Here is a 57,671-nt window from a genome sequence, read left to right as displayed (position 1 = left end):
AAAGAAGCCCCCGCAGCAAACTAGTAATTGTATAGTTCTAAAAGTCAAAAAGTCGCAGGCATTACGTCTCAGCTTTTTGACTTTTTTACATTGTGACTCAATTTTCTGAGGTGATTGGATGGACAATAATGCTGACCTGAAAAAGAGCCTTTCGATGGGTCTTGAGGACGCACTTAAGGCACAGTTGGTCGCTGGTGAGAACATTATCATATCACTGCCAGGCAGTTTTGGTGAGGCTTTTGCCGTCTCGGACAAACGTGCCTTCGTCGTCAGAGACTGCGACTCCGGGCTTAACGCCGAGTGCAAAGTGTTCAGTTATCCATTGCCCGATGTCGCCGACATAACCGTGGCCTCGTCAGGCACCAGCGGATATATTGAATTGACACTGCGCACACCTGTCGCAGACGCCGAGCAGGCGCGGGTCTATTTTCCATCTTATGACCTCGGCATATTTCAGAGAGCAGTGGATTATATTAACAAGGCTTTATCCTCCACTCAAATGCCACAGTCCACTCCTGCAGCAGATATATCCGGCGCAGTAGGCAATAAGTGTCCCAAGTGTGGAGTGGCGGTCGAAGAACAATCCATCTTTTGCGTTTCATGCGGTGAACAGCTGAGACAGATATGCTCGCAGTGCACTTCCTCATCCCCAGTGGGCTCGCAGTATTGCTCTCACTGCGGTCGAAAGTTTATAGCATATAACCCACACTGTCCTAAGTGCGGGTCGAGAATAATGCGATGGATGCAATATTGTCCCGAATGTGGATCAATGCTGCAGAAGATATGCGTAGCGTGCGGAGCATCAATTCAACCGGACTGGACACACTGCGCAAACTGCGGCAGACTTATCGGTTCGGACAGGCTCGATCCACGATCCGCAATGAATGCTCAGCGCAGGCTTCAGGAACTACGTAATTCGGAATCTCAGAGTTCAAAGCCCGCTGAGCCACCTGCGCCGGAGCCTCAGCAGTCAGCTTCGCAGATGGTTGCTGAAGACTACAACAAGCGCGGCCTAAAATACTTTGAAAATGGCGAACTGGAGCAGGCAGTGCGTGAGTTCAAGACTGCAGTCGAGCTTGAGCCGGAAAACGCCTCATATCACTGCAACCTGGCCGTCGCTTATGATGAGAACGATGATGACGAGCCTGCATTCGCCGAATACTCAAAGACCCTGGAACTTGACCCCAATGATTTAACGGCACTGCTCTCGCTCGGATATATGTATAATGAACATGGCGAGCACTCAAAAGCTGAAGGCGTCTGGAACAAAATCATCGCCATTGCGCCGGACAGCGCCGAAGCACAGGAAGTCAGAGACAATCTCCGGCACCAAGGACAACTTTAACAATTTAGTAATGAATATTTTGGATTTTATATTTGATTGTGGCGAGGCGAGCTGCGTGAGTCGCCGCACAACTCGCCTCGCAGTGCGGGGCCTACCTTTTTCGAGTACGGTTCACTTCGCTCAGATACACCTCATACCACCCCGCATATTTCCCCTGTTCGTAGGCCGCTCTTGTCTTGGACCTGGCTATCTTTAGCGCTTTCGCAGTCCTCGCCCTGGACAAACCGAGGTTTGAAGCTATATTTGCTACTGTCAGACCACTCACACTCAGCCGCAAGACTATCTCTTGAAAGGCAGTAAGCCGACTCACATCAATAAGCTCGTCCAATATGCGATCCAGCATGTCCTCCACCACTTCACTGGAGATGGCACATTCGTCGATTCTGGGCATGCGTCGATTCTCGCTGCGAATTTTTCTATCAAGCTGGACTTGTGTATATGCTCCATGTTCGTATCCGAGGCATTCTGTCGTGGATAAAACAATGTTGACCGCATCTTCATAGTCGATGAGACCCTCATCGGCAGCAAGAAACAGAATATCGAAATTGGTATTGTGCGGCGGGCTTTTCTCGCATGTTTTGTGATTGACTACTGCCTTTGGAATAGCATTACTCAACATATCGGCCTCCTCAACATGTTAGCTGTCGGTCATCGGTCGACAGGCCGAACAAGTGTTCGCTTGATATAATATACCATGTTCACTAATAGTGGTCAACCTATTTTTATAAAATTTCCCCGGTTTTTTCAGTGACCTGTTGCCGGTGGCATTGATTGAGGCTGATCAGATTTGCTAACGTCACCCGCACGCTGGTATAATCGTGCTTGAAAATGCTCGCATGCGAAAGGTTTGATTGGTTATGATCAGGGTTGGAATAATAGGAGCTTCGGGTTATGCCGGAGCTGAATTGACAAGATATTTATTGATGCACCCGGGTGTGCAGATCACATATCTCGCCTCCGGCACCTATGCGGGCAAGCCTCTTTCAGACGCCTATCCCAGTTTTCTTGGTCAGGACCTGCCGCTGTGCGAGCAGTGGGATATCGAAAGTGCGGCGGATAAAGCAGATTTCTTCTTTCATGCCCAGGGAAATGGCAATGGAATGAAGGTAGCTCCGGAGTTGATGGAGTATGGCAAGCAACTCATAGATGTGCCGGCAGATTTCAGGCTTAAGGATATGGCTGTATATAAGCAGTTTTATGGACTGGATCATACCTGTCCTGAGCTTGTCGCCGAAGCAGTCTATGGAATCCCAGAGCTGAACGCAGACAAGATAGCCGAAGCAAGGATAGTGGCCAACGCTGGTTGCTACGCCACAAGTTCGATACTCGCACTTGCTCCGCTTGTTAAGAGCAAGGCTATATGCCCGGATTCGATTATAGTGGACTCCAAGTCAGGAGTATCCGGTTCCGGGCGGTCGAAGTTGACTGTGTCAGGTATGTTTTGCGAGGTCAACGAGGGTCTTAAGGCATACGCAGTCTCTACACATCGACATACGCCTGAGATTGAGCAGGAGCTTACCAGCGTGGCGGGCGAGAAGATCACCATAAACTTTACTCCCCACCTGATCCCGATGAACCGGGGAATCCTGACGACAGCCTACGCCAGTGCCCCAAAGGGAAAAAGCATTCAGTCTGCGGCAGAGATAATTGCTCTGTATAAAGAGCTTTATGCGGAGAGGACATTCGTAGTCGTGCTCGATGAGGGTCAGCAGCCATGCACTAAAAATGTCTTCGGCACCAACTTTGCCCATATAGGCATTGTCTCAGATGCAAGGACCAACCGGATAATCGTTACCTGCGCCATCGATAACATGGGCAAGGGCGCAGCAGGCCAGGCCATACAGAATATGAACGTCATGCATGGTCTGGACGAAACGACCGGTCTGATGATGCCTGCGGTCTATCCATAGTTGAAAGTTGAGGGCAGAGATAAGAGCCCATTTTTATTGGAGTTAAGGATGAAGAAAATAGACGGTGCCGTCACTGCGCCTAAAGGGTTTAAGGCCGCAGGTGTGCGGTGCGGAATCAAGCAGCAGGGCAGTGACCTAGCGATCATATACTCGGAAATCGAGGCATCGGCTGCCGGGGTTTTCACCACTAACATCTTTAAAGCTGCGCCTGTAATCAGGACCATGGAGGCTATTAAGACCGGAAAAGGCAGAGCGATTGTGGTCAACTCGGGAAATGCCAATGCCTGCACTGGCGATCAGGGTCTCAAGGATGTCGATCATATACGCAACTTCACGGGTGAGCTGCTCAACGTACCGGTTGATATGGTCATGTGCGCCTCGACCGGGATAATCGGCCAGATGCTGCCAATGGACAAATATGAGATAGGCATCATGGATGCAGTTGCGGAGTTGGACGAAAACGGCGGCGATGCTGCATCTCTTGCGATCATGACCACTGACACCAAGCCCAAAACTGCTGCCTGCAAAATCGAAATCGGTGGCATTCCCGTGCGCATAGGCGCAATCTGTAAAGGTTCGGGTATGATATGCCCCAATATGGCGACCATGCTCTGCTTCGTCACAACCGACGCCAATATCGATCCACCCGCTCTGCAGAGCAGTCTTGCTTCTGCAGTGGACCGGAGCCTCAACAGCCTGAGTGTGGACGGTGATATGAGCACCAATGACTGTGTGATTATGCTGGCCAACGGCAAGTCGGGATGTGCAAAGATCACCCAGGGCACGTCTGATTTCGAATCATTTGAAAAGGCTCTGGCCGAGATTTGCGTGGAACTTGCAAAACAGATAGCGCACGACGGCGAGGGCGCGACCAAATATGTGGAGGTCAAAGCCGTGAACGCCGAGACCTATGCCGATGCAAAGGCTGTGGTAATGAAAATAGCCAACTCCCCTCTAGTAAAGACGGCCATATTTGGTGAAGATCCCAACTGGGGACGTGTGCTCTGCGCTGCAGGCGGCTCTGGCGCAAAGGTCGACCCGGCCAAGACTTCGCTATATTTCGGCGATGTCAAGATCGTGGAGAAGGGCGAACCAGTTAAGCTCGATGCCGAAACCGCAAGAAAACCTATGCTCGAAAAGGAGCTGTTTATCACTGTCGATCTGGGACTGGGCGCCGAATGTGCAACAGCCTTCACCTGTGATTTTTCATACGACTATGTAAAGATCAACGCCGAGTATCACACATAGTGTTTGTCGGCAGTCAGGCGTCATTCGTCGGCTATCTATTAAGTCAGACAAAAAGCTGAAAATGGACAGCCATAAACGCTTTTAACTTCTATACACCTGCACGTTACATCCACAAATTGTGAACATTGCGCACAGCAGAGGTTCATTTTGCGCCTTGACAGAACAAAAATCTGCTGATATACTTCAACATGTCAATAGTTGAGCGCCTTATGGTCGTTTCCAATCCTTTTATAGGTTGTAATTATGGAGCTGGACAGGAGTAAAAACGAGCCGCGCTGCGAGACTCAGGAAAATCGAACTGTTTCCCTTACGAAGAGGGAGGCCGAGGTCCTGAGCCTGGTTTTGGAAGGGAAGTCATCCAGGGAAGCTGCTGCTGCTTTAGTATGTAGTAAAAGAACGGTCGATTTTCACTTGGCGAGGATATACGACAAGCTGAATGTCTCCAACCGTGTGCAGGCCATGCATCGCGCCACTCTGCTTGGACTGGTTGATGTCAGGCTGCCGGGCAAGCATCAATCATAGGGGCGAGCAAGCCAGGACTTTGTCTCATCTGCAAGCAAATAACCCACTTTGCTGTCTATGTAAGCCACAAGTGTGTCCCACTCCGATCTGAAGAAACTACTCGACTCAATCTTGAATCTAACTTTCTCCTGCTTATCCAGCAATCTTATCTTGTACACACCATACTCGCCCGTATTACAAAAGATCTTCTCATATGTCCCAACCTCATCCCATGAAATTGTTTTTGAGCTGAAGATTGTCCTCATATGCAGTTTGTTCTCATCTGCACAGATACGATAATAATTGACAACTACTCCAAACAGGATAACAAGGGCCAGAGCGAAAGCTGCAATCCAAATGCTGTCATTATTGTGTTGTTTTGGAGTTATTGGAAGCAGTGGCAGAATTCCTATAAAAACAAACATTAGAGGTAGACCATATTTTATCATCCGATGAAGACTCAGCTTAACACCATCTTGAGAGACATTCACATATTGTGGATTTGAGACCCGTAAACGCCGTGGTATTGGCAGGTATATGCCTACAGATTGAAGAGCACGAATTGCAGAGAGAATAAGCCGTCCTGAATCGTCATCTTTCCTATCATAAGGAATCAGAATCCGCCTCTTCGGATCATTCTGTCGTATGAGAATTGCCGACCCGCCATTAGGGTTACCACTCCACGACGCGTGCTCAATTGTTGCCCATGGTATAGTTATGCTTTTGGATTTATGGTGGACTGCTATCGATTCTTCGCTTATGCAGTATTTCCCCACAGTTATGTTTTTAAGGGTGTAGATCGTTGCAGACGCAACCACCACACCCAAAACAGTGACCATAGTGATTATTGCTGCATCAGCAGTCTTTAGCTCTCCACTAAACACTATGCAAAACACTGCAAGCATACTCCAAAGAAAAGCTAAAGGCAGCCACTCCACTCCCTTGACCGATGTCCATTCCATCCGCGTGGGCACCTCGTCAGGAATTGAATACCAGAATGACAGCACACTCTCAGGCAAGAATGGAATATCGGGTCTGCCATCTACCGCCAGATGCTGTCTGATTGATGCGAGCAGGTTTGTAAACCTGGAGGGCCCATATATATCCGGTATTGAGATGGTGCCAACTGATGTGTTTATTTGATAACTCCTACTTCCCAGCAGACCCGAGTTTATCCTTACAGACTCGACTTGGTCCCACAGGGCAGTAAACCTCCGAAAGAAGGAGTGCTGTGTAATGCCATAAGCATCAGTCTTCCAGTAATAGGCATCCTTAAGGCATCTATACAGAGTCCAGATTACCGGCATCAAAATTATCGCGCATCCCCAAATTACAGTCGCCCGCATTTCGCTGAGTATATCCCACATCATTGCTGCCGAAATAATCGGCATGGATGCAAAAGCAGCAATGACAGTGAAAGCAAAGGGGGCAATAAACAACCGATATTCAACATTGTCCAGAGACTGCAGCTGACGCATTATAATAGGCTCCGAATTTGTTTGTGCTTTCATATCATTTCGACGGTCCTTGTCCTATTCCTGCTCTGACTATATCTATGAGAATTCACAACACTGGACTAATTGTGCCGGATTTAGTAGAATACGATGGGTCTTGAGTGCAAGACCCTATGTGCTGTACGGACCTTGGAGGAAATCGAATATGGACGAACAGATGGTGCTCGATCAACTGATCCGCATGTCACTTGAAATCGCCAAACCCGAACTTGATGCAGTAATACTCGGTGAGGGAAATACGTCGGCGAAGATTAGTGACGAAGCGTTCTTTGTGAAGGGCAGCGGAAAATACCTTGGGCGCTCAGGCGCCGACACGTTTGTTAAAGTGGACCTTAAGGGAGCGCTTGCAATGCTCGACGGCCCGGACCTTACGGACGATCAGATCAAAGATGCCCTGTTCGACCTTCGCGCCGATAAATCCAATCCTCTGAAACCCTCTGTCGAGACTACTTTTCATGGATATTTGCTGAGTTTGTCCGGAGTAAACTTTGTGGCTCATACCCATCCTACCGCCGTCAACATGATTACCTGCAGCGTTAAGGGCAAGGAAATTGTAAAGAGCCGCATCTTCCCGGATGAGATAGTCTATTGCGGGATAGAGCCGGTCTGGATCGACTACGTTGACCCGGGTCTTACGCTCGGCCGCACAATCAGGACTGAGGTCACTAAGTTTCAGGACAAGCATGGCTGCAACCCCAAGATGATCATGATGCAAAACCATGGTCTCATTGCCATAGGCAAGACTGCTCATGAATGCGAAGCTATTACGGCTGAAGCGATCAAGACCGCTCGCGTATTGCGCGGCGCAATGCAGTTCGGTGGGATCAACTATTTTACTGAGGAACAGGTTAATCGGATCTACACAAGACCTGATGAAGCATACAGACAGCAGCAATTCAAATAATTCAGTATTTTGGATTTGAGATTGATTATTTAAGGATGGCGCAATTATGAGCGATGTAATAAGCAAATATAAGGCTTTGGATTATAAGATGCCGGAGCAAAACCTTGCCTGGCGTATGCACGAGGCAGGAGTGGAGAACTTCGGCAAGGACGGTACGGATGTGCTTCCAATTTCCAAACCCGGACCTGATGAGGTGCTCCTGCGGGTCGACACGATTGGTATCTGTTTTTCTGACGTAAAGTTGATAACCCAAGGTTCGAGTCACCCGAGAATTACCGGTCGTGACATGCAAAAAGAGCCGGTGACGCCCGGCCATGAGGTCTCCCTGACTGTAGTCGAGGCGGGTGCAAACTATAGAGATACATACAAGCCGGGCGACCGCTTTATCGTGCAGGCCGATGTCTACTATAAGGGCAAAAATATAGCCTTTGGTTATGCTCTGCCGGGTGGTATGGAGCAGTTCGTCACTGTCGGTGAGCCTGTGTTGAATGGCGATGAGGGTTCGTATCTGATCCCTGTGAAACCCGAGACCGGTTACGCTGAGGCGGCACTTGTAGAACCGTGGACTTGTGTAGTTGCGTCATATCGGATCAAGCCGAGAAAGAGTCTGCAACCTGGTGGAGTCACTTTGATCGTCGAGGTCGAGGATGGCAACTGGGAACTGGGTGACTCGATATGTGCAAACGGTGCGCCCGGCAAGATTATCCTGGCGGGTGTGAGTGATCCTCTGAAGTCAAAAATCTGCGGACGCGGAGGATGCAGCGCCGAAGTCATCGAGATTGACAAGCTCCAGCCAGAACAAGTCAAAGCTCTTTCGCAGGAACGCACCGGCGATAAGGGATTCAACGATGTGATTGTGCTCGGCACTCCCAGTCCTGAGCTTGCCGAAGCCTTGAGCGCTTGTCTTGCTCACGAAGCCGTCATGGCGATCTTGGCTGATAAGCCGATAAGCAGGCCGCTGCAGGTGGATGTCGGTCGAGTCCATTATGACTACATCGACTACATCGGCGCAAGGTCCAACAAGGTCTCCGATGCCTACTCAAGGAGCCGCGACAGCGAGTTTACACCCGGTGGCACGGCCTGGTTTATAGGCGCGGCGGGTCCGATGGGACAGATGCACGTCCAGCGCGCAGCAAAAATGACAAACGGTCCTAAGAAGATTCTATGCACGGACGTGGACAACGCCCGTTTGAACTATCTCAAATCCGGCGTGGCTGATGCGGCAAAAGCGAACGGCATCGAGATGGTCTTTTTGAACCCCATGGAAGCCGGGATGGATGCTCAGCAAAAGGCCATCGACGAAATGACTGGCGGCAAAGGCTTCGATGACGTAGTGGTGCTGGCTCCTGTTTCGGCATTGATCGCAGGAGCCGTCAAGCATCTGGCTGAAGACGGTCTTATGAATATCTTTGCAGGGGTTCCCCGTGGGACCATAGCCACGATCGACTTGAGCGTTACATATTTGAACGGGTCACGGTTCGTTGGATCGAGTGGTTCCAGACCGCAGGACATGGTGGACACACTGGCTTATACAGAATCAGGCGAACTACCCGCACGAAGCTCCATGGCGGCAGTCGGTGGTATCGATGCGATGGCAGATGGTGTGATGGCCGTAAAAACACAGAAGTTCCCCGGCAAGACCGTTATATTCCCACATATAAAGCTGCCGCTTACCGCTCTGACTGATCTGGACAAGGTGCTTCCAAGTGTCTATGCAAAACTCAAAGACGGCACATTCTGGACACCGGAAGCAGAGGAAGAGCTGCTCAAGAGCAAGTTGGAGATATAACTTCTGTTTGGAAATGATATCCCTCTAGGTAACTTGTCTGGAGGTTTAATAAGAAAGGCAATTACAATGTGTGAAGCAAGGTTTGATAAGAAAATAGTGCTGGTCACCGGTGGGGCACAGGGCCTTGGTGAAGCAATAAGCAAGAGGTTTGCCTCCGAGGGAGCAACAGTGCTCGTAGCGGACATCAACGAGGACGGCGCCAAGGCGACTGCCGAGAACATCGCCAATGAATATGGTGTAAAGACACAGGGCATCAAGATGAACGTCACGGATGATTTTGAGGTCCATTCCACAATGGAGAAGATCGAACAAGACTTCGGTCGGCTGGACGTGCTAGTCTCGAACGCCGGAATCCTTAAGGCGCATGCCATCGAGGAGTTTCCCGTCAGCGAGTGGAGAATGGTGATGGAGGTCAATCTGGTCGGATATATGATCTGCGCGAAGCATGCCTGCCAGATCATGATGAAACAAAAGAGCGGAAACATTGTTCAGGTCAACTCCAAGTCCGGAAAGAAAGGCTCTTTCCGCAACTCGGCGTATGCAGCCAGCAAATTCGGCGGCATCGGCCTCACTCAGAGCCTTGCCCTGGAGATGGCTCCTCATGGTGTGCGTGTGAACTCTGTCTGCCCGGGCAACCTGCTCGAGGGCACACTCTGGCAAAACAGTCTCTTCAAGCAGTATTCCGAGACTCAAGGCATATCAATCGAAGAAGTAAAAAAGAAATATATGGACCAGGTCCCACTTGGGCGCAGCTGCACCTATGATGATATCACAAATGTGGTCACATTCCTTGCTTCAGACCAGGCAAGCTATATGACCGGCCAAGCGATCAACGTCACAGGCGGCCAGGAGATGAGATAATTAATATGAACATCAGGCGATATCCCGAAAACCCGCTGATAAAGCCATCGGATGTAAAGCCGTCTTTGCCGAACTTTGAAGTCCTATGTGCGTTTAACGCAGGTGTGATCGAGCACGGCGATGAGATAATCCTTCTTATGCGCGTGGCTGAAAGACCGATAAATCACGAGCCTGACCTGGTGTTGGTCCCGATTATAGACTTCGAGGAAGGCACTGCCAGGCAGAAGGTACTTTCCTTCAGTTCAAAAGCTGACGGCATTAACCTGGCTGACCCACGTATTGTCGAGTTTCCAGGCAAAGTGTACCTCACTTCGATATCTCACTTCAGGATCGCCCGCAGTAGAGACGGTGTTCATTTTACTGTTGACGAGAAGCCCGCAATTGCTCCAGATCAAGAATACGAGGCATACGGCGTCGAGGACCCCAGGATAACAAAGCTGGACGATACTTATTACGTGGTCTATAAAGGTGTCGCACCCACTGGAATCACTCAATGCCTTGCCAGCACGAAAGATTTCATAACCTGGCAAAAGCATGGGGTAATTCTGGCTCCGGAGAATATGGACGGTTTGCTCTTTCCGTCACGGGTGCGTGGTAAGTATGCCCTGATGCACAGGCCGTTTCCCAGGTTCATCGGTTCTCCAAATATGTGGATCGCATACTCCGAAGATATGGTCCACTGGGGAGAACATAAGTTTATGCTTGCCTGCGCTGAAGGCACATGGGAGGGTGGCAGGCTCGGCGGCGGCGCAGTGCCTTTTATGACTGAAAGTGGCTGGCTGGCAATCTATCATGCGGCCACGGAGGGCGACCGCTACTGCCTGGGTGCTCTGCTGATGGACAAAGACTATCCCGAGAAGGTGATTGCAAAAAGCCCGGCTCCCATTCTGGAACCCGAAGCTTCATATGAGGTGAATGGGTTTAAGGGCAATGTTGTCTTCACATGCGGGGCTTTGCTGCGGGGCGATGTTGTGACCATTTACTATGGCGCGGCTGATGAGACTATGTGCGCAGCCGATTTAAGCCTTCAGGAAATTCTAGACAGCCTGGAGCCTATTAAGTAGAAGTTACCAGACGGTCTGGTATGCCAGGCCGCCTGGAGTTATTGCGACATGACTGCCGGTGAAATGCCGTGCCACATAATGACCTATGAGCGCGCCGGCAATAACATCTCTCCACCGGTGCTCCCTTTCCTCTACGCGTGACCACCCGATTGCAGATGCAGTGCCGTATGCCGCCCACTTGATATCGGGTTGGTAGTCTGCAAGTGTAGTTGCCATAGCAAACACGACTGCGGTGTGCGCACTGGGGAAACTGTCATCTTCATTGCTTTCGAGTCGCTTTTCATGGACCGTATGCTTTAGAAGCTCTGTAATTGCTGCGGTTGCAAACAGCGCTTTAGCCCCATCAACGGCTTCCTGTCTGCCATTTGTGCCGGAATAATACAGACTAAGCTCACCGGCCAAGATTAATGGCCCTGTCAGGTCAGAGACCACGCTTGCCGCGCTGCTGTCCGCATATGCTGGAAATGCCCATAGTATTATCAGTAATGCAAATAGCGCTCTGGAAAAAGTTTTCAGTTTCAAATTCTCTCTTTTCTTCCCATTACAGGCTTCGGATGCCTGACATATACATCAATTACCGCGCTGAAGCAGGCTGGCAATTCTCTAAAAGACATGCGCGCATTCCAATGGCTCTTAACATCCGCAGGCACTCCGCAAGCATCAATACCAATACGTTTTGATATGAAAAGTGCCCTCTCTACATGCGAGCGCTGGCTGACTATTACAATGCTGCTCAGCCCAAAAATATGTTTTGCCCTATAGATGGAGTCATAAGTCCGCCTTCCCGCAAAATCCATCACAACATCATCAGGAGCAACACCGTGACTTACTGCGTAGTCACGCATTCGCTGAGGTTCGTTGTAATGAGTAAAACGGTTGTCGCCGGACATGAGCAGTTTATCCACCCTGCCTGCTTGATACAACCTGATGGCCGTGTTCAGACGGTCGGCTAAAAGTGTTGCAGGCTTGCCGTTTTTATGGACCTTGGCACCAAGGACAAGCGCAATTTTACCGTGAGGCATCGCAGCAATATGTGTGCGGACTTGATTACGTGTCGATATATGTACCCACAGACGTGCGCCTACCAAAATGGTGATGACCATCGCTGTTGACACGCATATGCAAAGCAGGGCCTTTTTGACTTTCGGACATTTTATAGCCATCTCAAAATAGGTTCTATGCACGGAGAGACAATTCCTCTCGGAACTGCAATGTTGCAATCAAGACGGAAAAGATGAGGCTATTTGCCGGGGGTGCTGTCGTCGGAGCAGACAGCGACAATACATGCCGCTATAAGAGCAATCAGAGTCTGGCTCAAATGCTCACCGCTGTCCGAACCATGATACTTGCCGTCGTTTATGTGGGTGGGAAAAAATTTTTGCTCACAAGTAATAAGTCCTGCAATTGAAAGCGCATGCTCGGCGTCAGGGACAATTGCTCCAAGTGCTCCCAAAAACTCTGGTGAACCAATTCCATTAAGTTTGGCAATTGCTGCAAGCGTCCCCGCCATAAGCGGAACTTCCACGCAAGCATCAAAATCCCTGTGTGGCAGCACATCTGCGAGAATATGTGAGGCAACTCCACCGGCAAACGCGCCAGCTTTGCTTTTTACAAGTGATCCTATTGCCGCGCCGATCAAAGCATGTACTGCTCCGCTCATTTCATTTTACCCCGCAGAGCTGCTTATATATCGAAACGACCCTGCGCACATAATTCTGAGTCTCTTTATATGGAGGCACTCCACCATGCTTTTTGACTGCGCCGGGACCGGCATTATAGGCAGCCAGTGCAATAGCAAGGTCATTCCAGGTAAGTTCAGACCAAGCTTTACCGCCGACCATCCTGTCGATCATACTTCGGATATATCGAACAGAGCCGTATATGTTTTCCACCGGGTCGTATGCATTATTGACGCCAAGACCAGCCGCTGTGCCCGGCATTAGTTGTCCCAGACCCTGAGCACCGCACCGAGAAGTTGCATCGATCCTGAAATGTGACTCGGCCAGAATAACTGCGCATACAAGTCTGGGGTCCACTTGATATTTCAAGCCGAATCCGACCACGCTCCTTGCAATTTTGTCTGCCTGGGCTTCTGAGAGTTTCTTGTTGAAACTCTTGATCGCATTCTTGTAAGCAGCTACAAATTCTTCGTACGTCACTTGCTTGCCGTCTTGCTTGTCCTTTTTCTTATCCGATTTTGTTGCCTTGACCCTAGCCGCTTCGGCCTTAACAATTTTTGTCTCCTCATCTTTGTTTGTTGCCTGCTCGCGCCTTTTCAAGTCGATATCATACGTGCATGCGACAAGCCGCAGATCCGAGAGTGAGTGAGTCGAGCCATCGCCTATCCGCACGAGGCATGCAAGCTCAAGAGGTGGGTTTTCAGACGGCAACCTGTCCGTACTCACTATAAATGAGCCATTATTTCGTGCCGTGATGATAAGACTGCTGCCGCTTGAGTTTTCTGAGTACCCGGACACTGTACCCCTAATCTCAAAAACCTTGCCAATATATGAACCGGAATCTGCGCGCAATGTGGACAATGGCAATTTGGTGAGCAGTTTCTTTCGCAGCGACAAATACTCTTTTACCGACATAGGTTCGTCGGCAAAAGCCGCTGAGGAAACAAGAATCAAAAGAGGAATTATTAAGATCAAACGCAGTCTCAAGCCGATATCTCCCGGCAAAAAGCTCTATATTTAGTATACCATACTACGCACATCTGAAAAATGGAAGCAGACAACCACCCGCATTATTCACTAAGTAAATCACGGTTGGTCGCTTGTATATCACTATAGTTTTTCACACCAGTAAAACCACATACAAACGTGCAATTTACTGACCGTAAATTGCTTAGGAACGTGAATAATGCTATCGGAGACCCGTATTATGTGCTTCACGCATAATACGGGTAAACTGTTTCCTTGACACCTGCACTCTTGCCTCATATAATCTACCCAGGTTGAGGTTCGTTCCGCTGAATGAAAGCCCATCCTAATTCAATAGTATGTGAGTAAAGATATGAAGCACATCAACGCCTTTCTACTAAGTATCACTCTCCTCATTATTGCTCATGTTGTCCCGGCCGCCAATATAACAAATAACCCTGCCGGCCAACCAACGAATCAAACTCGAATCGGGACAAACACCACCAACCAGAACCAACGCCCCATGTTTGTGGAAGGTGCTGTTGCTGAGCAAACAAATGCCGAGAAGTTACAGGAATCAGAAGTATTGATCCAGCAGAAAATGGCGGATATAAAGGGTGTGCTTGAAGACATTACAACCCGCATTGACGCTCTGCGTAGACAAACATATCGACCTATGCAGGAAGACATGGACCGCTTAACCAGAGATATTAAGGCAGCTGAAACCGAACTTAGTAAGATAGATATTACTACACTCTCCCCACTTACACGACTGCAGCGTGAGCAGCTCCAGGACAAGATGTTCGAATGCGATCTGTCTATGGAGATACTAAGCCGACGCTGGAACAGCGATTGGGACGTCTTCGGAATGGATTTTTTCCAGAGCCCACCACCAGTTGCATCGCTGGATAACAGACAAGTGCCGGATAATTATGTCATTAGAAAAGGTGATACTCTTCTTATTGTTGTCCACAGCAGTCTGGGCGCTCAGGATGAGTATTCACGCCAGGTGGACAATCTCGGAGACATAACACTGCCCGGAGCAGGACGAGTGGCAGCTGCTGGTCGAACCGCATTAAGCCTGCAGAAAGTGTTGGCAGGAAGGATATCATCCAGATTCCGACAGTTAACGGTGGATGTTATTGTCCAGGCCATGTCGCCGGTTCAGATACAGGTAACAGGTGATGCAGTCAGACCAGGAACCTATGTGCTTAACGGCCTGGCAACCGTTACAAACGCTCTTTATCAAGCAGGCGGTCCAAAAAAGACCGGGTCAATGCGGCATATATCGCTTCTGAGAAGTGGCCACCCAGCGCAGAATATTGATCTATACGATTTTGTTCTGAAAGGCAACAAAGACAAGGACGTCATCCTCAAAGGCGGAGATTCAATATTTATTTATCCAGTGGGTCCGACAGTTGTGGTAAGTGGTGAGGTGATTCGTCCAGGACGCTATGAACCGGATTTCCCAATAACCCTCGGGCAAGCAATTAAAATGGCAGGGGGTACGAAACCGGGCGGTTTTCTAAAGAGTGTTCAAGTAGAACGTGTTGAAAATGGCGAATACAGGGTGCTGTTGAGCGAAAACATAGACGGAAAATCATCATTCACTCTGCAGCCGGGTGACCAAGTCATCATCTCGACAGTCAGACAAGACCCCACCAATCAGGTCGAAATAAATGGACTTGTGGGTGTGCCGGGAATGTATGGTTTCAAAGAGGGCATGCGGGTCAGCGAACTGATCAGGATGGCACAGGGTCTGGTAAAGGATAAAGAAGTATATGGACCAAGAGCCGATGTTTTGCGGATTGAGCCACTCAAGGGAACCCAGATAATTTCTTTCAATCTCGACAAAGCCTTGAATGATGACATAAGCAATAATATCGAATTGCATAAACTGGATCGAGTGTTTGTTTATTCCCCAGACCAAGTTGCGTTTCAACCTAAGCTGGTTTCATTGATAGGCTGCGTTGCTCGTCCGGGTACATACAAACGAAGCGGAGGTATGAGAGTAAGCGATGCCATCGCGGCCGGTGGTGGTGTGTTACCACAAGCCTATTTGCAGCGTGCTGATCTTTTCCGCACAAAGCCTGATAACACAACAAGCCTGATTAGAGTTGACCTGCAGGCGGCATTAAGCGGCGATACTGATGCAAATGTGGAATTGCAAGATCGAGATAAATTGACAATCTACACTCACGATGAAGTCCAATGGCAAAACCATACCGTCCGTATTGAAGGAGCTGTTCAGAAGGCAGGAACATACACAAGGTCCGAGAATATGCGGGTCAGCGACCTCATATTTTTGGCTGGGGGTCTGATGCCTGAAGCGGCTGACTCTATAGAGGTAGCACACTTGTCGCAGCTCGGTTGCAGTGTGGTCAATAAAATAAGAGTCGCTGAATTAAAACCGAACAGTAAAGCAGATATACTTTTAGGCGACCTCGACGTTGTGACCGTTCCATCCGTCAATCCATATTTGCGCGAACCAAATGTTGTCTTTATAGATGGAGAGGTAGCAAAACCCGGACCTTATGTGCTGACCGGCCCGGATGATAAGTTGACTGACTTAATTAAGAGAGCAGGCGGATTGACTCAATATGCTGATGTAAACGGTCTTCTGTTCCTGAGAAATAAAGATACATTCGAAAATGAACACCAGAACCAGGATTCGGATATTATCCTTGATAAGTCCAGACTCTTTGCCGACAAGCAGTTCCTTACCCAACTTGCTCAGATGGGTGTTAAACTGCCGGAAAACTTTATACTTTCCACCAACAAAAATTCTGATGATCTAACAAAGCCTGCAGATGTACATGGGGACTTAAAGACGCAAGACGAACTGGCTCAGGCAAGCATGTCGGCAAATGCAGAATATAATCAGAAGGCAGAAGAAGTCATACAGGCACTGGCAAAAGAAAAGCAGCCCGACCAGCTCAGTGCGATGGGAGCACCCGTTGATGAGCAAAATCTTGACAATTCGGCTGAGTATAAATCGCAAATGCCGCAGATCACAAGCGCAAGGATATCCATAGACTTGGTGAGCGCGCTTAAAGATTCAAATTCTCCCAATAACCTAGCTCTTCGGAATGGAGACAGAATACACATTCCAAAAATTACTACAGTTGTCACTGTGATAGGATCAGTACTGCATCCGCACTCATTTGCGGCAAACACTGGTCAAGGTGTCGATTATTATATAAAACGATCAGGCGGTTATGCTCAGGACGCCGCACGTGGTAATGTGGTTGTCGTACGTCCAAATGGAGACGCATTGCCTAAGGCCGATGTTAAGTCTGTGAATGCAGGCGACATTATTGTCGTTCCAAACTCAGGACTCATCGATATCGCAAAGAAATGGGAAAGAGCCGGTACGGTAACTAAAGTGATCTCTGATGTATTCAGCTCACTATACGTGCTTACCAAACTATGATCTCCTTCATAGCCCGGAACAATAAGGTGTAGATAGATCGTAGACTCAATGATGAGTAAATTGGAGCCAACCAATAATGTAAGGCCGGCAATGCCGTTTCGCAGGCTTTGTGCATGGATCTTTGTCGGATTACTGGCAGCCACTGCGATAACCATTAGAGTGGCAACAATGACGACCGGAGTAAGGCTATTGCTGGTCGGCACGTTGCTTTTCGGCTTGTTTACAGCCTTGATTTATATTATTAAGTTACCTGGCTCGCACCCCAAAGTGCTCTACCCCGGCCTTTTCTTCATAGCACTGTTTGTGGTTTGGATGGTTCTGGCAAACAGACAACCTAACGTGCCTCTGCTTCGGTCGACATATGTCAAGCGACTGATGAAATTCGACGGTACTCGCTATGTCCGGGGCGGCGAGACAACCAGCGGGATAGACAGCTCGGGTCTTGCGAGGAGCGCACTGTGGCAGGCTATGTTGATCGAGGGTGTACGTGAGTTTAACCCGGAACTGATGGGCAAGGATTTCTGGAAGTTCTGGTGGCGAGATTTGAGCGTCGAAGCAATATTGAATGGTAATTATGGCTATACAAAAACAATCGGCAAAGCAGCAAAACTTGCCGGGTATGACACTTCCAGGCTTGAATCGGGAGATATGGCTGTCGCCAGAAACGGAATTCACATCCTCATTTATCTTGGGAAGGACAGATGGATCGAAGCAAACCCGAATGAAAAGAAAGTGATTATAAATAGAGCTCCCGCAAACTCCAAGCGCGCATGGTTCAACGTTCCCGTAACTTTCGTGCGCTGGAAAATCTTGCAGGAACCCCACAATAACTGATCTAGCCCGTATTATGCGGGCTAGTGCCTGAATTTGGATATCAGCCATCCTGCAATCAGTAGGACAAACAGACAGGCGACAATAGCAGGTCCTGAAGGCAGGTCCATCTGGAAAGACGCATATAGTCCGCAAACCGTCGCTATGGCGGACGATCCTAGTGCCACAATATATATTCCGCTCAAACGCTGGCTCACAAGCAGACCCGTAACCGCTGGGATCACCAGGAATGCAAATACAAGCAGTGTACCTGCAAGCCGGATTGCCAGTGAGATTATTACACCCAAGATCAGGAAGAACAAAAGGTCCCACCATCCAGATTTGATTCCGCAAGCTCGGGCAGTCTCCGGGTCAAACATAGAGAATAGAAATTGTTTGCTCAGCAGCGAGTGCACGGCTATTGAAGCTATGCCTGCACATGCCATAAGCCAAACCTGACCCGGAGTTACAGTGAGTATATTGCCTGAGAGCACATCCAGCATCCGGCCCTCGCCCTGGGCGCTTTTTGCAACAAATAGCACAGCCAATGCGGATGCCAGCGCGTAGCCGATTCCAATAAGGCTTTCCTGAGTGGTCCGGCGGTCTTTGGATTTGACTGAAAATGCCGCCACTCCGCCAAGTGTAAGAATAAGGGAAACAATAGATGGACTATAGCCCGTACAAAGAGCCAGGCCAACTCCAGCGCTCGACACTTGAGCCAGAGCCGCCCCGACAAAGACTATCCGCCGCAGCACTACGTACACACCAAGATACGCGCATACTGCTCCCACTATCAGGCTGGCTGCTAATGCTATCTGGAGAAATGAATCGTGAAAAGCGCTAAGCATCTTTGCCTCCTGTAACTATAACTCGCCGTCCGCCGAATGTTCCTACTTCCAATCCGATCTCGTATATGTCCGGAAGGTTTTTCGATGAAAGGACCTCGTCGATATCGCCTATCATTCGCAGGCCGCCGTCTATTAGGGCAAGTCTCTTTACATAATTAATGACAACATTCAGCAGATGACTGACCATTACAATCGTGATATTGTCGGCTTCGTGCAGTTCGCTCAGAAGCTCCATTATTGCATGCTCGCTGGCAATGTCCATATCGTTAGTCGGCTCGTCAAGGATCATGACTTTCGGCTCAGCTGCAAGAGCACGGGCGATAAGCGCACGCTGTTTCTGACCACCACTGAGTTCTCTATATGACTTACCCGCCAGATCGGCTATTCCCGCATGGTCAAGACACTCCAGCGAATATTCTCTGTCACGCTTCGATGGACGTCTGATTGCTCCAAGCAGAGGATATCTGCCCATAAGAGCAATATCCATAACGGTTAGGGGAAAGACTTCATCTATAAACTGTCTCTGAGGCACATATCCAAATCTGACGTCGCGCTTTCTATTTATTTGCCCTGCCAGTGGCTTGAGAATTCCCAGCATTGATTTGAGCATAGTCGTCTTGCCGGTTCCGTTCGGCCCGACTATTCCCAGAAAGTCCCCTTCGTTGAGCACAAAATTGAGGTCACATAGCACTCTGTTTTTGCCATAGCCCAAGTCGGCATGGCTGAATGAGAGCATCTCAACCTTTTGTGATTTCTTCTTTTCAAGGTTCAACATGATTATTTCTTTCTTGCTTGAGGTACAGTGGTCCAGGCAGAGCCCGGACCACTGTATTGCTGAATATATCTGCAATTAACGCAGAGCCAGTATATATTTGTCGACCCACGTATCGATCAGGTCAATGTAACTCTTTGTGCCCATCGAGCCGACCGAATAAGGCACAACCTGATATTTTGCATCTGTCTGCCTTTTAATAAGGTCTGGAAAACGCTTTGGATAAATCGACTCAATAACTACAGACTTAACATGATCGTTTTTCATACGCTTTATCAGGCTCGATATATGTGAAGCAGACGGCGGAATTCCTGGTTTAACCTCCAATGTGCCGAATGCCTTCAGGCCGAACCGGCGCAGAAAATAGATGGCGCTCTGGTGATAGGTCACAACATATTCGCCTTTATATGGGGCAAGTTCTTTCTTCCATTGACCCATCTTGTTGTCAATCTTCTCTGTGAAATCCTTATAATTGTCTATGAAGACGGACTTATTACTTGGCGAGACTCTTTCCAGACATTCCAAGATGTTGTTCGCTATTATCTTTGCGTTCTCAGGATCATAGAAATAGTGAGGATTTCCGCAGACATGAATATCACCGGAAGCACCTGTAATCTGACCTTTGGGAACCTCGAGCTTCTTTATACCTTCGGATGCATCCACATAACCACGAGCGCCTAGCCTCACTTTCGGATTACCCGCAGCATTGGAAAGAGCATCAAACCACAAATCCAGATCAAGGCCAACGCGCACGACCATATCGGCACGCGCAATTTTTGATACATCAGACGGCCTTGGTTCGATCATATGATAATCCTGGTTTGCCTTGGCTATCGAATAAACATGGACCTTGCTGCCGCCTACCTGTTTGGCAATATCTGCAAGCTCGGGTGTGGACGCCACGATATTTATCGCGGCAATTGCTGATGTCGCAATGCAAAGAAGCGCTAATATTAAAGCTGTGCGCATTAATACTTTCATTTTTTATTTCCTTTCATGCTCTGGTCTGTTCCGTGTGTTACATATGGTGCGATTACTCCAAATTGTGAGTATGCGGACCGACACCCCACACCCATTGCAGCCAGCACTCATTATAAGAGTCGCAGTCCGGTCGGCAGCCATGTATTGCTTGAAGACGGACATAATACTGCTCCGAGAATTGCTTCGTGAGAATCAAGGACACAGATGACTCATGCATATCTACTGCCTGTGGAAATTCATTCCAATCATAGAGCAAGCCGATGCTGCCGTATTTGTTCCAGCGATAGTTGCCGAAGATATAGTATCCCTTTGCGGTTGCGTCACTTGAATCGGTGGTGCCGCTGCGCCAGAAATATTCGCTGCGCAGCAATGTTCGGTTAGTGCCCTGGCCGAAATGCCTGTAGCTGATGTCAATTCCCCTAAGATGAACATAGTCTGTCTCAAGGGTAACCGGATCCTCACTAGACTTTCCACCTGCCCATGATCCGCCAAGCTCCAGCTCACTGTTTACGCTTGTCGGATAACTTGTCCAGAGCCTCGCAGTGCTGAACCTGTTGGTCATATTGGCACCGGGACCAGTCACTATATCAGGAAGATCGGATGGCTCACCTTCACTGCCGTTTGCCCATGCGCCGAGATCAAGCTGGGCAAAAAGGTTAAGATTGGTCGGAATTACATAACTGACGCTCATACCCTGACCTGTAAGACTCTCAGGAGATACAAAATTGCTGATCACAGTCGGCTGGCGTGTGTATAGCCAGGAATGACAGTGAAGCAGGTTTGTACGCCCGAACGCAACATGTTTTTTGCCAACGTTGAAATTAAGGCCTTTACCTATGCCGAGATAGGTCAAATATGCCTCTTCGACACCAAAGGGTTCATCTTCGGCAGGGCTTGACGTAAAGAATGCATCCGCCTTGACATTTGGATACACATACCCCTGTATGCCCAGTTCGGCTTCTGAAAGCAGGATTTTTTGTCTATCCGGGTCATTCTTGTCGTCAGTAAGCTTGCCTTTTGCCTGCACGATTAGGCTTATATCAGGCAGAGCAAGGTGCCTGCCGCCTTCATTTGCCTGAGTGTCAGCAGGCTCAGTCTGGAGGATCGAATCGGACTGCTGACCCGCTTTGAGTTCATCAAGCTCCTGCTGCATTTGCTCTACCTTTTCATTGAGCAAGTCAAATTGAAATTTTGTAACAGTTATGGTTTCCTGTGTGTCCTGAGAATCCTGAGCCATTACGCCGCAGGCAAACAAAGACACGCACAAGAGTATTGCTATCGTGAGTCTCATTGCTATATCTCCCGTATTTGTGCACGATTGTTCGCTTTGCGAATAGTGTTTCGTCTATCTGCAAAGCGAGAAAGTTGTTGGAATTATTGGATAAAGGGAAACTAGTAATGTGGAGGGCCGCGAGAAGACTTTTTTGGAAGTATTGCATCATGCAGCAAGGATAGTTTTGTAGGGAATGATAAAACGATCTCATCGGACGGAGCATAGTCTGGCGATAAGATGGGCTCACTTACACTTGTCCTTGCCAATGAGCAAACAGCACATTGACGGTGATGATTTGAGGTAGTCCAACTGGATGAATAATGAATGGGATCGGCGTTTGCTGAGGTGTATTTTGTGCACACTTGCAGACTATCACATGAGCAAGTGTGCATAAGTGGACCACCTATGCATAAAATCACATAGGGCAGCAGCCAGAGGATTGCTTTGAACCTTATTTTTCTGCTTGATAAAGGCATGCCCGGCGTCCGGTTAGTTAAACAACCTCACCAGTGGCATTGTAACTGACCGGACGCAACATGTCAACAACTCACGGAACCATAACAGCTTTTATGATCGGTCCGCTTCCGTCGACGACCGAGGTCATCACGGTCTTGGCATCGTCAAAACCAAATGTGGTGGTGACCAGGTCTTCAGCATTTACCAAGCCATCACGCAGCAGACGGTTTGAAATCGGGAAGTTGATGGCCGGCTCTGCAAATGTGGGGATCATCCTAATCTTCCGGAAGATGAGGTCATTTACATCTACCTCGATCTTGTTCTTGCCGCCAAAGTGCAGACCAAGAAACGTAATCAGCCCCCCAAACTTGATTATCTTGAATGCATCGAGCATGCTCTGAGGAGGTGATGTGACAATCACCCTGTCCACACCTTTGGGGAATTTAGACAGGACCTCATCCCCCACACTCTGCTTCCCTACTTCTATAGACATATCTATGCCGAACTTTTTCGCAAGCTTAAAGCGAGCGCTCTCACGCGCATTGTCGGCAACCAAGCCGGTTATAGCAACAAAACTGGCTCCCTTCAGTTTGGCGAGCCTTGCGGCCATTAGACCCAGTGGACCGTTTCCAAGCACAGCCACTTTGCCGCCGAGCGGGATGTCCGCATTGAGCACCGCCGTCAGTGATACAGCAAGTGGCTCAGTGAGACACGCCGACACATGATCCAGACCGTCATACTTGTTCAGGCTGTTGAAGCGCACAGACATATACTCGCCCATGCCGGGCTGGCCTTCCATGTCATACATATTGCGGCAAAACTGCGGGTTGCCGCTCTTGCAGTCCTCGCAAACTCCGCACATAGAGCAGTCTTCCACTATTACGCAGTCGCCGGGCTTTACAGATGTCACATTCTTGCCGACTTCTACAACCTCAGCCGATATCTCGTGGCCCAGCGGCATTGATTCATCGTCCCAGTCACGTACGAAGTTGATGTCGGTTCCACACACGCCGCATGCCTTGACCTTTACCAATACGTGGTCTTCGTCAAGTGGGCCTATTTCACTCTCGCGGAGTTGTATGTCAAGATACTTCTTACCGAAGAGTCCCTTGCTTTTCATTTTTCACCTCATAGCTGTTGGATATTGGGGCTTTGCCCCAAACCCCACCAGAGACTCTGTCTCTGGACTCTGCAAGGAAACCTGGTTTCCTTGACCTTCTGACCCGAACTTGATTGTCCCCCACAAAAGGGGGACAATCAAGTTCGAGATGGGGGTCCAGGGGCCACTCGGCTCCTGGCGGAGTTAAGGGGCAGCGCCCCTTATGGGAGTCTGAGGGTGAAACCCTCAGCATACTAACCAGCGCCGTAGAGTTTGCCATCGGCACCAGGATAGATTTCGTCATCTGCATGGGCAATAGCGGTATCCAGGTCGGCGAAGACCTTCTTGAATGCCACAATAAACTTATCCATCAGATCTTTGCCGTTAGGAGCATGGATTCCGTGAACGATCGTATAAGTGTCACAGAGATTCTTAGCTACAGGGAACTGATCAACGTCGTAATTATACTTGATGCCCTTGGCCTCGTTTATGCTCCACGGATAGCCCGAGCCGCCGTAACCAAGCTTGCTCTGGAAGATATCCTGAGCAGGGACAGGCATGGTCTGCCACTGACCCAGCAGCAACCCCTCTTTATAGAGCGCCTTTTCCACGGCAATCCTGAACTTCAGAGGATCGCAATCGACTCCGGCAGCCTTCGGGTCAAACCTGACGTTATACATGAAGTAAACGTGCTTGCCCTCCGGCGGGCAATATGGCGGTATGACGCCGGGGATTTTGCTAAGTTCCTTGGTGAGATAATCGGCATTTGCGATGCGTGTAGTGTTAAACTCGTCCAGATGGATAAGCTGCGCGCGACAGAGAGCCGCAGGAAGCTCCTGATTGCGATACATATAACCCAGAATTGAGGCGTTGTATACGCGGCGGCGACTGACTTCATCTACCTCGTCGCCAAAGCAGCGGACAAGCGCAGCCTTGTTGAGAATGTCTTCATCGTCCGTGATGAAAAGACCGCCTTCACCTCCGCAGAGGTTCTTAAAATTGTTCAAGCTGAAGCAGCCGACATTCCCGATTGTGCCCGTTTTCTTGCCCTTATATGTGGCTCCATGAGCCTGGCAGGCATCTTCGATCACGAATAGATTGTGCTTCTTTGCGATAGCAATTATCGGTTCCATATCGGCAGGGCAGCCCTGAATGTGTACTGGAATGATAGCCTTTGTGCGCTCGGTAATTGCAGCTTCGAGCTTGGCTGGGTCCATACAGTAGGTCTTGGGATCAATGTCGACAAAGACCGGGACCGCGTTCTGATGGATTGCGCATGACGCCGACGCCAGGAATGTAAATGCCGAAGTGATAACCTCATCACCCGGTCCGACTCCGGCGGCCGCAAGAGCCATGTGCAGAGCCGCTGTGCCAGAGCATGTGGTAAGACAGTGCTTTGCGCCTGTGTAGGTCGCCCACTCCTTTTCAAGCGCGACTACTTGCGGCGCAGTGCCACCTGCAACTATTCCACTATCGAGCACCTCGTTCACCAGCCTGCGCTCATCATTGCCTATAATAGGCCAGTTCTTAAAATCACTTCGCGCCAGCACCGGGACGCCGCCGTCAATTGCCAGTTTTTCAGACATTTTTTCCTCCTGAAAGTTCATTAAGCAGTTTGACACTAATATCTTCAATTGCTAAAGCTGCTTTCTCGTCGACATGCCTCGTCTCGACTTCATATCCACCTTGGCTGATAGCTTCACGAGTAGGCACATAGCCTACATAGCCGTTTGCCAGCCCGATGATATAGGTATGCCGGAAAGGACTCCGAGATTTGATTCTCAGGCCTACCTCAGTAAACAGCTCACCTGGAAAGCTGATATATGCAGTGTCGCCAATACTGAAAGCGACCTGTTCTACATCGATATCCTGATTCTGCAGAGCGCGGATTTTTTTACAGAAAGCTGCTTTGTAATCGTCGCCAACTCCATCGGCTGCAGCAGCAAATTGACCACTGGTCTGTTTAAGCACCTCATCCGCCCAAGCAATTTCCTGATCTGTGACTTTTCTGCGAGGCAGTGTGTAGTTTGTTTTTGTAAATCGCATCTTTGTATGGGCGGCGGAATCTGAGTTGTCGCAGGCTGCAATTACAGCCTCAGCCAGTCGACTTCCCAGTAACTCAACCGCCGCCCAATCGCGAAACCGCCAGTTGTCCATATCCACGGAACCCTGCGCACCATTGACAAACAGAGCTTCGCATCCAAGTCTTTCACTGACGATACGTGCCGCTGCACCCGTATAGTCACCGCTGATCATGTAATTGTCGCCGGACATCACATTCGGGTGCCCTGCATGGTTAAAAAGCACGCAGATAGGCTTGTTCGTCTCCGGGTCGATAATCTTCATCACGCCAACCTCCGGGTCAGGCTCGCCTAGAGCGTGAATTTTTCCCTCCGCCGGATCTTGCTCCCAAAACATGACTATCTTGCCGTCGGCATCGGTAAAGCGCCTGTAATGGCTGATCGTCTCCTCGCGCCCACTGCAGCATGAAACTAACGCGGGTCTGATATTAGCTTTGGCTCTAGCGACAGAACCGGCGATGAGAAGAATCAGATCGTCTACGTATCTCTCTTCCATCTCCTGGAAGATACCGAGTGCAGCCGGGCCTGAGTGCGAGTGAGTTGCGGCGATGACGACCCTGTCTAGCGATATGCCGGATTTTTGGTAGATTAGCTCTTTGGCCTTGTTAACTGACGGCGTGCCTATCACACAGACATCCAGGGAGATTATCGCCAGGCAATCGTTGGCATCTTTATCATTTGAGATCACAACCGTGTGCACATATATTGGGTCATGAACACCTTCAGATTTGTGATCCCTTATCATCCCGTCCATCCACACACTGTAGGACGGGGTAATATCCGTTCTGTCTGTTCCGGCAAACATAACTACTCTCCAATTACTCCGCGTTTGGTCTTCTTTTGCGCCAGCACAACTGTTCCCGAGAGCCTGCCTCTGTCGGCTCTGTATCGACTTACAATCCACGCGCACGGCCTGCTTTGATTATCTTGAATAAGCTCGCCGGTAACCAGCACCGGGCATTCCGGATCGATCTGCAGGGTCCGTTGATCGTCAGGAGATGACTTCTCTGCCCATATCTCATACTGCGTGCGAACAAACTGTAGCCCTGAGGTTTCCTGCCAGAGATGCATGAATGTAGGCGATGCTGCAATATCACTTGTTATTACCGAAGCAAGCACGGGTGGTATGAAGACTTCATCAATAGAGAGAGGTGCATTGCCTTCGCTATCGAGCCGGACTAAGCGTCTCAGCATCGAACCAGGCTGCACCTGCAGTCTTTCGGCTGTGTCCGATGCAGCAGAGACAGTTTCGTCGACCAGCAGTGTACGAACAAGCCTGAGCCTGCCGTGAGCGACATCGGTAGTAAAACTGGACATGCCGATCACTACACTGCTATCTGCAGGCCGGCGCACTATATTGCCGACACCCTGCCTGGGTTCGACCAAGCCATCGAGCGCCAGCTCATGTATCGCTCGGCGGACAGTGATCGTGCTGACTCCAAACTCTTCCCTGAGTTTTGGTTCCGAAGGCAGCGCATCACCGGGTTGATGGTCCCCAGCTATTATTCTATCTCGGAGAGCTTCATAGACAGCTTCATATAAATGATTGTTTGTAATCTGCTGAATGGCCATACGATGTTATCCAACTCATAATAGTCATTATAATGAGTATTATAATCTATATAATGCGCCTTGTCAATAGTCAAAGTGCCATATGACGATGTAATACAATTCTGTGAGTCAATACTAGCCCGGATTATGCGCTTACCGTATAATGCGGGCTAGAGAGGAGTAGCTATAACCGAGCAATCTGGCCGTCTCTGATCTCAAATCTGGATGCAGAGGAGCCCAATTCGGAAAACATATCCGCAACGTCGGGATGGCAGGTAAAGAAGAGAACTTGATTTGATGCTGAAAGCTCAGTTATAGCCTGTGCAGCGGCACGTGAGCGGGCAGGGTCGAAATTGACAAGGATGTCATCCATAATCACCGGCAGAGGCTCGGCTACAAGGCCATACTCAAGGATCAGACCGAAGCGCAGAGCCAGATATAGCTGCTCGCGGGTGCCGCGAGAGAGTTTTGATACGTCTCTGCGGATGCCTTCGGGGGTTTCAAGCTCCATTTCGTCCCGACCAAGAGGAGAAAACACCCGCGAATATGCGCCGGAAGTGAACCGACCTAAAAAGCTAGATGTGGACTTTATCACCCGTGGTTGTTTTTCACGTTCATACTTCTGACGTGTCAGTTCCATTAGCAATTTGCAGATTGCCTTTACTGCCCAGTCGGATGCGTGTTTCTCCAACTGCGCCCTCAGTGTCCTTGCCTGCAATAATGCGGCTGAGAGTTCCTCACTCCTCTCAATCTCGGCTATGCGCTGGATAAGCCGCCCGCGCTTCTCGGTCAGGTCGGAAATATCTCCGGCAAGCCTGTCAAGCTCATTATGCTTGTTCAAGTGCTCTGACTGGATCGAATCAAGTTCAGTCGATTCAAGATCAGACTTTAGGCTCTCGGCATGCTCGCGGCCTGCAATAAGCTCTATATCGGCTTTCAGGCGTGTAATATCCGATTTGATCCGCTCGCGTTCGGAATATACTCCACTTCGCTTTCGGAAATTTTCCTCGTCGGCGGAACCGCCTGCACGCAGAAGAGACTCGTGCTCTTTTCCAGCTTGGTCAAGCTCATTTTCAATGTCCGCAATCTCGCATGATATCCTATCAAGATTGCTCTTATGCGATTGCATGAGTTGGGCACGCCGGGACTGCTCCGACGCATCGAGGCTCGACTGCACAAAAAACCCTGTTGATGCTGCTGCAATGCCCAGCAGCCCTAAAGCGGCAGCAGCCAGAGCGTTATCCCTGAACGCTACCGATAGCGCAACCAGACATGCGCCCGCGATTACAGCGGCAGGCTTTATTGGCGATCTTCTCACAGGCTTTGTATAAACATCGGTTGGGCAATTTTGCTTCTCTGTTTCAAGTTCGGATCGTTTGTTGTTGAGCTTGCGTGAGAGGTCGGCTTTCTTCTCAATGCATCTCTCCAGGCGTCCGATGCCATCTGCTGGAAAAGAGTCGATATCGGGCAGGCGGCTGAGTTCTGCTTTGGCTTTATATAAAGACTCCCAACTCGGCCAGGCTTTTTTCATATGTTCCAGATGGGTTATTTTTCTCTCCAGGTCGGTCTTTTGCTGCTGATAGCGCTCTATGTCACTGTTGATACCCGATAGCTGCGTGCGAAGTGAATCGTAGTCGGTGCTAAGCGTGCTCAACTCTTTGATATGTGAATTGCATGAGCTAATCTCAGCCAGCAGTGTGTTAATCTTTCGCTTGGCAGTTCTGGGCGAGAACAGAGCTGACATCTCAGAGTCTATCTGTTTTTCAACATCGATCGCCGAAATATCGCCCGCGCCTGCGCCATAGCTGTATATGCGCGACCGGACATCTTGAGAATCCAATTTTTGGAGTTCGTTCAGGCTGAATGCAAACACGTTGCGATGGAGGTCTTTGGTCACTCCCGGCAGAAGTTGAGATACGACCTCTTCACTGCCTTTGGAGCCGTCGGGCATCGTCACTTCGACAATGCCCTGCGCTCTGCCGGGTCCGCGTTTTATGATATAATCCAGGCCGCTGTGGTCGAGATGCAGCTTTATGATGCCACCTTGCTCGACATCGGCAACAGGCTTATATTGGTTTTCTCTGCTCTGGGCAGTCTCAAAGCCGAAAAAGACCGCTCTGATGAAGGCAAGCAGTGTACTTTTGCCGGCCTCGTTGTCACCGACAAAAATATTTAGGCCGCATGAAAGACCCTCAATGCGCACCTTGGAGAGCATGCCGAAACCCGATATGAAAAGCTCAGTGATCTTCATAATCAGGTCTCCTCCGTGAGAGCATCCAGGCCGTAAAGCGTCGCTGCATCCAGCCATGCCAACAGCTGGTCATCACTCGGTTGGCCGAGATATGCACGAGCTCTTCCATGCTCAAATAAAGGCTCTAATGCGCTCCTGAGATCGGCAATACGATCCGGGCATTGCCGCATCTCCTGAGCCAGACGCAGAAAGTCACCTACGAAATCCTCGGAAAGTCGTCTCTCGTCTATATTGATGTCCGGCCTGGTCTCATCCATAATCGACTCGACCCAGACGAAGTTGCCCTGCAGTGATGCGCTATGCCTCAGGTCAGCTGTGATATCGTCGAGTATTGACGTGCGGGTAATGGAACGGTGGAGGGGCATTCTGCCTGTAATGCGAAAGCGGACCAGCACCGGACAGACTGCTGACTGCCTGATATCCCCCACTCTTTCACTCAGAGACTCGATGAGCTCCTGCTCCGACGCAATCCCTGCAGCAGATATCTCTTCTTGATGCCAACGAACCGCGTTAGTCTGCGCAAATTCCATGCTTGCGCTGCCCGAATCATCGACGCTGACAACATAGCAGCCCTTTGCACCGATTTCTTTGGGATTCAGACCCTGTGAGTTGCCCGGGTAGACAACAAGTGGAGCGCTCTCGTGCAGGATCATCCTCTTATGAATATGGCCCAGCGCCCAATAATCGAAAGTGGAACGTGTAAGGTCGGCAAGCGTGCATGGGGCGTATGGGTCGTAAGCTGCCGCCTGGCCGCAATTGCAGTGCAGCAGAGCTATGGCAAAAGGTGAGCCTTTGTCGTGCGAAAGCCGCAGAGCAAGATTCTCAGTGATACCTTGTTTTGAATGGCTGATGCCGTTGACTGTGGCAATCAAATTTCCATTGCGGACAACCGGCATCACTTCAGGCTCACTGGATGAGAAAAAGTGGGCATGCTCAGGCCAGTTCAGGCTTGCGCTCCAGCCGTTTGAGGGATCATGGTTGCCGCATACTATATATGAGCTGATTTCCGCCTCGGAAAGTGTTTCGAGAGCAGACCGAAACCTCAACTGTGCACGCAGGCTTTTGTCGCTGGAATTATATACATCCCCGGCAATCACAACAAAGTTGACTTTGCGCACAAGGCAAAGCTTAACTATGTTGTCGAGCGAGGCAAATGTGGCATCTTGCAGGACTGATGCAAGCTCCGGCGAGACATACCCAAGACTATCAAATGGACAGTCCAGATGCAGGTCGGCAGCATGCACGAATGTGAACGCCATACCCTCAGTGCCCTCATCAATAAAAAAGCTGCGATAGATGCTCTACCGCAGCGTGTGGTTAAAAAATACCTTCCTGCCTCGCCTGCGGAGTAAGCTGTCGGGCTAGGGTAGGAAGCTCCCCCTCCGTTTCCGGACTCGCCCCCTCATCGGTCGGGTCCTCCGCTTTCATAAGAAACTCGGCGTTTTGTTGTTTTATTCGGTTTTTTATTAAGTTGTACAGTCGTGTGGAATTGGGAAGGTGCATAGCACCTCAGCACTATAATAGTGCTGCCTGCGAGATTTGTCAATAGTCATGTGATAAAAAACAAAAAATTCTGCAAACAAACTGTATTATTGCTGGTTTGCAGGAGCGGCTGTGGATGTACCAGGTTGTCCACCGGGCTGCATCAGCCTTGGCTTTATTATCGTCCTCATTTTCGATATTGCCGCAAACTGCGCAAACATTGTGTTGAGCTTGGCCTTTTGATCGTCAGTTAATAAGGCACGAAGCCCCTCAAGAGTCTTTATCTTTTCAGTCACAATCGCCGACTCCATTTTCATCGCGTCCGCTGCCGCAGATGTCAAGTCAGACTCAGATGTACTATTGTCGAGCAGCAACTTTGTGTATTTATCAACAGCCTTTTGCTGCGCTTGAATTGTCGGCTTGAGCGTCTTGTCGGCCTCCGAAAACAGCTCGGTTACTTTTGTCTTTTGCTCATCCGTAAGATTTAGCTGTGTCGAAAGCATGGGCACTGCATTGGAATTTATCACATGCAGCGAAGATATCAAGCAAGGAGCAGGGAGCATTATTTCTTGAGCGTTCGATGTAGATGATGACCCCTGCATCGTTGGAGCTGGGGGAGGCGCCTCCTGGGCACAGAGCACAGGCACAGCCATAATAACAAGACAGCAAGTCAGCACAAACAATAGTAAATTTCTCATATCAAGCCTCCGTTTATAATCAGTTGAGTTACGAAGATAAGCGTCGAGTTGTTCCATCAGAAAAGAGTAAGTTTCGGCTCTTTTTTAGCCTCGATCACTTTTTTGCGCGCCGACTCTATATCTGAAATGAGCAGCGATTTGCCGCCGTCATAGCTCTGACCCGCCTGTCTCAAGATGTAGGCCGGGTGCAGAGCGGCTATCGCATAGCGAGCATATTTTGTCGGGTAGAAGATGCCGCGCTCCTGCGTCATTTTGAAATCCTTCTTGATTACGAACTTGGCGGCAGGCGCGCCTAAACACAGGATCACAAGCGGGTTTATAATATGTATCTGTTCCTCCAGCCAATGCGTGCAGGATTCGATCTCATCAGTTGCGGGAGGGCGGTTGCGCGTCCTGCCGTTTTCAGTTATACATGCGCGGCACTTTAGCACATTGCAGATAAATACGTGATGCCTGCCTATTCGGCACGCAGTAAGCGCCTCGTCCAGCAGTGCACCTGCCCTGCCTACAAACGGCCTGCCTGTAGCATCTTCATTCATGCCGGGGCCTTCACCGATTATCATAAGCGGGGACTCTGGGTTGCCTTCGCCGAAGACTACGTTTCTTCTGGTGAGCGCTAGCGCGCACTCACTACAGCCCAGACATTGCGTCTTAAGCTGCTCGATTTGCTGGGTAACTGACTCTTCCATATTAGCCTGCCAATTGGTCGAATTCGATCTTCAGTTTTTTATAGGTGGTTTCGAGGGCTTCTGGGATGACCTTGATATCCGCGAAGACGGGCATAAAGTTGGTGTCTCCGTTCCACCTGGGGACTATGTGCAAATGCAGATGATCTGCAATACCCGCTCCGGCCGCCGTACCGAGGTTTATGCCTATATTATACGCGTCCGGTTTGCATACCGCGCTGATTGCCTTGCAGGACAATTGCGCAAGCTGCATGATCTCCAGGCTCTCTTCGTCGGTAAGCTCAGTCAAGTCCGCTATATGGCGATATGGCGGGATGAGCAGATGCCCATTGGAATACGGGAATGCATTCATAATTACAAACGCATACTTACCGCGATAGAGTATGCGGTTTTTCTCGTCATTCTCCTCTTTTGGAAAGACACAGAAGATGCATCCTTCGGCTTTGTTTCCTACAATATATTCAAGGCGCCAAGGCGCCCAAAGCTGTTGCATATAATTCCCCTTGCTGCCTTACTCAGTGATAATCTACACGAATCTCGGCTGTTAGTCAACCATTTGCCTAAGCTTGAGGAACATAAGTTTGACAGTAAAAAGACCGCATAGTAAGATACAGCTTGTCTTGACACACAATCGGGAGCCCAGCAATGCAAGAGCAACAAAGCAAGGCAAATGAGATCGCATGGTCATATAGAGCATACGAACACTGGATGCGATACAGCGGCCGGCCGGATCAGGCTGCAGCTCAGATGAAAGATGATCCGGCATCGTTTATCAAGCATGAATTGCCATATCTGGGCGATGTCACAGGAAAACGTGTTATCAATTTGATGGGGTCGAATGGCCGCAAAGCGGTGCCCCTCTCGCTGCTTGGAGCAGATGTCACTGTTGTAGACATATCACCTGAGGGTGCGCGATATGCCGAGGAACTTGCAGAAGCTGCTGGTGTTCATATCGAATATATTATTTCCGATGTGATGGCATTACCCCTTCATGAGTTCGCAAGTAGTTTCGATATAGTCTACATGGAAGGCGGCATCTTTCACTACATTGCCGACCTTTCTGGATTTGCACAGATCGCTAATACCGTCTTGTCGCCAGGTGGGCGGCTGGTGGCAAGTGACTTTCACCCTATAAGAAAATGCATTTCAATCAACGGTGACCGGATATCCCTAGCTGGAGATTATTTCGATGAGCAGTTTCACGAAAGCAGCGTTGCATTTCAGCAATTCTTTGCCGACAAGGAACAGGACAGCTTTCCAAAATGTCTGCTGCGCTACTGGACTATGGGTGAGATTGTCACCGCATTTGCACACGCCGGGCTGATTATCAAAGAGTTGGTCGAACTGCCGTTCTCACAGCTCGCTGATATTCCCGGACAGTTTATTTTGGCGGCATGCAAGCCTGCAGACAGATAGAAGAATGAAAGAGTCTGATTTTTACAAAAACCTGCCGCGCTTGGAAACAGAGCGCTTAATAATCAGGAAATACACTTTGGAAGATGTAGATGATTATTTCGTCTTCTCATCTGATCCAGAGGTTACCAAATTCTTACGTTGGGGACCGCATCCGAATCAGGATTATACTCGTGAATATATTCTGGGAGTGCTCGACAATTATTCCGATGGTAAAGACAGCCCATGGGGAATTGAGCATAAAGCCGGAAAGAAGATTATAGGAAGCGTTCATATCATGCAGCTCGATCTATTCCACAAAAAAGCTCAGATCGGCTTTGTGCTTGCAAAAACTTATTGGGGCCGTGGATATATGGCCGAAGCCGTCGACAAAGTCTTTGAATATTGCTTTACCAGGATGCAGCTTAACCGAATCGAAGGGTTTTGTATCCCCGAAAATCATGCTGGCGCACGAGTAATGGCAAAGATCGGCATGAAACTCGAAGGAATACTGAGGCAGTATCAATATCAAAAATCGGATTTTTGGGATTTTCAAATATTCTCGGTTCTAAAATCGGATTACGAAGCTCTCTTGGCATAACAGCGTTTAATTCGCCAGCAGTTTTTTAGCTTCAGCAAGCGCCCTGCCCCTGTGGGAAATCGTGTTCTTTTCACCTGACTCAAGTTCGGCCATATGCCTGCCAAGCTCGATTACTATAAAGACCGGGTCATAACCGAAACCATTGGAGCCGCGCGGTTCATATGCAATAGTGCCCTCGATTTTGCCCTCACACGTCTTTACACCACCTGCAGGCTCGGCAATTGCCACGGCACATCTGAAGCGAGCAGTGCGTTTATCGTCCAGCACGTCTTTCATAAGGCCGAGGAGTTTGGAGATGCGCTGGGCATCCGTAGGGGCAAACCGGCTTGAATATACACCGGGCGCACCCTCAAGCGCGTCAACTTCCAGACCCGAATCGTCCGCCAATGTTAGTTCGCCCGTATATTCGGCGTAAGCCTTTGCTTTGATTGTGGCGTTCTCGACAAACGTCGAGCCGGTCTCCTCGACCTCAGGCGCATCGGGATAGTCTGAAAGTGAGACGATATCGTAGGGCATATCGGCCAATATCTCGGCCATCTCCTTGACCTTGCCTGGATTCTTTGTTGCTATGACCAGCTTCCTCACAGTATGTCGGCCATCTTCTCTTTGATGAGCCTGGTCAGCTCTCCCGTGCCCTTCACAGCCAGGTCAAGCAGGTTGTTGAAACGATTGCGGGTAAATGGAGCGCCCTCGGCTGTGGACTGGATCTCGATAATCCTGCCCGATGCGGTCATCACCACATTCATGTCAACTGAGGCATTGGAGTCTTCTTTATAGTTGAGGTCGAGAAGCTCCTCGTTCATCACAACCCCGACACTGATGGCAGCCATCAGGTCGGTGAATGGCAGTTTTTTGCAGATATTTTCTTTCTTGAGTACTGCACATGCATCCAGAAACGCTATGAATGCTCCGGTGATGGATGCGGTCCGCGTGCCGCCATCGGCCTGAATAACGTCACAGTCGAGCCAGATCGTCCGCTCACCGAAGGCAGTCATATCGGTGACCGATCTGACTGATCGCCCGACGAGCCTCTGAATTTCCTGAGAGCGGCCATTTATCTGACCCCTAGTTATGTCGCGCTGGGTCCTGGTCTCGCATGAACGCGGCAGCATGCCATATTCGGCAGTCACCCACCCCTGGCCTGAGTTCTTCAAGAATGGAGGCACTTTCTCTTCGATGGAAGCTGTGCAGATGACTTTTGTGTCGCCCATCTCTATCAGGCAGCTTCCCTCTGCATATTTGTTGAAGTTGCGAGTTATCGTGACTGGCCTGAGCTGGTCGGCAGAACGGCCGTCTAGTCGAATCATATGCTTATATCTCCCTGAATAGCCGAGAGCGGAGAGTGGAGAGCGAAGAACCCGGAACTGTAACCGCTCGGTCGGCTTATATTATTCTATTTTTACTGCGGTTTCGACCGCATGAGCGATTGTAATCTTTTCGACCTTATCAATAGTTCTTCCGAGAAATATGCTGCCAAGGGCTGCGAAACCAGCCGTATCCCCGCTTGCACTGAAAACATGCGGGGCATCAAGCCTGTAAGCAGCCATACCTTGCTCAACAAGAATTTTGCCCAGTGTCTGAGTGGTCTCAACCGCCGGATCGACAATAATGATGTCACGCCCCGCGGCAGACTCTATGGCTCGGCGCAGGAATGGGTAATGAGTGCAGCCCAGAATGATAGTCCGGCATCCTTCGCCGATGAGCGGCGCAACATAGTCTCGCGCGGCAGCTTCTGCTTCTTCACTGTCTGCTCTGCCGGATTCCACCAAAGGCACGAATTCAGGGCAGGCCTGTTGGATCACTTTTTTCTGCGAATCGAGTTTATGGATCGACTTTTCATATGCGCCGCTTTTGACAGTTCCGCTTGTGGCAAGCACGCCTATCGGCGCTTCACCCGCGACACCAATCGCAGCCTTTGCCCCAGGTTCTATCACTCCAAGAATAGGCACATCCGGGAACCGATTTTGTGAAGCTTCCAGAGCAACAGCGCTCGACATATTGCACGCCATAACCACAGTTTTCGCGCCTTTTGTGATCAAATGTGCGGTGATATCGAGCGCAAATCCCCTGATCTCATCCAGAGGTCGCTCGCCATAGGGCACATGCGCGTTATCGGCAAAGTAGACTATCTGCTCTTTTGGGTATGCCTCCATGATCTTTGCGGCAACAGACAGCCCGCCAAGACCCGAATCAAAAACACCTATCAACTCTATTTGTCCGGTTTCAACAAAGTGGAATCAGCCTCTATGGGATCGGTAAGCTCGAAATGCCCACCGAGGGATTCCACCGGATTTCCTTCCACAAGAATTTGCACCTTGCGCACTTTCCCGCCACTGTTTTCAACGAGCGTATGAGCAATGGAATTCAAAACCAGCGCCTCTTGGGTCGAACCGCCGGAGAAGTTGTCCACAAACTCTTTGCTCAGATCAAGCGCCGCTACCTCTTTGGAAACTTTGACTGGAACAAGCAGCCTTGTCCCCTTGGGGATCAGCTTTCCTGCCTCGCCACTTTCACCGTTGGTGGCAAGAAGCACCTTTATGGCCACGCTCAGTATATCACCTTTAAGCTCCGTGGTTCTAGTCGCCGGAACGAGATAAAACCTGTTTTTCTCACTTACAGGCAGATATATTACTACTTTGCGCTCGGGAACCTCTGTAATCGTAGTATGATTTTCTACCACAGGTTTGCTTTCAGGTTTCTTTACCCCTTTACCTATGCCGCTGGATAAGTAATACGTCGCCGAAGCCGCCGCACCGAAAACAACAAGAGCCAGGATAATTGTCCAGCTAAAACTCAACGATTTTGATTTTCGCTTAGCCATTTCTATTGCCTCACTTCAACGGGAGTGCCTTCAATGTAAGATTTCAGTCCTGTAACAATTCCAGATGCCAGTTTCTTCCGATAATTGGTATCCAGCAATCTATCCCGGTCGGCTGCAGTATTCAGGTAACCGCATTCCAGCAATATGCCGGGCAATCCGGTGTTTTCAAGCCTCTTGAGTACACCCAAGCCGGATTCATAGAGCGTTTTGTCGCTGCGAGGACGCCTGTCACACATACCTGTTGCAGCACATACCCCGGTGTGTACGGCATATGCAAGCGCCATTGGGCTTGGTTCGTATTTATGGTAATATGTCTCGATTCCACTGGCAGAATTGGATTCTCCGTTGGAATTGCAGTGAATGCTGATGAAAAAGTCCGCATTGTTCTTTATAGCTACTTCCGGTCTAGCGGCCAAGCTCATGAACACATCACTGGTGCGAGTCAATATCACTTTTGCACCCTGTTGGCGTAGAGCATCTGCAAGCTCATCAGCTATCTTTACGTTTATGTCTTTTTCCACAATGCTGCCCCATTTTGCACCCGGCTGGTTTCCGCCATGACCCGGATCAATCACAACCAACTTATCCGCAAGCTTTCCACCGGAGTGATCAGGTGGGCGAACAGAGAGCACCATTTGTGATTCTTCTGTCCGCAGGGAATATGCCATAACTTTCTTGAGTTGTAGTGTCATATTTGGTTTGTTGGGGTTGCTATTATCAACCTTTATGTCTTTGAGCAGTGAGCTGGAACCGGCGCATTCCGATTCTTCCAAGATACAACCAGGCAGAACAACACCTATTTGGGCCGGAGAAACATCATACTTGATCGATGCGGAACCTTTTCTATCAGTGGAGATAATAAGATCAAAGCCGTCATTATCACGAGGATCGACTCTAAGCCCGGTTATGGAAAATTGTGACTTGCTTCCACTCTTTGGCTGCTGCGAGATGGGCTTGGGAAGACTCTCGGACACTTTGACCTGGATCTGAGACGCCACAGGATCGCTTATGACTTTATATGGGACGTTCTTTTCCATATCCAGCACGACACGAGCGATGCCGTCCTGGCTGCCCAGCCTTGCTCGCAGGATTTTGTCCGTTCCGATATAAATTTCCCTTGCATCAGAGTCCAGTCTGGCATATGGAATATCGACAATCAGCTTGTTGGCGCTTATCCAAGGCTTAACAGTGTATGCTGCGGGGAAGCTGCAGTTAACTTTCAAGGTCTCATCTACAAACTCAACAGATTGCACAAGTGCTGTCAGGTTAAGTGCCTTTGCATCACTATCCCAACTGGACTGACCACCCACAACAGCAAGAACCTTGTCCATAGGCAGCATTTTTGTTTTGTTTACATCTACTGTCTCGATCTCTCCAGCCTTGCCGCTTGAGGAGATCACCATTATCTTGCCGGGGTCTGTCGATGATGAGTAACTTGCTCCGAGTGCACTCAAAATTCCAAGTGGAGCCAAGACACGAGTGCCGTCCCATACCGGAGAAGGCGCAAGCGCGGCCTCCCTGCCTCCCAGCAATATGCGAACCGGGATCAGTCCGGCGTTGGCGCTGAGGATCGTGGCGCACACCAGGCTAAGGAGCATTACTGATGCCATTATCACTCGCTTCATAAAGCATCTTCCTTGAACTAACGAGGTATTGTCGGGCTGAAGAGAATTATAGACGTGGGCAATATCCATATCTTACCCGGCAATAATGAGCATTTCTGTAATTTTACCGGTATCCATACGATATTGCAAGCTCTGATAACAAGCGTTTATCATTGACAACCACTTGCACTAGAAAGTAGCATGACATATGTCTACCAAACCGAAAGGTCGCATTTTTAAATGTCAAAGGATACTTACTACATAACAACACCGATTTACTATGTTAACAATGTCCCGCACGTCGGCAATGCTTATACAACCATCATCGCAGATGTCGTGGCGCGTTTTCACCGACTCAAGGGTGAGAAGACATTCTTTCTAACCGGCACAGATGAACATGGAACTAAAGTGGCGGAAGCTGCAGCGGAGAGAGGCATAGCAGTAGAAAAGTATGTTGACGGGATTGCTGAAGACTTCAAGCAAGTTTGGAAAACGCTCGACATACAATACGATGATTTCATCAGAACGACCGAGCTCAGACATGTCAGCGTAGTTCAAAAAATATTCAGTAGTCTGCTTGAAAAAGGCGACATATACAAAGGCCACTATGAGGGCTGGTACTGCGTGCCATGCGAAACGTTTTATGCTGAGAGTGAGTTGGTCGATGGCAATTGTCCGTCATGCAATCGAGGTGTTGAATGGGTCCAGGAAGAAAATTACTACTTTAGGCTGTCTGCATACAGCGAAAGACTACTTGATCACATCGAAAAACATCCCGGCTTTCTCCAACCCGAATTCCGTAAAAACGAGGTTGTTAGTTTTATCAAACAGGGACTGCGAGATATCTCCATTACCCGTAAGGGACAAGGCTGGGGAATAGAAGTGCCGGCGGACCCGGACAACAGGATATACGTCTGGTTTGACGCGCTGATCAACTATATAAGCGCAATCGGCTATGGCACAGATGATGAGCTTTTCAACTCGCTATGGCCTGCAGACATACAGCTTATGGCCAAAGATATTTTTGTACGGTTCCACTGCACATTTTGGCCTGCGATGCTCATGGCTCTGGGTCTCGAGTTACCAAGGGTTCTTTTCGGCCATGGCTACTGGACATTGGATGGAGAGAAGATTTCCAAGTCCAGGGGCAATGCGATATCTCCGGCTCAGCTTGCAAATGATCTTGCCGCTCAGTCAGGTGCAGACAGCAAAGTCTGCATGGACGCGATTCGATATTTTCTCGCGCGAGAGGTGACATTCGGGCTTGATGGCGACTTCTCGATCGCGTCTCTAAAAAACAGGTTCAATTCGGACCTTGCCAATGACCTCGGCAACCTCTTGAACCGCACACTCAGCATGCTTGGTAAATACTTTGATGGTTCGATACCGGACCCGAATGGCTTTTCTGGTGGATTGAAAGATGTCATAACGCAGGCTGCGCAAACGGCGGAGCAAAACTGCGATAAGCTTGAGTTCACTCGCGCACTGGAAGCTGTATGGCAGATGATTGGCGCCGGAAACAAATATATAAACGATATGAAGCCATGGGAGCTTGATAAGCAGGGCAAAAAAGATGAACTCGCCGGTGTGCTCTACTCCGCTCTCGAAGTAGCGCGGGCGGCGGCGATTATGATATCGCCTTTTATGCCCTCGACGGCGAAAGAGATAGCTCGCCAGATCGGAATAGCGGATACGTTCAGTTCACTGAAGTGGGCAGATATCACTTCGTCCAACTCTATTGCACCTGGCACCCGCACTCAGGGACCCGACCCTATATTCCCGAGGCTCGATACAAAAAAGAAGAAAGAGGCTGTTAAGGTGGAAGAAAAACCGCAGGAAGCTAAGAAGACCGAAGATACTATATCCTATGATTATTTCAGCAAGCTGCAGATACGGATTGCGCAAGTGATATCAGCGGAGAAGGTCGAGGGGGCAGACAAACTCCTCAGACTGCAGATAAGCCTTGGTGACGAGGAGCGTCAGATAGTGGCGGGAATAGCTCAGAGTTATGAACCGTCTTCACTCGTGGGCAGAAAGATCGTGCTGCTGGCCAATCTTGAACCCGCCAAGATAAGAGGCGTTGTATCGAATGGCATGCTTTTGGCTGCGTCGGACGAAGAAGGCAAGGCAGTCCTGCTCCAACCTGAAAAGGATGTTCTTGCTGGATCGAAAGTAAGATAAGTCTCTAGGCAAATCACGGTTGGTCGCTTGCATACCACTATAGTTTTTCACACAGTAAAACCACATACAAACGTGCAATTTACTGACCGTAAATTGCTTAGCGCGCATTATTCACGAGAAACGTGAATGATGCGCGGCCCGGACCCGAAATATGCTCGACGAGCATATTTCGAGCTAGCTTTAATTGGAAAGTGGAAAACAACCTTTCTCGGACTTTCCACTTTCTACTCTCCACTTTCAGCTACTATATCAGCTCGCCTTCTGCAGTTCTCGGAAGCTGTGAACGCGGTTTGGACCAAGGAATCGCCCCTGGTTAAGTGCGCGGTGTGCTGCGTTTATAAGATCTTCGGTAGTCGATCCATGCTCAGGGAATGTGGATATTCCCACACTCACAGACAGTGGCTTCTTTTTGAGTCTAGTGCTTATCACACAGTCATGCAGCCTCTGCGCGATCTCCTCAGCTTCTTGTGCACAAGCCTCCGGAAACACCGCCACCAACCTGGTTGAGGAATATTTTGCGACCATGTCATAGTCACGCACTTCAGCCTTGAGCTTTTCACCCATTGCAGCCAGCGCTTCGCCGGCAGCTTCATCTTTTACATTCTGCCTGCTCTTGAATTCATCAAGATCAAAAACTGCAATCGAAAGCGGCCTTTCGGCTCGTTCGGAACGGTTTAGTTCGTTCTTTAGGAACAATTCCAGGTAACGTCTGTTGGCCAGTCCGGTCATTGGGTCTATAAAAGCCGAGTCAGATTTCGGTGATTCGGTTTTCGACTGCGATTCGTCGTTTTGCCCTTGCTCAGCTTTGTCCAAGGGTTGCTCATGTTTCTTTGAAACAGCAAATAATGTCCCACAGGCAAGCACTGCGGGAGCGGCCAGAGCCAGCAGTACATAAGATGGAGCTATCGCATATAGCACGGCAAGAGCATAGCCTGAAAATATACACAGCGACCAGCCGGCAGCAACGCCAACAGTGCTTGGCAGATTATCCGAACATGGCTCAGAGGACCGGCACTTAGAACCGGCAGCAGCCAGCAGTGCATTTGCACCTATGTAGACCGCGGCGGCACAAAGCAGCGGCACAAATGAATCGACCTGCTGTGGCCGAATTATATTGCCTCCCAGCATCACATAAACAAGCGATGAAAATGAACATAAGCCAGCAGGCTTGACTATTGAATATAGAACCTTGTGAAGCGGTTTCCTTGAAGGGCTTTCTACTGCAAGCCGGACGGCTGCTCCCAACGCGGCGGGCAGCGAGGCTCCCAATGGTCCTAAGGCAAGAACACCCGCAAAAAGCAGGCTGTGAGTGAGGGAAAAATATATTGTGTTATTTCCCCATCGATTGCGAACCTCCGCCACAAAAGGAGTAACTGCCGCTGCCGGCACGGCTAAAGATAGAATGCGCCACTCCAGACCCGAGCTGAAAAGTGCACATACAACACACGCCAGCCCAGCGGCGCAAATCAGGAACATTGTCAATCCTGCCGATGCCCTCGCATTGGAACATGCATCGATATTTTGTATGGAGTCTTTTTTCATTGTTTTCGCATCTCAATTGATGCGCATAATACGTCCATGCGAGCAAAAAAATTATTATGGCGTCGCGTGGTACTTTATATATACCTTACATGTCTTGCAAATTGAGAGATCAGAATTAGAACAGCACGGTTTTTCTTTTATCTGCCAGCAGTTGAGCCCCTCTTTGTATCCGCGACACGCAAGATAGAAGCTTGCTGGGCACCCGCGATAAGCATAGTTGCTACAAGTGCTTTTCATATTTTTTCCTCTCACGGATCAGGCAGCCAGTCGACCTCGTTTTCGCGCGCGCTTGTCCCTATACATAGCCGCGTCCGCTGTATCAAGCAGCGATTCGAGATCACCTGCATCTTTGGGATATGTTGCGATCCCCACACTCGCGCCAAACAGCGCCATGGTGGCGTTGTCGGTATACTGCTCAGCGTATTGCCCGACAACTTGCTGAATTCTCTTTGCTATTCTTTCCGCCTCACTTGCGGGCGTGTCGGGCAGCACTACAACAAACTCGTCACCGCCGTTGCGGAACACCTGGTCATAATCCCTGAGCTGATTTACAAATATGTCGGCGGCATCTTTCAGTACACTGTCACCCCTCTGATGCCCCAGAGAATCGTTGACTGCCTTGAAATTTTCAAGGTCTATTCCGATAACAGAGAGCTGTCCATTTCGTCTTGATGCCCGGCGAAGCTCCCGCTCCAAATACGTTCGCAAATACCTGCCGTTGTGTAAACCCGTCAGAGGGTCTCTTACAGCCGAGTCTCTCACTTGTTCAAATGCGCTTGCGTTCTGAATAGCCATTGCCGCAGTGTTTGCCACAAATGTCATCGTGCGCAAATCATCGCCAGAAAAAGCATGAGGCGCATCATCATATAGATTGATTGTCCCAAGAACCCGTCCAAAACTGGATATCGGCGCCACCAGAGATGACTTGAAATTCGATGCAATATGGCCCTCCATACCTAATACCAGATCGTTCGGATCATAGTTGCCGACAAATGTGCTTGCATGCGCCGCAGACTTTCCTGTCACACCTTTTCCCAGCTTCACACTTGCACCCTTGAATATCTCATTCCAGCGGCCAGCAGACGCCCTGGCCGTCAACATATGAGGATGCAGCTCATCGACAAGAAATACAACACATGTTGCTGCATCACTGAGCCTTTTGGTCCTGTGTGCCAACAGTGCCAGCACCTCATCAAGCTCCAGTGTGCTCGAAAGAGTTTGAGCTATCTCAAAAATCGATATTAGCTCATGATTAGCCTGGGCAATCAGGTCTGCTGCTCCAAAACTCTCGGTTGAAGCCTCACACGAAGGCAGTGGTCTACGCTGTCTGTCCATATCCTTCACCTGATCAGCCACATCGAGAAACGCTGCAACCACTTCCGGGTCAAACTGCGCTCCAGAGAGTTTCTTTATATGCTCTACTGCATCCTCATGAGACCATCCATCTTTATAACAGCGAGTCGAGACAAGAGAGTCATAGACCTCCGCAACGGAAATTATCCGAGAGCCAACCGGTATATTTTCAGCCGATAGATGGTCCGGGTAACCGGAACCGTCATAGTTCTCATGATGATGGCGCACCATGTCGGTGACATTCCATGGATATTCGACCTGCTCAAGTATGCGAGCACCAATTGTGGTGTGATTGCGCATCTTGCCGAATTCCTCCGTATCCAGAGGCCCCGGCTTGAGCAGAATATATTCAGGTACGCCCAACTTGCCAACATCGTGAACAAGCGCTGCAATACGAATGCCGTTAAGTTCATTTTCATTCAAGCCCATGGCACGCCCGACCAACTCACAGATCGTTTTGACTCTGAGGACATGGTCCTGCTCATATGAGTCCTTGGCGGCTATCGCACAGGCGAGTGCTTCGGCAGTGCTCCGATATACATCCGCCAGTTGCTTGCTGGCGTCTTTTTCATCGGTTTCGGATTTGCACTGAGCAGCCGACAAATCAACCTGATTGCACAGCAGAACTGCCAGTCCCAACCACAAACATACACCCAGCCAACCGCGGCTATAACCATCACCAACAGCCAAGATGCCGATTACCGCAGCACAGGCCGCTAATCCAATGACCACCTTGACTCGCTTTATTGCTCTTGCATTCATATCGGCTCTCATTTCAGGGCAAGATGCCCATATTACGATCCTATTAGTGCCCTCTGAACTTTGAGGGTGTTGAGTCAGTGCCGGAGGAAACGACCTCATCACTTACGTCGTATGCACTCTCGACAAGGAAGAGAACCTGTTTGGCGGTAGACGGCGCGGCACAATCGTTTTTTGCACGCACACCACGACCACCTGCCTTCATGCCTAATTGAACAAATCCCGACTCTGCTACTGGTTCATAAATGTTTAGCATACTACCAACTCCCAAACAACAAAATGCCAGGCTGTCGTAGCCAACGCCACCCTATCATCCTAAACCTGCAGCCCATTCATTCGGACGATAAGGTGTGTTCGCTTCGGCAGCCTGGCAAGCATGTCTCGAAGATCGAGGTGTAGCCCCAATAGCTTTGCGCCCCAAAGTTTCCCGTGGTTTGCCTTTTCGTGCGTTCAGGCCTCGGCCTGAGCTTTATTCAAATAGTTTATGCCACACTATAAGTGCTCCTCACCTGAAGAAAATACTTGTTTCTCCGATAATTGGAATATCAGTGGCTTGGGAGCGTTCAACTGGCCTGGCCGCACAAATATTTTGACGCCTTATCAGACGACTGAGGAGGACTCAATTTTGAGAACATATCGCATTCAGCTTGCAGTGCTGATTCTAAGCATAACCGCTTTGGTATGTGCTGGTGTCTGGGTGACAGCAGGAACCACAGGTTCAGTCTCAGGCATTGTTAAAGATGTAAAAACCGGCACTCCGCTTTCCGGGGCAAACATTATCATTGCAGGAACAGGTCTGAGCACTGTAACCGATGAGAATGGAAGATTTGTCATTGCAAATATTCCGCCTGGCGACTATGAAATCACAGCACAAATGGTCGGTTACGGCACACAGACTCTGGCGGATGTGCAGGTGATAATGGATGCGACCGCTTCGGCTGACTTCGATATGACCCAAGAGGTAATCGAAGAAGAGGCAGTGGTAATAACCCGGCCTAAACCAATGATCAACCCTGAAGTGGTTAACACATTCAATCTCGTAAGTGTTCAGCAGGAGCCACTTACACGTACTGATCCATCCAGTGTTCGGAGTGCTCCGGGCGTGCTGAGCACTCTGCCGGGTGTAATCGTCGAGAGTGACGGCAGCGGACAGCTTCACCTCCGCGGCGGCAAGTATGACCAGGTAGGCTGGTATGTCGAAGGTATTCCTATCACTGATCCCAATATAGGCACATTCGGTACTGACCTTCTGACAACAGGTTTGAGCAAATTCCAGATGTATACAGGCGCGTTCGGAGCCGAATACGGCAATGCCATCTCCGGTGCTTTGAACGAGATCAAGAAAACAGGCGCCACTGCTCCGGGTATGAACTTTGTGGCCGAAAGCGGCAGCGATACATATGGATCCATGATTGGTGAGATCGGTGGAGGCACTGCTGAAACATTCAACTACTATGTAGGCGCAAACATGCAGCAAACAGACTTGGATGCGCCTTTTATCAAGAGGTTTGAGTACTCCGACAACGTCGCTAAGTTAGTATGGCCATCCAAAAAAGACAAAGTCACATTGCTTGCCATGCAGGGTTCGCAATACGGTGGATTGGATAATTATCACACACTTGATGTTTACAACAATACAATCCCATCTGAAAGAGACTTCGTGCGACAGCGCTACACTTTAGGCGGACTGGAATGGAGCCACAACCTCAGTCCGGCATCGTTTGTAAGCGTGCAGCCATACTATCATTTCTTTACCTCCATTACCAGTGCTATGGGCGGATCATTTGACGGCGCTGCCCAGGGAGCAGATGTATGGTCCAAGCGCAAAGGCATTCAGGCAAAATATGTAAACCAATTGAACGCAGTACATTCATTCAAGATGGGTGGCTCTATAGAACAATCGAACAACTATTATTATATCGCTATTCCCAGCTATCCATACTATGAATCGGATGTCGATACGACACAATCCGGTCTATATGCAGAAGACCAGATGAAACTGAGCGATCAACTTACATTCTCGGCGGGTCTGCGGCGTGACAGCATAAAATATGACCGCATAGGTCTGGCATATGTGCCGGGAGCTGGTTATAGTGGTGATCCTGTGTCTGATGTCACTCAAGCAAAGACCACCCCCAGACTCGGTATGTCGTATACTCCTGATGAGACTTCTGCCTGGAAGGCAAGCTGGGGTAAATACGCCAAGTTTGTGCCTGCATGTTCTGTGCAGATGAGATATATATATCCCGATGAGAATGAACCATGGCTTCCTGGGTTGGGTACATCCGATCCACAGACAAGCACCAACTATGAACTGACATATGAGAAACAGGCGACCGATACTCTTGCCTGGAGAGCAACCTACTTTAACAATAAATTCCAGAACCTCAACGGTTGTGCACTGCTGGATTCTGGGCTATATCAATACGTAAACCTGGGCGAGGGCAAGTCCAATGGTATGGAGTTCTATGTGCGTAAGAAGATGTCGGATAAATGGCAGGGATGGCTGTCTTACACATATGCCAAGGCAAAGTCAAACCGCGATGATATTGGAATAACCGACCAGATGTATTACACAAACTGGGACCAGAGGAACACCATATCGCTTGTAGCAGACTATAAGAACGGCACCTGCTCGCATAGTCTGCGTGCAGACTATGGCAGCGGCAGACCGGATATGGTTGATACTCCGGATGAATTGGCAGTTCAATCACGTGCAAACCCATCCGTAATCGTGAGCTATAACCTTGATATCGACCTGCCTGAGGGCTCGCAGCTTGGGGATTCGCTCTATCTGAATGTCTATAACTTGCTAAACAATCATCAGGCACTGCAGTATAAATGGGATTCAGGAAAGAGAACAAGGGACAGCTGGGTACCTTCAAGAAGCTTTGCCCTTGGGATCACAAGATCGTTCTAGTCCGTATTATGCGGGCTAAATCGAGCATATTAAAATAAGTGAGGAATCTGCAAAAGCAGGTTCCTCACATTAACACATCCTCTAAAATCTCCATCAGCCGTAATCTAGAACCCAACACCTAGCCCGCATTATTCACGAGGAACATGAATAATGCTCTCGGAAACCCGTATTATGCGCTTCCGCATAATACGGGCTAGTGAATAGTATCCACAAGCTGACGCCAGATCACATTGCGTATGGCTGCCGCTGCTTCTTTGGATATTTCCGCCGGTGTTTTGTCCATCAACTTTCCATCTGCTTCGGAGACCACCAACAGCGCTTCCCCACGTGCCACCACTCCACCAACAAGTGGGTCCACACTCAACTCATACATCTGTATGTTGGAATCCAGAGCCTTGTTGATTCTGTCCGCTGTTTCTTTTGCTCGCACCTCAGAGGTTTTGTCTGCCGTCGGGGCAGGACGGTATATGACCTTTCCATCAATGCTGACATCAGATATCTGAGTGTCATCAACCGTATTTGTCGTAACCTGTGCAACGATTGCGTTTGTAGTCTGACGCCTGTTTATAGGCAGGCCCAGACCCTCGATAACGGCTTTTGCAGCCTTTACGCGTTCATCATCAAGAGGGTGTGAGCGGTAAATGCCGTAGTCGACAAGCTCGGGGCGTTTGGCAAGTCTTTCCAAAAATGTAAGCAGACCCACAGGATTATAGCCCGCTTCCTGCATGAGGATCGCACCGCCATTATCAGCATCGCGTTCAGCTTCCTGGCCATACCCATTGAGTATCGCTACCTGATATAGCTGCACACCCATCAACACATTCTGCATATCGGCGCTTCTAACTCCACCTATCATTGTCGCCAGCAGCGCAATTGCAAGCTGATTGTTGAGTGTTGCCTGTTTCTTAAGCAGATAGACCATGTGATGATGGGCGGCATGTATTATTTCATGCGCGACTACCCCGGCCAGTTCATGGTCGGACTGAACGAAGTTGAGCAGCCCGCGATAGACATATATATGGCCGCCCGGCACGCTGAACGCATTGATGTCTTTATCCTCGATAATGTCGAACGTATAGTCAAACGGGGTTACTTTCGAGGAACCGTAGAGCGCATTAATCTCTGTTTTATTTGCAACGGAAGCGATCTTTGCGCCCATATCGCGCAGGTGTTTAAGGTCGGCGGCATTGTCACTGAGCTTATAGTTCTTGGCGACTTCCTTGGCAGACTCTTTGCCGAGTTTGACCTCATTATCACCCAGTTCGGAGTCGATATCCGCTGCAATGACCATAATCGGCATGGCCAATGCAACTAAACTCACAACTAATATCCGAACAAGGCCTGCTATCTTAATGGACTGCATGTGTAGAACCACCCTTAGTCAACACATTTCATTATAACATCAACTCCAACCCTGACCCAAACCCCAATATATCTTATCTTCTTTGACGTCAGCTTGCATTATGGCGTTCCGGTGTTTGGGTATCACAATTATCAAAGTCGATGCATACAGACCCAAATCGCCTGAACAATAAATTTATCGCAAAACGGCTCACTGGCACAACAATTGCACTGGTAGAAATGCCGGTTTTTAGGCTTGCGCGATAAATTGCAGTTGGCTGGGGGGTCCAAGTAAGGAAGGATAGTTTTGCGTGGGAGGCAGAACATGACGAAACTATCGCTCTACTTGGCCACATTGCTTTTAGGTACCAATTTCTCCGCATCCACGATGCCGGGGACGCATCCTAACAGCGTCACGGCACGGATGTCGGCTATCGAACGCAAATATGTCGATATGACCAATGCGGAGCGATGGGACCGAAACTTGAGGGTGCTTTCGTCAAACCCTCTGCTTGTGCAAGTGGCTCGTGAGCATAGCAGGGAGATGTGGGAAAAGAATTATTTTAACCATTATTCTCCGACACCGGGTCTGAGGACCCCCATGGACAGGTATCTACATGCACTGGGCATGACGCCTACATGGGCATACCTTGGAGAAAATCTTTTTTATTGCTCAGTTGTTGATGTCGAGAGGGGGCAGAGAGCATTGATGAACTCGCCCAAACACCGGAAAAACATTCTCGACCCGAAATTTGAGCAGATGGGCGTCGGTGTATATATCTCCCCCGATGGGCAGTTCTGGATTACCGAGCTTTTCCTTGCGCAGATAGATTAGCAAGGCAGGAAAAATAAAGGTATTGCATTAAGTAGAGAGCGGAGCAGCAATTGCGCCGCTCTTTTTGCCGAATACTCAATCCCAAAATAATCAATACAAAATCCCAAATAGTAAATTGTACAGATGCTTTTAGCTATTGATGTTGGTAACACGAATACTGCTTTTGCCGTCTTTGATGACCGTACAATACGTGCGGACTGGCGTATAGGCACGGTTGCTCGCAGGACAGGTGACGAATACGCTGCTCTGCTGCTGCCCCTATTTAGCAAGGTCGGTATATCATTTGACCAAATTGACGGGGTCGTGGTCTCAAGTGTTGTGCCGGCGACGATAGATGCACTGATCAGGCTTACAAAATTTCATTTGGATGTTGGCGCACCAACCATTTTGGGTCCCGATATCGATCTTGGAATAAAGATAAATTATCACCCCATGACGGATGTCGGAGCAGATCGGATTGCCAATGCTGTTGCTGCGCATGCAAAATACGGCGGCAAAGTGATTGTCGTTGACCTGGGCACAGGAACGACCTTGGACGCAGTCTCTGAAAGTGGCGAATATCTAGGTGGAGCAATAGCTCCGGGCATACAGATATCGTTGGATGCGCTTGTTGCGCGCGCCGCCAAACTTACAAGCATTCAGCTTGTAGCTCCGCCAAAGGCAATCGGCGACACCACTGCTTCCAGCCTGCAATCCGGTATGATCTTTGGATTCGCCGGTCAGATTGATTCGCTGGTTAACCGTTTCCAATTGGAGATGGGCGGCGGAGCAAGAGTAATTGCCACTGGCGGACTGGCATCGGTCATCGCTGAGCACAGCCGTACAATAGAAATCTGCGATGACCAGCTTACACTCGAAGGTTTACGCATAATTTATGAGCGCATACGCTCAAGGATTGCCTAAGTAAAAAACGGCCGTTAACTTGTATCAGAGATATGTGTTCTATAAAGATCCAAACATGCAATTTACGTAGTATAAATTGCCTAGTCCAGATTATGCGCTTCTCGCATAATCCGGGTTTTCGAGAACATTATTCATGTTCATCGTGAATAATGCGGGCTAGAGGGACTAATGCTCTATCAAAACGATCCCATAAGACATTTCAGGCTGGCGCTGGCTGCATTGGTCGCTTTGGTAGCTCTTGGAACGGCAGGTTATCATATACTCGAAGGCTGGAGCCTGCTCGATTCCCTGTATATGACCGTAATCACCCTGGGCACAGTTGGCTATGAAGTCGTGCAACCGCTGGATGTTCCTGGGAAAATATTTACAATAGTCCTGATTGTTTTCGGTGTCGCTATTGTCTTCTGGGCCGGTGCAAGCCTTATACAGGCTCTGGTCGGCGAACAGATATGGCACGCATTACAGAGGAAACGCATGCAAAAAAATATATCTAAACTGCGCAATCATTTCATAATCTGCGGATTCGGCAGGATGGGACAGCAGATAGTAAAAGACCTGCAGCGCGAGAATGTCGCTCATTGCGTGATAGAGCGAAACCCTGAGCAGCTCCCTAAGCTTGTCGCTCAGGACATTCCATTCATCGAGGGAAACGCAAGTGACGATAAAGTACTCAAGGCAGCAGGCATTGAGCGCGCAAAAGGGCTTATAACCGTGGCTCCAACAGACGAAGACAATGTCTTCATCACCCTCAGCGCCCGCGCACTCAACCCAAGCCTGTTTATCATGGCGCGTTCGATACAGGAAGAAAACGAGGACAAACTCAAAATGGCTGGAGCCGACAGAGTGATGTCACCTTATGTGATGGGCGGAAAGAGGATGGCACAATCCGTGCTGCGCCCGAATGTTCTGGACTTTCTGGAACTTGCAATGCACACCGATGACCTCAAGATGATGATAGAAGAACTGAAAATAAGCTCGGAATCAAAACTCATCGGCCAATCCATAAGCGATTCCGGCTTGAAGGACAAAACAGGTATTACTGTAATCGCGATCAGTAAAGCCTCCGGCAAAATGGTGGCCAATCCCGGTCCTGATGAAGTTCTTCACGAAGGAGATGTGCTCATTGCAATCGGCACTCCCGAGCAGCTCGACAAAGCGATCTCGCTTGCCGGTGCCCAAACCGACGAAGGTATATGATCACACGCGTGATACCCTCCTCTTTGTGTAGGAAATATGAGCCAAATTTTTTTCCGGTCCATAATCATATCTCATATGAGTCCGTATATATTAGCGCGCGTTGTTCACGAGAAACGTGAATAATGCACGGGCCGGACCCGAAATTTGCTCGACGAGCATAATTCGGGTTAGTAGATTACAACACCAGGAGCGATATATCTAATTATGAAACGATTATCTGTCATTATATTAGTGCTGATGGCTTTGGCTGTGCAGGCAGGGGCTGCGGTTACATCTTCGTCGATACTTGCAAAGGTCAAGGCTGCGGAAAAGGGTCTTAAGGACTGGAAGGCCGATATGGTGATAACGGAGGCTAACAAGAAAAATGTTTCTGGTATGGGTGAGGGCTATGGCGATATCCTTAAGCTTGACAAAGCCCTCGTCTACTATAAATCGCCCGATATGATCAGATACGATGGTTATGCGGAAGGTATCAAGGTCACATATGTCCAAAACGGTTACACAAAGCTGATCCTTGCGACCATGATAAGGCACAAAGAAAATGTGAAGAATGCTCCAGGCAAGAGGTTCGATTCGCTCGATATCGGCTTTATTTCCAGCAGGCTCTGGCAAGATAACCACGTCAGCGTCATCTCTGAAAAAAACGGTATTGCAAAGCTCAAGTTCGACCCCAAGTATGGAGGCAACGACAAACGTCATGACCTGGTATGGCTGGACGTCAAGAACCTTAGGCTCATCAAGCGTGAGAAGTATAGGGGAAGCGGCGAAATGCGCACACGCACCGTATATGGAAGCTATCAGAAGCTCACAACCAAACTACCTGTTGCCACAAGCGCCAATCTTTTCAATGGAGACGGCAAGGAACTCGGCTCAGTTAAGTACAAAAACATCAAAGTCAACACAGCGTTGAATAATTCGATGTTTTCTCTGAGTCAGCGAAACTAATTCTCAAGAAGCCTGCGCAGTGTTTCGTCGACTTGCGTAAATTTGCAGCCAAGCAAATAACCTTTGCCTTCATCACTCGGCCTTGAACGCAGGACTTGAGCGAGGGCATTTATCTTGTCGGTTGTCGTCTTCGGGCGAAGCTCGACGCTAAGGACGTCGCCTGGAAGCACTTCTTGCGGCACAATCATCGACATTCCACCCAGGCTCAAATCTACGGTCTCACCTGATACCGGCTCATTCGACACGTTGAATATCGCCGGCATGCGCATAAGGCTTCGTGTATGGGTCCTGCGCTGTATGCGATAGATGACACCAGGCTTGTCCAAAACCACTATCTGTTTGGGACTGCGCAAGGTTTTGAGAACATGAGTGGTGAAGCTATAGTGTGCGTCGGCAGACGACAGACCGCATTTTACGGTGCTGTGTGGTGCTATTTGGGCATTGCTGCCCCTAAGCATCACAGAAAGCGTGCGATCATCTTTGTCGTGGATTCGGCCTGAGTACACCTTTGAACTGCTGCAGTTATGCACTTCAAGTGTCACGCCTTGATTTTTGCAGAACAAAACCGTTGCAGTCGGCGTTGTGCATTGACGCGCCTTGATACCGGTCGTTGAGGTATCGCTGACCAGCGAGACGAGATTGTCGAGATCGAAAGGTTTGTTGACGTAACCCTGCACACCATAGGTTTTGGCCTGAGCCAAAGCCTCAGCGTTCTCACATGCCGTCATAACGATTACGGGCAATGCACTGCGCATGCTGCGGATTTCGGCCAGAGCAGTCAATCCATCCATTTTAGGGAGGATTAAATCCAGAAGTACTACATCGAAGTTTGACTCGCGAACCTTCTCTACTGCCTGCAGGCCATCATGCACAGCCACGACACTATAGCCGCTTTTTGCCAGTTTCGCCCCTAGAATGCGGCACAGGTTTATTTCATCGTCAACAACAAGGACACTGCCCTTGGTGACCATGTCGTGGGCCTCCTGCTATAAATACATAATGCCGGCGGAATTCCCGAAGCCCATCAAATGCAAACCAACCCCTGGGTCCAAGGATAATGCCCGCCCGGGTAGCTTAATGGTACAGCCATCCAACCTTTATAGTGCAAAAATCATGCCATTAATGCATAGACTAGAAAAAAAGCCGAGCTTGATTGCCAGACCAAATGGTTATTACTCATACCCCTGCATAAATCCTGCATAATTCCATTTGCCTTGCAGAGTCTGGAAAATGCTATCACTGATCGCAATTGGAATACTGGAGACGACCTTTTGTAGGTCAAATGTCGGCTTAGTGTCAGCCTTAGCGAAGAGCTTTGCAGGCGCAAGTTCTGCTTTTGCCATTTGATATGTCTGAACCTTGGAGTATACGACCAGGCAGTTGGTCAGCGAGCGCGTTGGGAGAGCAAAGTAGCGGCCTTGATGATAGAAACCTGTTGAAGAACCACCGTCAAGGCAAAGTGCCTCAACAGTATTCAACTCGACCATAACTTTGGCTATTGCATATAGAGAGGTATCTCGATTGATTGCGGCGATCAGCAGTTTGCCGCTTTTGGTAATGCCCACCGCAGTGCGGCGCGCAGGAGCATTAAGCGAATTGCGAAAACCTTCATGCTTGAGTGCAATGGCAACCCTGCCGTTTGAAACCAGTGTGGGACCCGCGCAAAGAACTGTCTCATATCCATCCCATTTGTTCTCTCTGCCCTTACGAAGAGAAACTATGGATGCTTTATTATCTGAGTCGATGCAAAGAGCCGAACCAATACAGCCTGTGTGGACAAGAGTGCCGTACATGGCAATATCTCCCGTTGGGATAAGGGTCTTGGTATCGAAGAATGTGCCGGTTATTGCTGCTGCAGGCTGCACACGGCCGATCATAGACTTAAACGATTCCGATCTGCCCGCTCCGCCTTTGGCGAGCGCAACCGTCACCCTTACATTTGGATCATTGAGGTTGATCGTAACTGTATGGGCCACAGTCCTGCCGATATTCACTTTTGCATATTCAACACTTGACGCCCATGATACACATGCCGAAACAAGACCCAACAAGATCACGAAAGACAGTTTCTTAATCATGGCATCCACCCCGTCCGCACTGATTGCCGTTGATGTTTCGGATTAGTGCGAACTGCGGGCTGCAGGTTCTACTGATTTTGCTGCACAATGGATGCCGCAGCGCCTCGACTAATTACCTGTTTTCGAGTGCTTTATGATGTTTTCCGGGCTCAAACAATACATTAGGAACGATCAAGTAATGATGATCGCGTATTATAATCTGAAACCGCATTCAAGTTTTTACGTCTACTACTATTGAAAGGATAGGCAGGGTTGTATTGAACGAGACTGATTATGATTTCTCGGCAAGCAGCGAGCAGCTCCTGGAAATGTGCAAGCGTCAGGATCAGGATGCCTTGCGCCTGCTTTTGCGGAGATACGAGCGTCCAGTCTATAACCTGCTCTATCGTATGCTCTCAAGCCATGAGGAAGCTGAGGAGGCTCTTGCGGAAGTCTTCGTAAAGGTATGGCGGGCTGCTGCAGGATTCAAAGGGGATTCTAAGTTCACCACCTGGCTTTATAAAATAGCATCGAACACGGCAAGAGACTTCCTGCGTTCGCGAAAAGCGCAACGTGAAGTCTCCATAGAAGATGTGATAATCGATGAAGCCTTTACCGGCAGATGCACATCGTTAAGTCCTGCCGATCCTGAAAAGTCTGTAATAGATGCTCTGGACAGACAGAGGATAATAAATGCAATGTCTCTGCTTTCAGAAGAGGATCGACTTCTGGTGACGCTATACCATCTGCAGGAGTGCGATTACGACGAGATATCGAAGATAACCAATATCTCGCCGAGCAACCTGAAGGTAAAACTCTTCAGGGCGCGTCAGAGGCTGAAAAAGCTGTGCTTGAGAGAGGATATGCAAGGCGACAACAATGAAATGCGAACAGATACAACCGATTCTGCTGGACTACGCGCAAGACAAGCTGAATCCGCCTGAGAGCGAGCAGGTCCGGGAGCATATTCGCACGTGCGATGAGTGTGCGGATCTGCTGAAAGATGAGGCCGAGCTTGCAGGTCGAATTGCGGCGGTTGGTCTTCAGCAGCCTCAAAACGACGTCTGGGCGCTGGTTCATGCAAAGATACGGCCTAAGCGAGCGAGTATTCTCACGAGACTGGACGGCTTTCTGAAAAATGGTTATCGAGTGGCGGCAGCAGCCGTGGTTCTGGCCATGCTGCTCCTGCTGGCGATACATACTATCAAGCCCGTGAATAATAAGCCATCCGACCCGATGCCATCATCGATGGCGCAAGTCAAATGGTCGGATGACCCAATGGGCAGACAGACAGATGCGACAGTCGATTATATAGACAATATGTAGGTGTACCAATGTATTCATTCGGGCAGTCGGTTATAAACAAGCTTTCAGTTTTTGTTGTATTGATGGGGATTGCAACATCTCTTGCATCTGCGGCTTGCTGTGCGGATATAGATCAGGGTCAGAAGGATCAACTCAAAGACCTTGCCACACAGACCCGAGACAAGACCAGAGCTGAACGGCAAAACCTTGTGTGCGCCCGCAGAGAACTACTCAAGGTCTATCGCGATTATAATCTCGATGAGAAAAAGGCAAAAACAGCCATCGAAAAGATAGATCAATCTCAGTTGAAGCTGCTGCACATTCATCTGAATAATCAGATCGGCATCAGGAATATACTCGATGCAAGTCAATTCGCCGCTTTCAGAAACAGAATCGGCAATAAAATGCGCGGGTCCGGGCGGGCTGAAATTTCTCCTATGAGGGAGGATGGCCAGGATAAGACGGTGGACAAAGCCTTGCGGCAGATGAACCTGGATGCCGGTGAAATCTCACAGATTAATCGGCTAAATAAACAAAAAATCAGCACAGTCAAGAGTCTGAGCAAGAATTCCAGACAGTTGGCCGAGGTGTATTCAGCCTATGATCTCGACGCTGCAGCGGTGAAGAAGCTGATAAACGATATCCACAAACAGCAAGCGAATCTCTTGAACCTCAATCTCAAGAAGCAGCAGGCCTTGCGCAAAGTCATGACCGAACACCAGTTCAAGGCTGTGTGTAGTCAAACAACAAAGAAATAGTTTTAGTTTTGTCTCTGGTATTTTTTTGTCATTTCAACACAGGTGCCGGGCTTTTGTGAACTGAATCTCACTTTATTCATCAGCGCCTTCATAAACATAATACCTCTGCCGCCTTCACACATATAGTCGATGGGCGTTGAGCATATCGACTCGGGATCAAAGCCGCAGCCTCTGTCGATAACGAAAACTTTCATTTCGTCCTTGCCGCGCTCAAACCTGATCTTGATTTTGTGACAATCGCGGCTTGTTCCATGCCTGATGGCGTTGGTCGCCGCCTCACCGATAGCCAGTTTGATATCTTCGATATCGTCATCACTAAAAGGCATTGATCTTGCAAAATCAGCGGCGCGCGCACGTATATATGACAGCATCTGGGGCTGGCTCGGAACTTCGAACTCAACCACATCCCTGGTCTCGGGACGTGAAGGGCCACCCGCCAACGGCTGCAGCGAGCCCAGTTGTTCATATTGAAACATACCCGACATGCCGCAGCGCGATAACACCTTGGACAACTGTCCCCCTGCCGTAATGAGCCGTAAGCTGCACCCCTTTGGAACGATTACATTGGCCGCATCAATGAGAGCCGAAACACCTGTCGAATCCATAAAGATCACCTCTCTAAGATCGATATTGATCGACGACTTCCCACGCTCAACCAGACTGAAAATCGCCTGGCTGATCCTGTCCATATTGCGAAAATCCACTTCACCGCGCAGTGATATCGCAGGCTCATCGGTGTAATTAATCAAGATCTCAAGCTCGCCATCCAAATTGCACAATTCCATTTCATTTACTTCCCGCAGCGGCAATTATGAGGTTGATTGATACCTCCGTCCGCCATATTTTAGACGATACGGGCTGGACTTTTGTTCACTTAAAGAACAACCTCGACAATTGTGTGTGCTTGTTTGGGGGCTATTTGAAGAATATCATTACGTACTCGTGCTTGAAGATA

The 57,671-nt window shown here is 49.2% G+C and carries 54 protein-coding genes and 1 riboswitch (2 of these 55 cut by a window edge); of the genes, 22 read left to right on the top strand and 32 right to left on the bottom strand.

The features are described from left to right. Positions 1-24, top strand: the 3' end of a protein-coding gene (locus LLG46_01640) for a GAF domain-containing protein (protein ID MCE5321997.1). It extends 1,776 nt beyond the left edge of the window; only the last 24 of its 1,800 coding nucleotides appear in the window; its start codon lies off the left edge, out of view; it ends in the stop codon at positions 22-24. A gap of 94 nt (positions 25-118) precedes the next feature. After that, on the top strand, positions 119-1,345 hold the full coding sequence (locus LLG46_01635; GenBank protein ID MCE5321996.1) for a zinc ribbon domain-containing protein: 1,227 nt from the start codon (positions 119-121) through the stop codon (positions 1,343-1,345). 91 nt (positions 1,346-1,436) lie between these two features. Here the strand turns inward: LLG46_01635 and LLG46_01630 are convergent, their stop codons facing one another. Beyond that, positions 1,437-1,964, bottom strand: coding sequence for a hypothetical protein (locus LLG46_01630; GenBank protein MCE5321995.1), 528 nt, complete (start codon positions 1,962-1,964; stop codon positions 1,437-1,439). 238 nt (positions 1,965-2,202) lie between these two features. On the opposite strand from LLG46_01630, the gene argC reads away from it, so the two are divergent. The 3 genes from argC (at position 2,203) to LLG46_01615 (ending at position 5,025) form a co-directional block, all read left to right on the top strand. Next, complete coding sequence (gene argC / locus LLG46_01625; protein ID MCE5321994.1) at positions 2,203-3,255, top strand: N-acetyl-gamma-glutamyl-phosphate reductase; 1,053 nt, start codon at positions 2,203-2,205, stop codon at positions 3,253-3,255. Positions 3,256-3,303: 48 nt separating this feature from the next. After that, positions 3,304-4,503 carry a bifunctional glutamate N-acetyltransferase/amino-acid acetyltransferase ArgJ gene (gene argJ, locus LLG46_01620; protein ID MCE5321993.1) on the top strand — a complete coding sequence of 400 codons (1,200 nt, stop codon included), beginning with the start codon at positions 3,304-3,306 and terminating at the stop codon, positions 4,501-4,503. 243 nt (positions 4,504-4,746) lie between these two features. Then, the gene (locus tag LLG46_01615) at positions 4,747-5,025 is read left to right on the top strand and encodes a helix-turn-helix transcriptional regulator (GenBank protein ID MCE5321992.1); all 279 of its coding nucleotides are present in this window, start codon (positions 4,747-4,749) and stop codon (positions 5,023-5,025) included. Here the strand turns inward: LLG46_01615 and LLG46_01610 are convergent. Then, positions 5,016-6,482, bottom strand: a complete 1,467-nt coding sequence (locus LLG46_01610; GenBank protein ID MCE5321991.1) for a hypothetical protein — start codon at positions 6,480-6,482, stop codon at positions 5,016-5,018. The two genes, LLG46_01615 and LLG46_01610, sit on opposite strands and share 10 nt — an antisense overlap. Before the next feature lie 181 nt (positions 6,483-6,663). Between LLG46_01610 and LLG46_01605 the strand changes: the two genes are divergently transcribed. The 4 genes from LLG46_01605 to LLG46_01590 all read left to right on the top strand — a co-directional run bounded on the left by LLG46_01605 (position 6,664) and on the right by LLG46_01590 (position 11,136). Then, the gene (locus LLG46_01605; protein MCE5321990.1) at positions 6,664-7,422 is read left to right on the top strand and encodes a class II aldolase/adducin family protein; all 759 of its coding nucleotides are present in this window, start codon (positions 6,664-6,666) and stop codon (positions 7,420-7,422) included. A gap of 46 nt (positions 7,423-7,468) precedes the next feature. Further along, entirely contained in the window at positions 7,469-9,211 is a 1,743-nt protein-coding gene (locus LLG46_01600; GenBank protein ID MCE5321989.1) for a zinc-binding dehydrogenase, read from the top strand. Positions 9,212-9,277: 66 nt separating this feature from the next. Next, on the top strand, positions 9,278-10,072 hold the full coding sequence (gene srlD, locus LLG46_01595) for a sorbitol-6-phosphate dehydrogenase (protein ID MCE5321988.1): 795 nt from the start codon (positions 9,278-9,280) through the stop codon (positions 10,070-10,072). A gap of 5 nt (positions 10,073-10,077) precedes the next feature. After that, complete coding sequence (locus tag LLG46_01590; GenBank protein MCE5321987.1) at positions 10,078-11,136, top strand: glycoside hydrolase family 130 protein; 1,059 nt, start codon at positions 10,078-10,080, stop codon at positions 11,134-11,136. 3 nt (positions 11,137-11,139) lie between these two features. Here the strand turns inward: LLG46_01590 and LLG46_01585 are convergent, their stop codons facing one another. Genes LLG46_01585 through LLG46_01570 form a run of 4 tightly spaced genes read right to left on the bottom strand, consistent with a single transcriptional unit; the run spans position 11,140 to position 13,790 of the window. Next, entirely contained in the window at positions 11,140-11,658 is a 519-nt protein-coding gene (locus LLG46_01585) for a phosphatase PAP2 family protein (GenBank protein MCE5321986.1), read from the bottom strand. Then, positions 11,655-12,320, bottom strand: a complete 666-nt coding sequence (locus tag LLG46_01580) for a YdcF family protein (GenBank protein MCE5321985.1) — start codon at positions 12,318-12,320, stop codon at positions 11,655-11,657. The genes LLG46_01585 and LLG46_01580 overlap by 4 nt, the downstream gene beginning before the upstream one ends. Before the next feature lie 56 nt (positions 12,321-12,376). Continuing rightward, complete coding sequence (locus LLG46_01575; protein MCE5321984.1) at positions 12,377-12,796, bottom strand: hypothetical protein; 420 nt, start codon at positions 12,794-12,796, stop codon at positions 12,377-12,379. A gap of 1 nt (position 12,797) precedes the next feature. Continuing rightward, positions 12,798-13,790, bottom strand: a complete 993-nt coding sequence (locus LLG46_01570; protein ID MCE5321983.1) for a lytic transglycosylase domain-containing protein — start codon at positions 13,788-13,790, stop codon at positions 12,798-12,800. Between the two features lie 514 nt (positions 13,791-14,304). Here LLG46_01570 and LLG46_01565 point away from each other — a divergent pair. Next, positions 14,305-17,214 carry an SLBB domain-containing protein gene (locus tag LLG46_01565; GenBank protein MCE5321982.1) on the top strand — a complete coding sequence of 970 codons (2,910 nt, stop codon included), beginning with the start codon at positions 14,305-14,307 and terminating at the stop codon, positions 17,212-17,214. 168 nt (positions 17,215-17,382) lie between these two features. After that, entirely contained in the window at positions 17,383-18,048 is a 666-nt protein-coding gene (locus LLG46_01560; protein ID MCE5321981.1) for an NlpC/P60 family protein, read from the top strand. Positions 18,049-18,068: 20 nt separating this feature from the next. Here the strand turns inward: LLG46_01560 and LLG46_01555 are convergent, their stop codons facing one another. From LLG46_01555 to LLG46_01495, 13 genes are all read right to left on the bottom strand, one after another. Next, positions 18,069-18,872: a metal ABC transporter permease gene (locus LLG46_01555; GenBank protein MCE5321980.1), complete on the bottom strand. Its 804-nt coding sequence runs from the start codon at positions 18,870-18,872 to the stop codon at positions 18,069-18,071. Next, positions 18,865-19,647, bottom strand: coding sequence for a metal ABC transporter ATP-binding protein (locus LLG46_01550; GenBank protein ID MCE5321979.1), 783 nt, complete (start codon positions 19,645-19,647; stop codon positions 18,865-18,867). Before LLG46_01550 ends, LLG46_01555 begins: the two co-directional genes overlap by 8 nt. Positions 19,648-19,722: 75 nt before the next feature. Further along, positions 19,723-20,625, bottom strand: a complete 903-nt coding sequence (locus tag LLG46_01545; protein MCE5321978.1) for a metal ABC transporter substrate-binding protein — start codon at positions 20,623-20,625, stop codon at positions 19,723-19,725. 52 nt (positions 20,626-20,677) lie between these two features. Further along, positions 20,678-21,916, bottom strand: a complete 1,239-nt coding sequence (locus tag LLG46_01540) for a hypothetical protein (GenBank protein ID MCE5321977.1) — start codon at positions 21,914-21,916, stop codon at positions 20,678-20,680. Positions 21,917-22,445: 529 nt separating this feature from the next. Continuing rightward, positions 22,446-23,474, bottom strand: coding sequence for an alcohol dehydrogenase catalytic domain-containing protein (locus LLG46_01535; GenBank protein ID MCE5321976.1), 1,029 nt, complete (start codon positions 23,472-23,474; stop codon positions 22,446-22,448). Between the two features lie 233 nt (positions 23,475-23,707). Then, positions 23,708-25,039 carry a DegT/DnrJ/EryC1/StrS family aminotransferase gene (locus tag LLG46_01530; protein ID MCE5321975.1) on the bottom strand — a complete coding sequence of 444 codons (1,332 nt, stop codon included), beginning with the start codon at positions 25,037-25,039 and terminating at the stop codon, positions 23,708-23,710. Beyond that, positions 25,032-26,339, bottom strand: a complete 1,308-nt coding sequence (locus LLG46_01525) for a neutral/alkaline non-lysosomal ceramidase N-terminal domain-containing protein (GenBank protein ID MCE5321974.1) — start codon at positions 26,337-26,339, stop codon at positions 25,032-25,034. The genes LLG46_01530 and LLG46_01525 overlap by 8 nt, the downstream gene beginning before the upstream one ends. Positions 26,340-26,341: 2 nt before the next feature. Beyond that, positions 26,342-27,106: a GntR family transcriptional regulator gene (locus LLG46_01520; protein ID MCE5321973.1), complete on the bottom strand. Its 765-nt coding sequence runs from the start codon at positions 27,104-27,106 to the stop codon at positions 26,342-26,344. Positions 27,107-27,269: 163 nt separating this feature from the next. Further along, positions 27,270-29,336 carry an AAA family ATPase gene (locus tag LLG46_01515; GenBank protein MCE5321972.1) on the bottom strand — a complete coding sequence of 689 codons (2,067 nt, stop codon included), beginning with the start codon at positions 29,334-29,336 and terminating at the stop codon, positions 27,270-27,272. A 2-nt stretch (positions 29,337-29,338) separates the two neighbouring features. Next, complete coding sequence (locus LLG46_01510) at positions 29,339-30,595, bottom strand: exonuclease SbcCD subunit D (GenBank protein ID MCE5321971.1); 1,257 nt, start codon at positions 30,593-30,595, stop codon at positions 29,339-29,341. Positions 30,596-30,925: 330 nt separating this feature from the next. Continuing rightward, on the bottom strand, positions 30,926-31,516 hold the full coding sequence (locus tag LLG46_01505; protein MCE5321970.1) for a Spy/CpxP family protein refolding chaperone: 591 nt from the start codon (positions 31,514-31,516) through the stop codon (positions 30,926-30,928). Between the two features lie 56 nt (positions 31,517-31,572). Continuing rightward, on the bottom strand, positions 31,573-32,205 hold the full coding sequence (locus LLG46_01500; protein MCE5321969.1) for a uracil-DNA glycosylase: 633 nt from the start codon (positions 32,203-32,205) through the stop codon (positions 31,573-31,575). Between the two features lies 1 nt (position 32,206). Beyond that, positions 32,207-32,695, bottom strand: coding sequence for an HIT domain-containing protein (locus LLG46_01495; GenBank protein ID MCE5321968.1), 489 nt, complete (start codon positions 32,693-32,695; stop codon positions 32,207-32,209). 152 nt (positions 32,696-32,847) lie between these two features. Here LLG46_01495 and LLG46_01490 point away from each other — a divergent pair, with 152 nt between their 5' ends. After that, positions 32,848-33,618, top strand: a complete 771-nt coding sequence (locus tag LLG46_01490) for a class I SAM-dependent methyltransferase (protein MCE5321967.1) — start codon at positions 32,848-32,850, stop codon at positions 33,616-33,618. 4 nt (positions 33,619-33,622) lie between these two features. After that, positions 33,623-34,195 carry a GNAT family N-acetyltransferase gene (locus tag LLG46_01485; GenBank protein ID MCE5321966.1) on the top strand — a complete coding sequence of 191 codons (573 nt, stop codon included), beginning with the start codon at positions 33,623-33,625 and terminating at the stop codon, positions 34,193-34,195. A 6-nt stretch (positions 34,196-34,201) separates the two neighbouring features. Here LLG46_01485 and LLG46_01480 read toward each other — a convergent pair whose 3' ends face one another. The 5 genes from LLG46_01480 to LLG46_01460 form a co-directional block, all read right to left on the bottom strand. Next, complete coding sequence (locus tag LLG46_01480) at positions 34,202-34,771, bottom strand: XTP/dITP diphosphatase (GenBank protein MCE5321965.1); 570 nt, start codon at positions 34,769-34,771, stop codon at positions 34,202-34,204. 5 nt (positions 34,772-34,776) lie between these two features. After that, positions 34,777-35,499: a ribonuclease PH gene (gene rph, locus LLG46_01475; protein MCE5321964.1), complete on the bottom strand. Its 723-nt coding sequence runs from the start codon at positions 35,497-35,499 to the stop codon at positions 34,777-34,779. Positions 35,500-35,583: 84 nt separating this feature from the next. After that, a complete protein-coding gene (gene murI / locus LLG46_01470) occupies positions 35,584-36,402 on the bottom strand; it encodes a glutamate racemase (protein ID MCE5321963.1) in 819 nt (272 codons plus the stop codon). A 2-nt stretch (positions 36,403-36,404) separates the two neighbouring features. After that, on the bottom strand, positions 36,405-37,016 hold the full coding sequence (locus LLG46_01465) for a GerMN domain-containing protein (GenBank protein ID MCE5321962.1): 612 nt from the start codon (positions 37,014-37,016) through the stop codon (positions 36,405-36,407). A 2-nt stretch (positions 37,017-37,018) separates the two neighbouring features. Further along, entirely contained in the window at positions 37,019-38,641 is a 1,623-nt protein-coding gene (locus tag LLG46_01460; protein MCE5321961.1) for an N-acetylmuramoyl-L-alanine amidase, read from the bottom strand. 219 nt (positions 38,642-38,860) lie between these two features. Here LLG46_01460 and metG point away from each other — a divergent pair, with 219 nt between their 5' ends. Then, entirely contained in the window at positions 38,861-40,801 is a 1,941-nt protein-coding gene (metG, locus tag LLG46_01455; protein ID MCE5321960.1) for a methionine--tRNA ligase, read from the top strand. A gap of 249 nt (positions 40,802-41,050) precedes the next feature. On the opposite strand, the gene LLG46_01450 is transcribed toward metG, so the two are convergent. The 3 genes from LLG46_01450 to LLG46_01440 all read right to left on the bottom strand — a co-directional run bounded on the left by LLG46_01450 (position 41,051) and on the right by LLG46_01440 (position 44,711). Then, the gene (locus tag LLG46_01450) at positions 41,051-42,343 is read right to left on the bottom strand and encodes a GGDEF domain-containing protein (protein ID MCE5321959.1); all 1,293 of its coding nucleotides are present in this window, start codon (positions 42,341-42,343) and stop codon (positions 41,051-41,053) included. A gap of 255 nt (positions 42,344-42,598) precedes the next feature. After that, complete coding sequence (locus LLG46_01445) at positions 42,599-44,458, bottom strand: diguanylate cyclase (GenBank protein MCE5321958.1); 1,860 nt, start codon at positions 44,456-44,458, stop codon at positions 42,599-42,601. 43 nt (positions 44,459-44,501) lie between these two features. Beyond that, the gene (locus tag LLG46_01440) at positions 44,502-44,711 is read right to left on the bottom strand and encodes a hypothetical protein (GenBank protein MCE5321957.1); all 210 of its coding nucleotides are present in this window, start codon (positions 44,709-44,711) and stop codon (positions 44,502-44,504) included. Between the two features lie 102 nt (positions 44,712-44,813). Further along, a riboswitch (cyclic di-GMP riboswitch) is annotated at positions 44,814-44,904 on the bottom strand. Between the two features lie 176 nt (positions 44,905-45,080). Here LLG46_01440 and LLG46_01435 point away from each other — a divergent pair. Continuing rightward, positions 45,081-47,375: a TonB-dependent receptor gene (locus tag LLG46_01435; protein MCE5321956.1), complete on the top strand. Its 2,295-nt coding sequence runs from the start codon at positions 45,081-45,083 to the stop codon at positions 47,373-47,375. 193 nt (positions 47,376-47,568) lie between these two features. Here the strand turns inward: LLG46_01435 and LLG46_01430 are convergent, their stop codons facing one another. Beyond that, positions 47,569-48,696: a M48 family metalloprotease gene (locus LLG46_01430; GenBank protein MCE5321955.1), complete on the bottom strand. Its 1,128-nt coding sequence runs from the start codon at positions 48,694-48,696 to the stop codon at positions 47,569-47,571. 345 nt (positions 48,697-49,041) lie between these two features. Here LLG46_01430 and LLG46_01425 point away from each other — a divergent pair, with 345 nt between their 5' ends. The 4 genes from LLG46_01425 to LLG46_01410 all read left to right on the top strand — a co-directional run bounded on the left by LLG46_01425 (position 49,042) and on the right by LLG46_01410 (position 52,596). After that, complete coding sequence (locus LLG46_01425; protein ID MCE5321954.1) at positions 49,042-49,551, top strand: CAP domain-containing protein; 510 nt, start codon at positions 49,042-49,044, stop codon at positions 49,549-49,551. Between the two features lie 123 nt (positions 49,552-49,674). Further along, the gene (locus tag LLG46_01420; protein ID MCE5321953.1) at positions 49,675-50,454 is read left to right on the top strand and encodes a type III pantothenate kinase; all 780 of its coding nucleotides are present in this window, start codon (positions 49,675-49,677) and stop codon (positions 50,452-50,454) included. A gap of 168 nt (positions 50,455-50,622) precedes the next feature. Then, the gene (locus LLG46_01415; protein MCE5321952.1) at positions 50,623-51,651 is read left to right on the top strand and encodes a potassium channel protein; all 1,029 of its coding nucleotides are present in this window, start codon (positions 50,623-50,625) and stop codon (positions 51,649-51,651) included. 204 nt (positions 51,652-51,855) lie between these two features. Next, the gene (locus LLG46_01410) at positions 51,856-52,596 is read left to right on the top strand and encodes a hypothetical protein (protein MCE5321951.1); all 741 of its coding nucleotides are present in this window, start codon (positions 51,856-51,858) and stop codon (positions 52,594-52,596) included. Here the strand turns inward: LLG46_01410 and LLG46_01405 are convergent. Together LLG46_01405 and LLG46_01400 are read right to left on the bottom strand one after the other, a co-directional pair. Next, positions 52,593-53,567 (bottom strand): response regulator, encoded by a 975-nt coding sequence (locus LLG46_01405; GenBank protein ID MCE5321950.1) that lies wholly within the window; start codon positions 53,565-53,567, stop codon positions 52,593-52,595. The two genes, LLG46_01410 and LLG46_01405, sit on opposite strands and share 4 nt — an antisense overlap. A gap of 201 nt (positions 53,568-53,768) precedes the next feature. Further along, entirely contained in the window at positions 53,769-54,674 is a 906-nt protein-coding gene (locus tag LLG46_01400) for a phosphodiester glycosidase family protein (protein MCE5321949.1), read from the bottom strand. A 257-nt stretch (positions 54,675-54,931) separates the two neighbouring features. Here LLG46_01400 and LLG46_01395 point away from each other — a divergent pair, with 257 nt between their 5' ends. From LLG46_01395 to LLG46_01385, 3 genes are read left to right on the top strand one after another with little or no spacing between them, the layout of a single operon-like run. Then, the gene (locus LLG46_01395) at positions 54,932-55,597 is read left to right on the top strand and encodes an RNA polymerase sigma factor (protein MCE5321948.1); all 666 of its coding nucleotides are present in this window, start codon (positions 54,932-54,934) and stop codon (positions 55,595-55,597) included. Next, positions 55,533-55,979, top strand: coding sequence for a zf-HC2 domain-containing protein (locus LLG46_01390; GenBank protein ID MCE5321947.1), 447 nt, complete (start codon positions 55,533-55,535; stop codon positions 55,977-55,979). Before LLG46_01395 ends, LLG46_01390 begins: the two co-directional genes overlap by 65 nt. 8 nt (positions 55,980-55,987) lie before the next feature. Further along, complete coding sequence (locus tag LLG46_01385; GenBank protein ID MCE5321946.1) at positions 55,988-56,716, top strand: hypothetical protein; 729 nt, start codon at positions 55,988-55,990, stop codon at positions 56,714-56,716. A 2-nt stretch (positions 56,717-56,718) separates the two neighbouring features. Here LLG46_01385 and LLG46_01380 read toward each other — a convergent pair whose 3' ends face one another. Further along, on the bottom strand, positions 56,719-57,501 hold the full coding sequence (locus tag LLG46_01380; protein ID MCE5321945.1) for an ATP-binding protein: 783 nt from the start codon (positions 57,499-57,501) through the stop codon (positions 56,719-56,721). A 130-nt stretch (positions 57,502-57,631) separates the two neighbouring features. Next, positions 57,632-57,671: the 3' portion of a site-specific DNA-methyltransferase gene (locus LLG46_01375; protein MCE5321944.1), read on the bottom strand. The gene runs 779 nt beyond the window's last position; the window shows 40 of its 819 coding nt (coding positions 780-819); its start codon lies off the right edge, out of view; the stop codon is at positions 57,632-57,634.

The sequence above is a fragment of the bacterium genome (genome assembly GCA_021371935.1).
Classification (GTDB): domain Bacteria; phylum Armatimonadota; class UBA5829; order UBA5829; family UBA5829; genus UBA5829.
Note: the sequence above shows the minus strand (reverse complement) of the source record. Positions and strands in the feature narration are given on the sequence as shown.

Bases quoted from the DNA above. Each gene is read 5' to 3' on its own strand.
- LLG46_01635 (MCE5321996.1), top strand. From the start codon at position 119: ATGGACAATAATGCTGACCTGAAAAAGAGCCTTTCGATGGGTCTTGAG.
- LLG46_01630 (MCE5321995.1), bottom strand. From the start codon at position 1,964: ATGTTGAGTAATGCTATTCCAAAGGCAGTAGTCAATCACAAAACATGC.
- argC (MCE5321994.1), top strand. From the start codon at position 2,203: ATGATCAGGGTTGGAATAATAGGAGCTTCGGGTTATGCCGGAGCTGAA.
- argJ (MCE5321993.1), top strand. From the start codon at position 3,304: ATGAAGAAAATAGACGGTGCCGTCACTGCGCCTAAAGGGTTTAAGGCC.
- LLG46_01615 (MCE5321992.1), top strand. From the start codon at position 4,747: ATGGAGCTGGACAGGAGTAAAAACGAGCCGCGCTGCGAGACTCAGGAA.
- LLG46_01610 (MCE5321991.1), bottom strand. From the start codon at position 6,482: ATGCGTCAGCTGCAGTCTCTGGACAATGTTGAATATCGGTTGTTTATT.
- LLG46_01605 (MCE5321990.1), top strand. From the start codon at position 6,664: ATGGACGAACAGATGGTGCTCGATCAACTGATCCGCATGTCACTTGAA.
- LLG46_01600 (MCE5321989.1), top strand. From the start codon at position 7,469: ATGAGCGATGTAATAAGCAAATATAAGGCTTTGGATTATAAGATGCCG.
- srlD (MCE5321988.1), top strand. From the start codon at position 9,278: ATGTGTGAAGCAAGGTTTGATAAGAAAATAGTGCTGGTCACCGGTGGG.
- LLG46_01590 (MCE5321987.1), top strand. From the start codon at position 10,078: ATGAACATCAGGCGATATCCCGAAAACCCGCTGATAAAGCCATCGGAT.
- LLG46_01575 (MCE5321984.1), bottom strand. From the start codon at position 12,796: ATGAGCGGAGCAGTACATGCTTTGATCGGCGCGGCAATAGGATCACTT.
- LLG46_01565 (MCE5321982.1), top strand. From the start codon at position 14,305: ATGTTTGTGGAAGGTGCTGTTGCTGAGCAAACAAATGCCGAGAAGTTA.
- LLG46_01560 (MCE5321981.1), top strand. From the start codon at position 17,383: ATGACGACCGGAGTAAGGCTATTGCTGGTCGGCACGTTGCTTTTCGGC.
- LLG46_01555 (MCE5321980.1), bottom strand. From the start codon at position 18,872: ATGCTTAGCGCTTTTCACGATTCATTTCTCCAGATAGCATTAGCAGCC.
- LLG46_01550 (MCE5321979.1), bottom strand. From the start codon at position 19,647: ATGTTGAACCTTGAAAAGAAGAAATCACAAAAGGTTGAGATGCTCTCA.
- LLG46_01545 (MCE5321978.1), bottom strand. From the start codon at position 20,625: ATGAAAGTATTAATGCGCACAGCTTTAATATTAGCGCTTCTTTGCATT.
- LLG46_01540 (MCE5321977.1), bottom strand. From the start codon at position 21,916: ATGAGACTCACGATAGCAATACTCTTGTGCGTGTCTTTGTTTGCCTGC.
- LLG46_01535 (MCE5321976.1), bottom strand. From the start codon at position 23,474: ATGAAAAGCAAGGGACTCTTCGGTAAGAAGTATCTTGACATACAACTC.
- LLG46_01530 (MCE5321975.1), bottom strand. From the start codon at position 25,039: ATGTCTGAAAAACTGGCAATTGACGGCGGCGTCCCGGTGCTGGCGCGA.
- LLG46_01525 (MCE5321974.1), bottom strand. From the start codon at position 26,339: ATGTTTGCCGGAACAGACAGAACGGATATTACCCCGTCCTACAGTGTG.
- LLG46_01520 (MCE5321973.1), bottom strand. From the start codon at position 27,106: ATGGCCATTCAGCAGATTACAAACAATCATTTATATGAAGCTGTCTAT.
- LLG46_01515 (MCE5321972.1), bottom strand. From the start codon at position 29,336: ATGAAGATCACTGAGCTTTTCATATCGGGTTTCGGCATGCTCTCCAAG.
- LLG46_01510 (MCE5321971.1), bottom strand. From the start codon at position 30,595: ATGGCGTTCACATTCGTGCATGCTGCCGACCTGCATCTGGACTGTCCA.
- LLG46_01505 (MCE5321970.1), bottom strand. From the start codon at position 31,516: ATGAGAAATTTACTATTGTTTGTGCTGACTTGCTGTCTTGTTATTATG.
- LLG46_01500 (MCE5321969.1), bottom strand. From the start codon at position 32,205: ATGGAAGAGTCAGTTACCCAGCAAATCGAGCAGCTTAAGACGCAATGT.
- LLG46_01495 (MCE5321968.1), bottom strand. From the start codon at position 32,695: ATGCAACAGCTTTGGGCGCCTTGGCGCCTTGAATATATTGTAGGAAAC.
- LLG46_01490 (MCE5321967.1), top strand. From the start codon at position 32,848: ATGCAAGAGCAACAAAGCAAGGCAAATGAGATCGCATGGTCATATAGA.
- LLG46_01485 (MCE5321966.1), top strand. From the start codon at position 33,623: ATGAAAGAGTCTGATTTTTACAAAAACCTGCCGCGCTTGGAAACAGAG.
- LLG46_01465 (MCE5321962.1), bottom strand. From the start codon at position 37,016: ATGGCTAAGCGAAAATCAAAATCGTTGAGTTTTAGCTGGACAATTATC.
- LLG46_01460 (MCE5321961.1), bottom strand. From the start codon at position 38,641: ATGAAGCGAGTGATAATGGCATCAGTAATGCTCCTTAGCCTGGTGTGC.
- metG (MCE5321960.1), top strand. From the start codon at position 38,861: ATGTCAAAGGATACTTACTACATAACAACACCGATTTACTATGTTAAC.
- LLG46_01450 (MCE5321959.1), bottom strand. From the start codon at position 42,343: ATGAAAAAAGACTCCATACAAAATATCGATGCATGTTCCAATGCGAGG.
- LLG46_01445 (MCE5321958.1), bottom strand. From the start codon at position 44,458: ATGAATGCAAGAGCAATAAAGCGAGTCAAGGTGGTCATTGGATTAGCG.
- LLG46_01440 (MCE5321957.1), bottom strand. From the start codon at position 44,711: ATGCTAAACATTTATGAACCAGTAGCAGAGTCGGGATTTGTTCAATTA.
- LLG46_01425 (MCE5321954.1), top strand. From the start codon at position 49,042: ATGACGAAACTATCGCTCTACTTGGCCACATTGCTTTTAGGTACCAAT.
- LLG46_01420 (MCE5321953.1), top strand. From the start codon at position 49,675: ATGCTTTTAGCTATTGATGTTGGTAACACGAATACTGCTTTTGCCGTC.
- LLG46_01415 (MCE5321952.1), top strand. From the start codon at position 50,623: ATGCTCTATCAAAACGATCCCATAAGACATTTCAGGCTGGCGCTGGCT.
- LLG46_01410 (MCE5321951.1), top strand. From the start codon at position 51,856: ATGAAACGATTATCTGTCATTATATTAGTGCTGATGGCTTTGGCTGTG.
- LLG46_01405 (MCE5321950.1), bottom strand. From the start codon at position 53,567: ATGGTCACCAAGGGCAGTGTCCTTGTTGTTGACGATGAAATAAACCTG.
- LLG46_01400 (MCE5321949.1), bottom strand. From the start codon at position 54,674: ATGATTAAGAAACTGTCTTTCGTGATCTTGTTGGGTCTTGTTTCGGCA.
- LLG46_01390 (MCE5321947.1), top strand. From the start codon at position 55,533: ATGAAATGCGAACAGATACAACCGATTCTGCTGGACTACGCGCAAGAC.
- LLG46_01385 (MCE5321946.1), top strand. From the start codon at position 55,988: ATGTATTCATTCGGGCAGTCGGTTATAAACAAGCTTTCAGTTTTTGTT.
- LLG46_01380 (MCE5321945.1), bottom strand. From the start codon at position 57,501: ATGGAATTGTGCAATTTGGATGGCGAGCTTGAGATCTTGATTAATTAC.